This is a genomic window from Mojavia sp., assembly GCF_059505145.1.
This window is the reverse complement of record NZ_JCACKA010000095.1, coordinates 1-40,959: the sequence shown is the minus strand read 5'-3', so window position 1 is coordinate 40,959 and position 40,959 is coordinate 1. Positions and strand designations below refer to the sequence as shown.

35 protein-coding genes and 3 pseudogenes are annotated in these 40,959 nt (G+C 41.2%); 9 read left to right on the top strand and 29 right to left on the bottom strand.

Annotated features, from left to right (window positions below; translation table 11 throughout):
- Positions 1-350: 350 nt before the first annotated feature.
- The 3 genes from AC5JL8_RS27285 to AC5JL8_RS27275 all read right to left on the bottom strand — a co-directional run bounded on the left by AC5JL8_RS27285 (position 351) and on the right by AC5JL8_RS27275 (position 6,745).
- On the bottom strand, positions 351-758 hold the full coding sequence (locus tag AC5JL8_RS27285; protein ID WP_495882813.1) for a hypothetical protein: 408 nt from the start codon (positions 756-758) through the stop codon (positions 351-353).
- 674 nt (positions 759-1,432) lie between these two features.
- A complete protein-coding gene (locus tag AC5JL8_RS27280) occupies positions 1,433-4,438 on the bottom strand; it encodes a methyl-accepting chemotaxis protein (protein WP_495882812.1) in 3,006 nt (1,001 codons plus the stop codon).
- Positions 4,439-4,978: 540 nt separating this feature from the next.
- Positions 4,979-6,745, bottom strand: coding sequence for a bifunctional serine/threonine-protein kinase/formylglycine-generating enzyme family protein (locus AC5JL8_RS27275; protein ID WP_495882811.1), 1,767 nt, complete (start codon positions 6,743-6,745; stop codon positions 4,979-4,981).
- Between the two features lie 495 nt (positions 6,746-7,240).
- Here AC5JL8_RS27275 and AC5JL8_RS27270 point away from each other — a divergent pair, with 495 nt between their 5' ends.
- A complete protein-coding gene (locus AC5JL8_RS27270; protein ID WP_495882810.1) occupies positions 7,241-7,672 on the top strand; it encodes a hypothetical protein in 432 nt (143 codons plus the stop codon).
- 177 nt (positions 7,673-7,849) lie between these two features.
- Here AC5JL8_RS27270 and AC5JL8_RS27265 read toward each other — a convergent pair whose 3' ends face one another.
- From AC5JL8_RS27265 to AC5JL8_RS27255, 3 genes are all read right to left on the bottom strand, one after another.
- Entirely contained in the window at positions 7,850-8,482 is a 633-nt protein-coding gene (locus AC5JL8_RS27265; RefSeq protein WP_495882817.1) for a CAP domain-containing protein, read from the bottom strand.
- Positions 8,483-8,746: 264 nt separating this feature from the next.
- Complete coding sequence (locus tag AC5JL8_RS27260) at positions 8,747-9,379, bottom strand: hypothetical protein (protein ID WP_495882809.1); 633 nt, start codon at positions 9,377-9,379, stop codon at positions 8,747-8,749.
- A gap of 236 nt (positions 9,380-9,615) precedes the next feature.
- The gene (locus tag AC5JL8_RS27255) at positions 9,616-9,792 is read right to left on the bottom strand and encodes a hypothetical protein (RefSeq protein WP_495882808.1); all 177 of its coding nucleotides are present in this window, start codon (positions 9,790-9,792) and stop codon (positions 9,616-9,618) included.
- Positions 9,793-9,807: 15 nt separating this feature from the next.
- Between AC5JL8_RS27255 and AC5JL8_RS27250 the strand changes: the two genes are divergently transcribed.
- Complete coding sequence (locus tag AC5JL8_RS27250; RefSeq protein WP_495882816.1) at positions 9,808-10,173, top strand: hypothetical protein; 366 nt, start codon at positions 9,808-9,810, stop codon at positions 10,171-10,173.
- On the opposite strand, the gene AC5JL8_RS27245 is transcribed toward AC5JL8_RS27250, so the two are convergent.
- On the bottom strand, positions 10,093-13,089 hold the full coding sequence (locus AC5JL8_RS27245) for a UPF0182 family protein (protein WP_495882807.1): 2,997 nt from the start codon (positions 13,087-13,089) through the stop codon (positions 10,093-10,095). The genes AC5JL8_RS27250 and AC5JL8_RS27245 overlap by 81 nt on opposite strands.
- 274 nt (positions 13,090-13,363) lie before the next feature.
- On the opposite strand from AC5JL8_RS27245, the gene AC5JL8_RS27240 reads away from it, so the two are divergent.
- On the top strand, positions 13,364-13,807 hold the full coding sequence (locus tag AC5JL8_RS27240; protein ID WP_495882806.1) for a Crp/Fnr family transcriptional regulator: 444 nt from the start codon (positions 13,364-13,366) through the stop codon (positions 13,805-13,807).
- A 98-nt stretch (positions 13,808-13,905) separates the two neighbouring features.
- On the opposite strand, the gene AC5JL8_RS27235 is transcribed toward AC5JL8_RS27240, so the two are convergent.
- The 9 genes and pseudogenes from AC5JL8_RS27235 to nrdJ (AC5JL8_RS27195) form a co-directional block, all read right to left on the bottom strand.
- Positions 13,906-15,306 carry a cobyrinic acid a,c-diamide synthase CobB gene (locus tag AC5JL8_RS27235; protein WP_495882815.1) on the bottom strand — a complete coding sequence of 467 codons (1,401 nt, stop codon included), beginning with the start codon at positions 15,304-15,306 and terminating at the stop codon, positions 13,906-13,908.
- A gap of 69 nt (positions 15,307-15,375) precedes the next feature.
- Positions 15,376-16,752, bottom strand: a complete 1,377-nt coding sequence (opcA, locus tag AC5JL8_RS27230) for a glucose-6-phosphate dehydrogenase assembly protein OpcA (protein ID WP_495882814.1) — start codon at positions 16,750-16,752, stop codon at positions 15,376-15,378.
- 103 nt (positions 16,753-16,855) lie between these two features.
- Positions 16,856-18,385, bottom strand: coding sequence for a glucose-6-phosphate dehydrogenase (zwf, locus tag AC5JL8_RS27225; RefSeq protein ID WP_495882805.1), 1,530 nt, complete (start codon positions 18,383-18,385; stop codon positions 16,856-16,858).
- 189 nt (positions 18,386-18,574) lie between these two features.
- Positions 18,575-19,720: a transaldolase gene (gene tal / locus AC5JL8_RS27220; RefSeq protein WP_495882804.1), complete on the bottom strand. Its 1,146-nt coding sequence runs from the start codon at positions 19,718-19,720 to the stop codon at positions 18,575-18,577.
- Positions 19,721-19,961: 241 nt separating this feature from the next.
- Positions 19,962-21,011, bottom strand: a complete 1,050-nt coding sequence (gene fbp, locus AC5JL8_RS27215; RefSeq protein WP_495882803.1) for a class 1 fructose-bisphosphatase — start codon at positions 21,009-21,011, stop codon at positions 19,962-19,964.
- Positions 21,012-21,487: 476 nt separating this feature from the next.
- On the bottom strand, positions 21,488-21,775 hold the full coding sequence (gene rbp / locus AC5JL8_RS27210) for an RNA-binding regulator (RefSeq protein WP_495882802.1): 288 nt from the start codon (positions 21,773-21,775) through the stop codon (positions 21,488-21,490).
- Between the two features lie 521 nt (positions 21,776-22,296).
- A complete protein-coding gene (locus tag AC5JL8_RS27205; RefSeq protein WP_495882801.1) occupies positions 22,297-22,515 on the bottom strand; it encodes a ssl0294 family protein in 219 nt (72 codons plus the stop codon).
- Positions 22,516-22,947: 432 nt separating this feature from the next.
- A pseudogene (nrdJ, locus tag AC5JL8_RS27200) lies at positions 22,948-24,021 on the bottom strand (ribonucleoside-triphosphate reductase, adenosylcobalamin-dependent); the annotation flags it as partial.
- Positions 24,022-24,335: 314 nt separating this feature from the next.
- Positions 24,336-25,592, bottom strand: a pseudogene (nrdJ, locus tag AC5JL8_RS27195) (ribonucleoside-triphosphate reductase, adenosylcobalamin-dependent); the annotation flags it as partial.
- A gap of 129 nt (positions 25,593-25,721) precedes the next feature.
- On the opposite strand from nrdJ (AC5JL8_RS27195), the gene AC5JL8_RS27190 reads away from it, so the two are divergent.
- The gene (locus AC5JL8_RS27190) at positions 25,722-26,309 is read left to right on the top strand and encodes an Npun_F5749 family FMN-dependent PPOX-type flavoprotein (protein ID WP_495882800.1); all 588 of its coding nucleotides are present in this window, start codon (positions 25,722-25,724) and stop codon (positions 26,307-26,309) included.
- Positions 26,310-26,489: 180 nt separating this feature from the next.
- Here the strand turns inward: AC5JL8_RS27190 and cysE are convergent, their stop codons facing one another.
- The 3 genes from cysE to AC5JL8_RS27175 all read right to left on the bottom strand — a co-directional run bounded on the left by cysE (position 26,490) and on the right by AC5JL8_RS27175 (position 29,790).
- Positions 26,490-27,254, bottom strand: a complete 765-nt coding sequence (cysE, locus tag AC5JL8_RS27185; RefSeq protein WP_495882799.1) for a serine O-acetyltransferase — start codon at positions 27,252-27,254, stop codon at positions 26,490-26,492.
- Positions 27,255-27,371: 117 nt separating this feature from the next.
- On the bottom strand, positions 27,372-27,863 hold the full coding sequence (locus tag AC5JL8_RS27180) for a hypothetical protein (protein WP_495882798.1): 492 nt from the start codon (positions 27,861-27,863) through the stop codon (positions 27,372-27,374).
- 271 nt (positions 27,864-28,134) lie between these two features.
- Positions 28,135-29,790 carry a DUF3352 domain-containing protein gene (locus AC5JL8_RS27175; protein WP_495882797.1) on the bottom strand — a complete coding sequence of 552 codons (1,656 nt, stop codon included), beginning with the start codon at positions 29,788-29,790 and terminating at the stop codon, positions 28,135-28,137.
- 237 nt (positions 29,791-30,027) lie between these two features.
- Here AC5JL8_RS27175 and AC5JL8_RS27170 point away from each other — a divergent pair, with 237 nt between their 5' ends.
- The 4 genes from AC5JL8_RS27170 to AC5JL8_RS27155 all read left to right on the top strand — a co-directional run bounded on the left by AC5JL8_RS27170 (position 30,028) and on the right by AC5JL8_RS27155 (position 33,303).
- Positions 30,028-30,387, top strand: coding sequence for a rhodanese-like domain-containing protein (locus AC5JL8_RS27170; RefSeq protein ID WP_495882796.1), 360 nt, complete (start codon positions 30,028-30,030; stop codon positions 30,385-30,387).
- A gap of 485 nt (positions 30,388-30,872) precedes the next feature.
- Complete coding sequence (gene hrcA / locus AC5JL8_RS27165) at positions 30,873-31,949, top strand: heat-inducible transcriptional repressor HrcA (protein ID WP_495882795.1); 1,077 nt, start codon at positions 30,873-30,875, stop codon at positions 31,947-31,949.
- 12 nt (positions 31,950-31,961) lie between these two features.
- A complete protein-coding gene (locus tag AC5JL8_RS27160) occupies positions 31,962-32,639 on the top strand; it encodes a DUF2834 domain-containing protein (RefSeq protein ID WP_495882794.1) in 678 nt (225 codons plus the stop codon).
- A 19-nt stretch (positions 32,640-32,658) separates the two neighbouring features.
- A complete protein-coding gene (locus tag AC5JL8_RS27155) occupies positions 32,659-33,303 on the top strand; it encodes a hypothetical protein (RefSeq protein ID WP_495882793.1) in 645 nt (214 codons plus the stop codon).
- 72 nt (positions 33,304-33,375) lie between these two features.
- On the opposite strand, the gene crtW is transcribed toward AC5JL8_RS27155, so the two are convergent.
- Positions 33,376-34,143 carry a beta-carotene ketolase CrtW gene (gene crtW, locus AC5JL8_RS27150; RefSeq protein ID WP_495882792.1) on the bottom strand — a complete coding sequence of 256 codons (768 nt, stop codon included), beginning with the start codon at positions 34,141-34,143 and terminating at the stop codon, positions 33,376-33,378.
- Between the two features lie 303 nt (positions 34,144-34,446).
- Entirely contained in the window at positions 34,447-34,650 is a 204-nt protein-coding gene (locus AC5JL8_RS27145) for a high light inducible protein (RefSeq protein ID WP_495882791.1), read from the bottom strand.
- A gap of 305 nt (positions 34,651-34,955) precedes the next feature.
- Between AC5JL8_RS27145 and AC5JL8_RS27140 the strand changes: the two genes are divergently transcribed.
- The gene (locus AC5JL8_RS27140) at positions 34,956-35,774 is read left to right on the top strand and encodes an SDR family NAD(P)-dependent oxidoreductase (RefSeq protein ID WP_495882790.1); all 819 of its coding nucleotides are present in this window, start codon (positions 34,956-34,958) and stop codon (positions 35,772-35,774) included.
- A gap of 16 nt (positions 35,775-35,790) precedes the next feature.
- On the opposite strand, the gene AC5JL8_RS27135 is transcribed toward AC5JL8_RS27140, so the two are convergent.
- From AC5JL8_RS27135 to AC5JL8_RS27100, 8 genes and pseudogenes are all read right to left on the bottom strand, one after another.
- A complete protein-coding gene (locus AC5JL8_RS27135; protein WP_495882789.1) occupies positions 35,791-36,240 on the bottom strand; it encodes an SRPBCC family protein in 450 nt (149 codons plus the stop codon).
- A gap of 17 nt (positions 36,241-36,257) precedes the next feature.
- The gene (locus AC5JL8_RS27130; protein ID WP_495882788.1) at positions 36,258-36,446 is read right to left on the bottom strand and encodes a CPXCG motif-containing cysteine-rich protein; all 189 of its coding nucleotides are present in this window, start codon (positions 36,444-36,446) and stop codon (positions 36,258-36,260) included.
- A gap of 11 nt (positions 36,447-36,457) precedes the next feature.
- Positions 36,458-38,104: a B12-binding domain-containing radical SAM protein gene (locus tag AC5JL8_RS27125; protein ID WP_495882787.1), complete on the bottom strand. Its 1,647-nt coding sequence runs from the start codon at positions 38,102-38,104 to the stop codon at positions 36,458-36,460.
- Between the two features lie 141 nt (positions 38,105-38,245).
- A complete protein-coding gene (locus AC5JL8_RS27120; RefSeq protein WP_495882786.1) occupies positions 38,246-38,500 on the bottom strand; it encodes a SemiSWEET transporter in 255 nt (84 codons plus the stop codon).
- 120 nt (positions 38,501-38,620) lie between these two features.
- On the bottom strand, positions 38,621-38,962 hold the full coding sequence (locus AC5JL8_RS27115; protein ID WP_495882785.1) for a hypothetical protein: 342 nt from the start codon (positions 38,960-38,962) through the stop codon (positions 38,621-38,623).
- Positions 38,963-39,153: 191 nt separating this feature from the next.
- Positions 39,154-39,495, bottom strand: coding sequence for a hypothetical protein (locus tag AC5JL8_RS27110; protein ID WP_495882784.1), 342 nt, complete (start codon positions 39,493-39,495; stop codon positions 39,154-39,156).
- A gap of 127 nt (positions 39,496-39,622) precedes the next feature.
- Positions 39,623-40,711: a chorismate synthase gene (aroC, locus tag AC5JL8_RS27105; protein WP_495882783.1), complete on the bottom strand. Its 1,089-nt coding sequence runs from the start codon at positions 40,709-40,711 to the stop codon at positions 39,623-39,625.
- Between the two features lie 142 nt (positions 40,712-40,853).
- Positions 40,854-40,959 (bottom strand): annotated as a pseudogene (locus AC5JL8_RS27100) (photosystem II protein D1); the annotation flags it as partial.

The following is a 40,959-nucleotide window of genomic DNA, read 5'->3' as shown; positions in this document are numbered from 1 at the left end:
CTTTGCTATTTAAGCATTATAGCCTTTTTTACTTTTTTGTTTTGTTTAAGTCCCGATAACCCTTATCGTTGATACCAAGCCAGCAGCTATGGGTGGAATCGACGTTAGAAGTCACAAGCATCCTCTACACTGCTATCAATATATAGCAATCCGATTTGATTTCTGAATCACTCGTAGAGGTAAGGGACTGGGGATTGGGGACTGGGGACTGGGAAGAAGGAATAAAGGTGTACTGAATTTTGTTCAAAAATCAAATATGAGTCCTATAGCAAGGTGGTTGGCAGCGGCAACGAAACTTTGCCAAACAAATGGGATGATAGCATTTTAGTTTTTGCAATCAAAGTAGCGGATTAATCAGAATTATTATCTTTTCCAAAAATATTTTTAGGGGAAAGTTTGCCTTGATGAGGGGAGTAGTCAGAGCAATTTTTTGCTTCTTCTGTCAGTACAATAGATGGCTGTACTGCACACTTAATATAATTGTTATTTGTATAATACTGACAATTTTTACAAGGAACTTTATGTAAACTTTTGACTGAAAAAGACATTTTATTATTTACAGAAGTTCGGCTCTTTCGCAAAATTATAAAGAAAGCTATCCAACTGAAAATTAAAGTAATCGGAGTTAAAGATATGACAACATCAGGTATAGTTAATGCGTTCGTTTCTGCTTGCTCTTGTTGGACTTCGTTTCGGAGATCCTGATGAGGAACAGTCTCCATTACTAAATCATTTAGCAGTATTGAGTTATCAGACATAATTATTTACCTTTGATTATTATATTTTTAAGCCTTGAGTTTTGACGCTTAGTAATTAGCATTACATATGCTCATAACTAGCATAAGAATAACCAGCGTATTTTGCCTAGCATATTACTAGCAAATTATTCAAATTACTCTAGTAAAAGAATCTAATTGTCATAAACTTTTACTAGATTGTATGGAATTTACATTAATAAGGCTCTAATTATAGGTTTAGCAAAAGAGGAGTCATGGTATATCTGCCGAGAGTTTTGCTTGTTAAATAGAGTTATATATCTAAAGTAGTAAATTAAAATGTAAAGCTAAAAAATAATAATTTTATGATATAATTGTTCGTCATGAAGAATACAATATGACTAATACAATCATCATCATAATCAGTAATTATTTATTCATAATTAAAAACCAATTAGAGAAAGCGATCGCTACAAATAGCTAAGTTTCTCTAGGAGTTTAAAATATCAAGATAAACTTCATTACAAATTACAACTTTTTAAGACAAAGCTTAAAATTTACCTGTTAAAAGAAACAAATAAGCTTGCGTTTAAAAAGAAATAGTTCAGTAATCTAATTAATTATTGTGCGTCAGATCATAGCTCAAAATTCGAGATTTTTACCAAGGACAAATTTAAATTATGTCGTGTCCGGTTAAAGACTGATCGTTTGTAGTACTAATATTTACTCTCCTGTCTATCTTGTGCGATCGCTGTTAACTTAGTTAAAGATTTAGCTACTGCCACAGTTTGTTCTGATGTCTGCTGAGAGCTACTGACAACTTCTAGAATAGATTGACTGGCAGCGGTTGAAATTTCTACTTGGTTTGCAGCCGCTTGCATCAGTTCCCCAATAAGAGCGTTTACTTGGGTACTGATAGCAGTAATTTGATAGAGTTTTTGTTGAGTTTCTTCTACTTCTTGAGTGCCAGCGATCGCCTGTTCCTTGCCATCCTCTATTAACACTGCAACTTCGTTATTTGTTTCTTGAATTTCTGCAACCAAAGATTTGATTTCTACAATTTCGCCATCCAACTGTTTTGCCAAGGAAAGGATTTCTTCTGCGATCGCAGCCAGCTCTTGGCCTGCTTCGCCAGTACGTGCTGCTTCAAAGGCGACTTTCATGGCATGGAGCTTCATCTTTGATGCAACCTGACTGATCGGGACACCTCTTTGCAAAAGCTGTTGAGAAGGCTCGTCTAAATGCTTCACCTTAGCGGCAGCTTCTATAAATGAGTCTTGGACAGTACAAATGCTTTCTATAATGCGATTCATACCCTCCTGTCCGGCTTGGATTCTTTGAAATATCTGCTGCTTTTGGCCTTGCGCTTGTTGGACATCGAAAAGCATTTCTTGAGCAGAATTAGCTAATGCTTGAATTTGATTATAAGCATTTGTTACTGCATCCATTTGTCTAGTTGCCTTTCGAGAGAGAGTTTCAACAACAATTTCGCTATCTCTGAGCAGTTCTGATACTTGAGATTGAAGCATTACTTTTCGCTGATACTGCTCGTGAAAGGCTGATTCTACAGATATATAGGCTTGCTCTACATGATCTAGGAGTCTGGCATGATCGAGAGCAAATCCCACCTGCATGGCTAACTGAGTCATCAAATCAATCTCAGACTGCTGCCACTCCCGCGGTGCAGAACATTGATGGGCAATCAATAAACCAAATAACTGATCGTCTTTAAGGATGGGTGCAACCAAATTGGCTTTGACGGCAAAAGGTTCGAGTTGGCTGAGATGGCAAGCGCTCAAACCAGCTTTGTAAATGTTGTTAGTGGCTTGGACTCGACCTGCCTTGTATTGCTCAACATAGCCTTCGACAAAGCAAGGGTCTTTGATTTTAGCTCGCAATGCTTTGGGAAAGCCGGGTAGTACAGCTTCGGCAATGACTGTGCCATACCAGTCGGCATCAAAGCCATAAACTAGCACTCGGTCTGTACTGAGAGCTTTACGAATTTCATCAACTGTGGTTTTGAGTACATCTTCTTCGTTGAGTGATTCCCGAATTCGCCGGGTAATGTCTACAAGTAACTGGGTTTTTATCCCTTCAGCATCTATACGCTGAAGCAGCCTGGCATGATCGAGAGCAAATCCCACCTGCATGGCTAACTGAGTCATCAAATCAATCTCAGACTGCTGCCACTCCCGCGGTGCAGAACATTGATGGGCAATCAATAAACCAAATAACTGATCGTCTTTAAGGATGGGTGCAACCAAATTGGCTTTGACGGCAAAAGGTTCGAGTTGGCTGAGATGGCAAGCGCTCAAACCAGCTTTGTAAATGTTGTTAGTGGCTTGGACTCGACCTGCCTTGTATTGCTCAACATAGCCTTCGACAAAGCAAGGGTCTTTGATTTTAGCTCGCAATGCTTTGGGAAAGCCGGGTAGTACAGCTTCGGCAATGACTGTGCCATACCAGTCGGCATCAAAGCCATAAACTAGCACTCGGTCTGTACTGAGAGCTTTACGAATTTCATCAACTGTGGTTTTGAGTACATCTTCTTCGTTGAGTGATTCCCGAATTCGCCGGGTAATGTTAATAACTAAATGGGCTTGGTCGGCTCTGATATCTATTTTTTCTACAAGTTTTACATGATCGAGGGCAAACCCTACTTGCGTGCCGATTTGAGCAAACAAATCAATCTCAAACTGTTGCCAATAGCGAGGGGCGGAACATTGATGCCCGATCAGCAAGCCAAATAGCTGATTGTTTTTGAGTATGGGTGCAATTAAATTTGCTTTGACTCCAAATCTCTCTAATAAACCAATATGACAATCTGTGAGGTTGGCTTGATAAATGTCATTAATTGCTCGAATGCGCCCCTGCCGATATTGCTCAACATATTTCTCCTCAAAACAGGGATCTGAGACGGTCGCCCACAATGTCTTAGGCAAACCAGGTGCGGCGGATTCTTCTACAAAAGTTCCACTCCAGTTGGAGTCAAAGCGAAAGATAACTACACGGTCTATTCTGAAAGCTTTGCGAACTTCTTCAACGGTTGTTCTGAGAACATCTTCTTCGGAAAGTGCTTCCTGAATGCGGCGAGTAATGTTAATTAATAACTGGGAGCGTTCGGCTTCAGCTTCTTGTTTTGAGAGTAACTCTGGCAACTGATCTTGTAGCAGGTTGATGTTTGCCTCTAAAGCTGCCAATTCATCTTTGCCAGTAACACCAGCTTGAGCCTCTGTTTCTTCTCGACGATATAGTTTATTGACTAAAACGGTAGAAATCTCAGCAGCAGACAGCACTGAAACAGTGGCACGATTTGTCAAAAAAGCAGCGATCGCTCCTGCTACCAAAGCCATCATTCCAGTTCCCAGCAACACAGATGAGCGGTATTCCTTAAGTGCAACTTCAGCTTCTGTGCGCTCTTTAGCACTTTCTTGCTTGACTTGGGTAATTTTCTGAGTAATGGACTCACTACCAAAGTAGCTGGTTATTCCCACACCTAACACTGGCAGCACAGTCAGAGCGATCGCCCAAAAAGTTGCTTTAGATTTCAAGCTCCATTCTTGCTGTTCTGGTGTAAGAGACTGGTAACTACTTAAAAATCTGCTACGCTTTGCCGTACCCTTATCGACATTACTCGGAGAATTACTGGCTTTGTCTAGGCGGGTTTCAGCTTCAGTGGTGGCGCTATTACTATTGAGCTTATTAGAGGAACGCAGAGTCATAGATAATACCTACTTCGCCTAGATGGAATTAGCACAACTAAGTTGATTGGATCTGCTTTGCAAATCGGTTATGAAGTTTCGGCTGTAGAGAAGCAAAATGCTCATCTTGAGTTGGAAATCGATTATTGTGGAAAAACTCACATAACCTGATTTTTGTCAATGTAAAATTATGCGGAAAAATATTTCAAAATTTAGGTATTAAAAGAACGTTGATATAAATTGTTTCAGGTAATAAAGTGAATCTGCTTAATATTACATTACAAATAATCTTTAGTAATAATTTTTTTACCACAAACTAAATTTATTTTTACTCGTTATAATTCGCTTAAAAGCTTTATAGAAAGCGACGGGAAACTCCATTCTCTTGTGAGTGGACGAGGTTGCTCTCCCCGTCGCTTGGGGCATTGGGCATTGGGTGAAGAGGACAAGGAGCAAGAGTTATTCATAGTTCTTTCCCCTTGTCCCCTTGTCCCCAGTCCCCTTGTCCCCAGTCCCCATTCCCCATGCCTCAAAACTCCACCCACAAGGGGATAGAGTTTTTTATACAGAAACTGCTACCCGGAAACCGAGGACGTTACCCCGGCCAGCTTGAGGATTCCAACTACGGTACGCAGACCGACATAAACTGAGAGAGTTTTTCCAGGAACCGCCTCGAATTACACGCGACTTAGCATCTTCATTAGACAACCAAGCACTACCATCAACAGGTGCGCCTTCATAATTGTCGTGCCAATGATCCGCGCACCATTCCCACACATTGCCGTGCATATCGTATAAGCCAAAAGCATTTGCGGGAAAACTACCTACTAAGCTTGTTTGCCATTGATTCATTCCTTGAGCTTCAGGGCTGTAGGTATTGTTGTAGCTTGCCAAACTAGGGATGAGAGTTTCACCGAAGTGAAAGGGGGTAGTCGTTCTAGCGCGACAAGCATATTCCCATTCGGCTTCGCTAGGCAAACGATATTTTCGCCCTGTTTTCTGACAAAGCCTGGCACAAAACTCTTCTGCATCTTCCCAAGAAACTTGCTCTACTGGACGATTTGTGCCTTTGAAATTAGCTGGCTCTGGATCGAGATCCCGATTAATTGGAGAAAGTATGGCAACTGAGCGCCATTGTGCCTGCGTGACGGGGAACTTACCTATAAAAAAGGGCTTAATTGTTACAGAATGCTGTGGACTCTCAGAATCAAATCGTTCTAGTTCATTGTCTGGAGAACCCATCAAAAATTGTCCCCCAGGAATAGATACCATCGTCAAATTAATGTCATTGCCTAAATCTTCAATAAAGCATTTAGCCGAACCACGACTACGGTTGATGTCATAACTAGGTGTGGAACTATGCCATCTTTTCTCAGAAACAGTAGCTATCTCAAACTCAAATTGTTCTACGGGTAAGATTATTGTTTCCAACTCGAACTGCTCAACATCCAATTGTGATTCTTCTGTCGAGTTAAGGTTAGGCGGTGGCGAGGGTAACAGCGGCAATACTGTAGTTGCAGTGAGTGCTTGCAATGCTTCAACTGCTGATGGATACCGCAAAGTGTGGCGATCGCGTACCATTTTGTCTAGAACATCAGCCAGTTTATCACTCACCTGTACGCAATCTCGCCATCGCTGTTGTCCAGTGCGCGGATCTTCTTGCAGAAGATGAGGCGGAATTCCTGTCAAGGCTTCAATACCCATCATTCCTACAGCGTAGACATCACTGCACAAGCGAGACTTGCCTTTAGCTTGTTCCATTGGTATGTAGCCCGGAGTACCAATCACTACACTGGTACGAATCATCTTATACAAATCAATTGACAAGCTGCCAATTTCTTTAACAGAGCCAAAATCAATTAGGACGAGTTTTCCATCTTGTTTGCGCCGCATCACATTTTCCGGCTTGATATCTCTGTGAATAACATTATTTTGATGGACAAAAACTAGCACCTCCAAAATCTCATGTAATAGCTTTATGACATCACCTTCGTTCAGTTGCTTTCCTGGCACAATTTCTGTTCTCAGGGTGTGCCCTTCTACATAGTCTTGAATAATGTACAGTTCATTGCCGACAGCAAAGTGAGCAAGTAATCGAGGAATTTGGGGATGTTCCCCCAACTTCTCCAATATCACTGCTTCCTGCTCAAAAAGTTCCAGTACTCTTGGATGAGTATGCTTTGGCTTCAACCGCTTGACTACACATAAAGGCTTGCTGGGACGTTTCTGATCCCTAGCCAAATAGGTTTCACCAAAGTTGCCTTCACCTAGCTTTTTGAATATCTTGTAGCGTCTATCTAGTAATTCTCCTATAAAGCCAATACTCATTGGTAAAGCCCAGATGGTAGCGCCCAGTGGTGGGTGAGATGACTAAACTCAAAATAGCACTGAGTTGGGTTAAGCAACATCGCATTGTCACGATCAAACTAACTCATTTTGTTAATATTTTAAATGTCACCCAACTTTCACACACATTTTCAACGCACTATAGTATCATCACACGTAGGAACAGTGAAATAGTTGTTTCAACCTAATTTTTGTTGTTTATTTATGCGTTTCTATTTAGCTCGACTTTATCTTTATTTGTAAAACTATAAATAAAGGCTTAAATTACCTCTAAATCTGAAGTTTAAAAATTGACTAAGATTTTTATTTCCCTAGAGTGATGACAGATAAGTATATCGGTTGTCAAAAGAAATTAATGGAAATCAATCTAAAGATAAAGAAATATTTAAGCTAAATTGAATATGTTAAATAATTTTATAGTATCAGCTATTAAAAAATTTAAACACTAAAATATAAATCATCAGCACTATTATAAATATGAATAATATAGAATTTTTTAGTAAAATACCTTTGATACCTTTAGCATTACTCTGGCTAGCTTATGCTCTTCTAGGATGGTATCTTGCTGCTCATCACATCATTTGGTTAGCGGGAGCTTTTATAACTGTTGTAGCTATAGCTGTAGCCAGAAAGAGTATCACTTGGTTAGAGCGATTGCTTAATGTAGGTTCTCAAACTTTAGTCGTTATTTTATCTTTAAGTATATCAATTGCTGTAATAGCAACGTGGTCACTAATATTCAGTCTATTCCTTATACCAATAGCAACTACAATCTTAGCTGATTTAGAAATGCGTTTTGCAGGCTTTAGGAAATTAGATTCGTTTTTGATTTTAACAATATTAGCGATATTCGGCTTGGTAGTAGGCGAAATGATAGATATTTTGCTTTTACCCAGTAGCAGGTTCTAACAAAGTTAAAATTCTAACTAAATTTACGTTTATTGTGAATTAAGTAAGTAGGGCTAGCATTGCCCACCAAAATCTGGATATGGTGGGCAATACCCACCCTACAATTACTATTTGTATTAACCTTAAAGTGAAACGGTATTACTCGTTTGCAACCTGCTATAACCTGTCACTTATCTTTTAACCACGCAAAAACAACTGCGTAATATAATAGGAATTTCCCTGTCGCCAAACTCCGACACCCGTTTCTGTAAAAACTGAACGGAGAATATTTGCTCGATGTCCGGGGCTTTTTAACCAACCTTCAACCGCCGCAGACACAGGCTGAGGAATATTTTTACTTCTAAACAAATTCTCTCCCACCATCCAATAGGGAATGTTACCTGCATTAACCCTGTCTTGTAGGGTACTACCATCAATTCCGGTGTGGCTAAAAAAGTTTTTTTCAGCCATTTGCTGACTATATTTTCGGGCAACCTGAGCTAGTTTTTCATTGTTTTGTAACGGTTGAAGTCCGTTTTTTTGGCGCACTTGGTTTATTTGTTGCCGAATTGCTACCTCAATTTGGGCGGTTTGGGCAGTTTGGGTAGGAAATGGTGGTTGTGGCGGCTGGTTTAATAGTATTTCAATATCAGGTAAAGGCGGCAAATACTCTATCACTTGCTCACATCCAGTTAAGCACACTGCGATCGCCCCTAGCGCAGCGCTCCGCGCGATGGCTGCCCAATTACGCCAAATTATTTGGCGTAATTGGGGTTGCTGTTGGTGCTTATGCTTCCGATTCATCCAGTGAAACAGCCCTTGCCATTTCATCATCTCACCTCAGTAGAATTGCTCAAATCAATACTTTTTGCTGCTTGATCCCCATTATGAACAATAAATCTTACAAGAAAATGACAATGCCAGTCTCAACAGACAACCTTTGTGCTTAAACCCTATTTATGTTGCAATACGGTTCAGTTAAGCATTTTTTTCTCTTTGTGCTCTTTGCGCCCTTTGCGGTTCGATAAAAAAATTGAGTTCAACAAACAGTTATAGTCTTAACTGAACTGTATTGATTTATGTTGTGGGCAGTGTCTATAAACTTGTATCAAGAGCCGTTTTGAGTTGCAGCTTAATATTTGTTCCTTTTTTAAGAACTACTTCACCACCAGGGCTAGACAAAACATAAGCAGTCGCAGCTGCTGCACCAGCTAAAGCACCATGCTTGGTATTAGTTTTCTTGCCGATAAAATGACCGGCAACTGCTCCACCTAAAATAATGCCAGCATTTTTAATAAACTTTCCTTTAGTTTTTGTTTCTAGCTGAGTGTTTACTAAAGCAGCATCAATAGGATAAGTTGCACCATTTTTAAATACAATTTCATCAAAAACGAGATGCATACTAGCTTTTTTTCCTTTAGCTGCTTTAACTACATTTTCCAGATGTCCTTGAATCTCAGCATTTCTTAGTTCAGGATTTTTCTCTTTAAAAAAGGAGGTTTTAATCCGTAAAGTAAAAGCCTCGTTATTCCGATTTTTACCAGTAGATATTTCTTGCTGGAGAATAGTGTCAAAGCTCGTTCCTGCTGGTATAGCAAATTGGAAATTTTGAGTATTGCTGGATTGAGTTGGAATATTAATGTTGTTTGTTTGCTCGTTAGGCTTACTACAAGCAACAGTGTTACTGAGCAAAGCAACACTCAGCAGTAATGGCATGAAGTTTTTCATTGTTTATGGTTTTGCAAATTTAGTCATTATAGAACTTGGCATATTACTGCAAGAGAAATTGAGCGACCTGTAGCGATCGCTTTCTCTAACCCACTTTTAATTACGAATTACAAATTAATAATTATTAAATATCTTACTGTGTACTTCAGTGTAAAGCTAATAGCGCCAGTCTACTCAAGTGGACTAAAATCATTCACTCAGTCCGCATTCGTTTTGGCGCTTGTTTGCGTTTGTTATTAAGGGGGTAAAACGTCTGCTTCCAAAGCTTTTTGGAGAGCATCATATACAAAATCGCCTACACTTATCTGATTTTGAATGCAATATTGCTTCACTTCCGCAATAATTTTAATTTTTTCTTCGCCATATATTTTGATATTGAACTGCGCTGAGGGTATTTTTCCTAATTTCGGCATAATTGGCTACTTGGTATAAAGGGCCACTATGTTAGCATATATGCCACATTATGCATAAGTAATATTACGGAAGCTTTTATTATTGTATCGGTCTGCAATTCAATTGCATCGGGAAACAATGCGATTGTATCGAGAAACAATTCAATTGCATCGGGAAACAATGCGATTGTATCGGGAAACAATTCAATTGCATCGGGAAACAATTCAATTGCATCGGAAAACAATGCGATTGTATCGGGAAACAATTCAATTGCATCGGGAAACAATGCGATTGCATCGGCTTGCAAAAGATATCGATTATTAACTAGGCGGACTTGCTTCTTCAACAGGACGGATAATAGCAGGGGCTGGTGTGACTTGTGGTTGAAAGATTGCTTGTAGTGCTTGTTCTAAGGTTTGTGCCATTACAATTCGGTTTTCATAAGCTACAACTACCCGAACTAGAGTTGGTAAACTATTTTGCGTAGCTTCTAGATAGATTGGCTCGACGTACAGCAAGGATTGTTCGATGGGTACTACTAAAAGATTACCTTGAACGGCTTTTGAGCCTTGGCGGTTCCACAGAGAAATTTGCTGAGAAATTACAGGGTCTTGGTTAATTCGCGCTTCAATTTGCTCTGGGCCGTAAACTAAGCGTTCTTTAGGAAAGACATATAGTAGTAACCTGCCGTAGTTCTTACCATCTGAGCGCGCTGCTAGCCAAGCAATTAAATTAGTCCGTTGTCTGGGAGTATAAGGTAGAAACAGAATAAATTCTTCAAAAGGTACGATGGGTAAGCTAGTAATCAAATAGTACGGCTCTACCGGACGGGCTTCACTGCCATAGATTTCGTTGGGGATCTGCCACTGGTCTTCCCGGTTGTAAAACACCTGAGTATCGGTCATGTGATAAATCATCAACCGCTGAGATTGAATTTTGAAAAAATCAACTGGATAGCGCAGATGACTGCTGAGGGTCACAGGCATGGCGCTAAGGGGTTTAAAAACTTTGGGGAAGATGCGCTGCCAAGTGGCAATGATCGGGTCGTTGGGATCGGCAATGTAAAAGTTAACAGTACCGTTGTAGGCATCAACTACAACTTTGACGGAGTTACGGATATAGTTGATGCCGTCGCTACCTGTGTCTGAGTAGGGATAATGGTCGCTTGTTGTGTAAGCATCAACTATCCAGTAAAGGTAATTTTGATTCGGCGATAAGCCTTGATTGGGATTGTCAAGATTGGCATCAGCGACAACTAAATAGGGATCGCTGTCATATCGTAAAAATGGTGCGATCGCCTGAATTCTTTGCTTAACATTACGCCGCAACAAAACTTTTGTCTCAGGTAAAAAGTCCCGCGTCAGTGCCATTTGCCAGTCTCTCAAATACAGCGAAAATAGCCATCTCCGCCAGGTTGTACCGATGCTAATCCCACCTCGCCCATCGTAGCTATTGTAAACATTGTCACTACCACTGGGATAGTCTAGTTCTCTGACTCTCGTGTCGGTCATTACATACGTATTCGCAATCTCACCGTAATAAATCCGTGGTTGTCCAATAGGTATGCTGGCGCGAATGGCTTCATTGGCAACGCTGAGAGCGCTGCTGTCACCGCTGATATCTTTGACAAAATACTCTGGTAGCCCACCTGGCCCAACTGTATTCACGGGACTAACAGTAAAACCATAACCGTGGGTATAAATTAAATGGCGGTTAACCCAGGTTTGAGCTTGTTGGGGTACGGCACTGTAATCTAATTCGCGGGCAGCAATCAGTACTTGCCGTCGTTCTGTATTAGCTGATTCCTGCCCTGACGCTGGTGGCTGTTCAGGTGCAGTAGGTCTGCGAGTGGTTATATCTGTTTGTAAGGTGTAGCGATCAATGTCAGCATCAGGAAATTTATAGTAGGGTCGAATTTGCTGCAATTGACGATTAGTTTCTAATAGAGGTCGCTGATCCCAAAGGCGAATATTGCGAATTGTTAGATCATTAGCTTTAAGATCAGCTTCTGTTAATTGTCCCTGTGGGTTAAAAGTTTGCACGTCAATTGCTTCTAAATCAAATGCTTGCCGAGTCAAAGCAATAGTACGCTGAATGTAAGGTTGCTCTCGCTGCAATTCATTAGGCTGAACAATTAAATATTGCACAGCAGTCGGCAGAACAAAACCACCTACTACCGTCAGCACTAGATAAATCCCTAATCCATAAAATATCAATCGGTGATACTGAGATTTAGGTTTCCAAAAAATCGTTTGCCAAAATAAGTAGAATGCGATCGCCACTGCCAAGGCGCACAAAACGTTGTAAGCTGGCAACTGCGCCATCACATCGGTATAACTAGCACCATAACTTACCCCACGGTTAGAATACACGAGTTCATAGCGACTCAGCCAGTAAGTCACACCAACTACCAACATTAATGCGCCACCCAAGCCATATAAGTGACGCTGCTGTAGTGGCGAAAACCCAGGAAAATTTCCTTGACTGAGACTGTCTGCCGATAAAAGATAGGTGAGAATAACAGCAATGAAGCCGTACAAAAATAATCCCATCAGCCAGAGGTTCAGCAATTCCCAAACTGGTAAAAAAAATATATAAAAGCTGATATCTTGACCAAATAAGGGATCGGTGGAGTTGAAGAAGGTGGGACGAAAATATTGCAGTACCTTTGTCCAATGTTGAGACGCTACCAACCCGAATAGGACACTGAATACAACTGCGATCGCCGCTAGCAAAAATTGTGGATAAATTAACACAGCGATCGCTATTCCCAAAACTAAGCCGAGATACCAGACTTGGGAAGTTAATTGTTTTCCAAGCTGCCAAATTGTCTCTGGTTGGAATAAAGCAGTAAAGGGTAGACTAACTTTGTTCAATGCCGGAAACCAGTACGACAAGGTAAGCTCACCGTAGTAAGTCAGCATAAACCCGACTAACAAACTCAATCCCAAAGCTAGAGGTAGCAGCCAGCGAAATTTTAATCTTTGCTTGCTTCGGGTATGAAAACTTCGAGTTTCATCGCGGTTGAAAGATTGATAGCTGAGAAAGTTGGTTTGCTCATCTCTAACTTGCTCACTTATTAAAGGCTGACGATGCTTGAGCCGTTGAGCCAGAGCGAGGTTACTTAATAAATAGACGGCAGTTATACCAGCCACAACTACGCATAAACCACCTTTAGCAATCAACCTAAGTAAAAATGCTCGGAGATAGCTAACTTCCTGAAACCAGAAAATTTCTGCTATTAGGCGGCAACCTAAATAAAATAGGAGCCACAGCCCAAGGAATAATATAAATCTAAAGCACCATTTCCAGAACATTGCTTGGCAGCCAACTTATATGCAGAATCAACGTTAAAATACAAAATTTTAGTGTTGTAATATTTTGATACAAAAGCAGGATGAAGAACAGGAATCGCTTTCATGGGCGAATTAACACTACCTAATTCTTTGAATCTAGGATATTGTTAGCGACTAGGATTAAACATTGTTTAATCCTGCTGATCCATCTATTACTAATGTTAGTGTTGACTTCCCCACACTTACTCAACTATATATTTATCGTGATTTATCGTGTAAATTTTAACTCGCAATCATGCTAACCAGCGTTGACCGTTTATTATTTGTCCGGCGAGTCCCCATTTTTAAAGAATTACGGGATGATTTTATCGTGAGGCTGGCTTCAGTGATGAGCGAGCTGACATTTCCATCAAATTACACCATCTTTAGACAAGGAGAAGAGGGGCGATCGCTTTATATTGTTGTATCAGGTCGAGTTAAAGTTCACATTGGAGATAAACAACTAGCAGAGGTAGACAAAGGAAAATACTTTGGTGAAATGGCAGTTTTTGATACACAACCCCGTTCTGCCTCCGCAACGACTTTGGAACCTTGCGATTGTTTGGAACTGACACAAGAACAACTTTATGATGCCATTGAAGAAACTCCCGAAATTGCAGTAAACATAATTCGTGAGCTATCTCGTCTGATCCGCAGATTGAATGACAATATGAATGCAACTACATCTAATCGTCAATAATCAATATTTGAGTTTTTCTTTATTGAAATAGCAGTATAAATAGTTAAAACAATAAAATAACTAGTAAAAATTTTTACTTAAATAGAATTAACGAATAATTATGAATGTAATTTAAACTCAAAACATTCCTTAACAAATCGTTGCGGAATCTCTATACTTGCTCCCCAATGCAAATGAATATAAGAGGCGTGAATATTTCCAGGTATAGCCCATCCCTCATATCCCATGTTTTCCTCACAATCGTAACGATAAGTTTCAAACAAGGGCTGATTAGGACTTGCTGCTAAATGGGAACGATGAAACTCATGCCCGTAAACGTTTTTACCTGTATCTACTAACAAACTATTTTGCAAAGCTACTGCCCGACGATACCCTAAAGTTAAGCGTCCTCCCATCTGGGCAGATGTGGGTAATACTCCCACCATCGGCCAAGATTTACCTTCAAAATCGACAATTTGCTCACACAAATACATCAATCCCCCACATTCGGCAATTGTAGGCATTCCTGCCATAATTGCCGTCTTGACTGCATGACGGATGCTGATATTGTCTGCAAGTTGCTGGGCAAAAACTTCAGGAAAACCACCGCCAAAATACATTCCCTGCACACCATAAGGTACAGCATCTTCTAATGGACTCCAGAAAACGAGTTCTGCACCCAACTGTTGCAGCAAGTCAAGATTATCTTGGTAGTAGAAATTAAAAGCGCGATCGCGGGCGACTGCAATTTTAATCGAGGAGGCGGGTTGAGGGGGAGGAGGAAGGAAGGGGTGAGGTGCTGATTTTAATAGTGGTAGTAGTTGTTCCCAATTGAAGCAAGCATCACCTAAATCAGCGAGGCGATCAATCACAGCATTTAGTTGGGGAAGTTCGGCTGTTGGGACTAAACCAAGATGGCGATCGGGAATTGTAATATTATCCTGTCGTCGCAGCACGCCGAGAACAGGTAAATTTAGTGGTTCTAGAGAATCTTTAAGTAAAGAGAGATGGCGATCGCTGCCGACGCGGTTAAGTACCACCCCAGCGATTTTAATTCTAGGATCAAAAGAGCAATAACCATGAGCGATCGCTGCCACAGAGCCAGACAAACGACTGCAATCAATCACCAACACCACAGGCAAATCTAACAGCCGTGAAATATGCGCCGTACTAGCAAAGTCCGTTGAGCATTGAGAATATTCTTTCCCAGTCCCCAATCCCCAGTCCCCAATCCCCTTCACCCCATCAAACAACCCCATCACCCCTTCCACTAGAGCATATTCACTCTCTTGGGTATGACGAGCAAAACATTGCTGAATATAAACTTCAGAAGTCAGTACTGGATCTAAATTCCGACAAGCACGACCAGTAACGTGCTGATGAAACATCGGATCAATATAGTCCGGGCCAACTTTAAAAGATTGCACCGCCATACCACGACGGCATAACGATGCTAAAAGGGTGAGCGTAACTGTTGTCTTGCCCACCCCACTACGTTCTCCTGCAATCACTAAGGCCATAGCCTGTTGATAATTGGTAATTAGGTATTGAGCATGGTAATTATCCCATGCCCGATACGCCATAACCCATTAGTTATTATTCAATTTGAGAACCTTTGCTATAACGCTGAGACTTTCTTCAAAAAGCGACTCGCGGCCCCAGCGTTGTACCTGCTGACTCAGCAACGCTTCTGCCTTTTGTTCTGAAAGTGAACTTACCTGTTGAAACAAACCTGCGGCTTGGGCACCACCGTGTGTTTCCATTCGCATACAACCGCCAGTTTCCGAGCAGATGACTGTACCACAATCTGCCTTGGGATTAGTCGAACTCAGACGCAGCGCAATCAAGTCACCATCAATCTCACCCACATCTGCAACCGGGATTCCTGCTAACTCAGCTTCCACTTGCCGTTGGTCTTGGGCTAGGAAATGAATTCGAGTGATCTCATAATCACCGCTTTCTTTTTGATAGGAAACCGGCAGCCATTCCAACCGACTTGCTAACCAACCTAGAAACAACAACGCTTGGGTAGGGTTGCCTTTTTCGTAATCAATCGTCACACGGTCAATTTCTTTTAGGGCCGCACGACGCAGGGGTGGGTCGTAGGCTTCAGCTGTCAATTCTTGCCATGCTGACAGGCGACGCCAGTTCAAGTCAGCTAGGGGTATACTACTTTCTACCAACTCTTGCAGACTAAGTAGATCACTTTCTGGCTCGTTAAAGTTGCAAGAATCTACAATTACGTTATTGCAGACTGCTGCCAGTCGTTTGAATAAAGGATTTTGGGGATCTGGTGTTGCCTTCCACCAAAGAAACTTCGGCAAGCCGCCAATTAACAATGCTGGAATCATGCCGCCTACACGTTCCAAGGCAGCAGCAGTTCCAGTAAGAGTTATGTATTCGCAGCAAATAAGTGTACTAGAAGATTGCTTTTGGATGGGGCAATAAGCAGAAACTTGAGCCTTGACTCCTTCGTCTTCCCCGGCAATTGGCAACAGGGCAATGATGCGACAGGGGTTGCGGAGGGCGATTTCATCAGCGATCGTGGGGCTGGTAGCATTTAAGCTATGAGAAACACCACTAGCAGCATTTTCCTTTACAGATCCATTCCCCTGACCTTTGGCAAATTCTTCCCGCAATCTGGCTAGGGTTTCTGATGTTGGGGTTCCAGTCTCTGCCAGACCATATTTTTTTTGCGCTTCCCGCAGTGCTGTTGCCATTTGTGGCCCTAAAATTCCATCAATCGGGCCATTGTAAAATCCCAAAGCGGCTAACAAATACTGGGTTTCTTCGGGTTCGTAAACCACTAAAGTAAATGTTGTAGCCCTAGTAGCAGCGGGAAGCGCACCATCTTCGCCGGTTATGCCGTAGCTTTGCCAAATTTGATTAAGTTCCGCTTCTATTTCTGTAAGCGAAATATCCTTTGGTGCTTGAAGCGAAAAAATCGTAGGAGCTTGGGAAGTCATAGTCATTGAAGTATGAAGTGTGAAGTATGAAGTATGAAATCTAAATTTATGAAAGGATAAAAGCTGAAAAATTTTATCCTTCATCCTTTATCCTTCAACCTTCTTACAGTCTGCGCCAGCGACGGCCATCTTGATTAATCAAGAATTCTGCTTCTGCTGGTTCCCAAGTACCTGCTTCGTACTGGGGAATGGTATTTGGGTCTGTAGGTGCATCCCAAACAGAAAGGGCTGGCGTTACTACCTGCCAAGCTGCTTCCACTTCGTCCGCCCGTGTGAACAATGTCTGATCGCCCATCATACAGTCGAGAAACAGGCGGTCATAGGCATCGGAGGTTGCTTCGATCCCAAAAGAACCATAACTAAAGTCCATATCAACGGAACGGGTGCGGAATTCTGCCCCAGGCATTTTGACATCAAAACGCAAGGAAATTCCTTCATTCGGCTGAATCCGCATTGCCAAAATATTGGCGTTTGTTTGTTGCGCGGCGGATTGAAACATCCGAGAAGGCACTTCACGGAAGTGTATAGAAATTTCGCTCACTTTTTTCGGCATCCGTTTGCCAGTACGCAAGTAGAAGGGAACACCTTTCCAGCGCCAGTTGTCCACCAAAAACTTCATCGCTACATAGGTGGGTGTTGAGGAGTTAGGCTTAACGCCAGGTTCTTCCCGATACCCTGGCACTGGTTGACCCTTCATCCAGCCAGCAGTATACTGACCTCGCACTGCTGAACGTGACAGATTATGCACATCAGCTAAACGGGTTGCTTGGAGTGCCTTCACTTTTTCTGTGCGAATGCTGTCGGCGTCCATTGAGTTGGGAGCTTCCATTGCCGTCAAGCAGTAAAGTTGCATCAAGTGATTTTGCAACATATCCCGCAGTGCGCCGGCGCTTTCATAGTAACCTGCCCGGTCTTCTACTCCCACAGTTTCTGCCACGGTAATTTGCACGTGGTCAACAAACTGACGATTCCACAACGGTTCAAAAATTGCATTGGCAAAGCGAAACACGAGCAAATTTTGAACTGTTTCTTTACCCAAGTAATGGTCAATGCGATATACTTGGTTTTCTTTACAATATCTCTGCACAACTTGGTTAAGACTTTGGGCAGAAGCCAAGTCCCGACCAAAGGGTTTCTCAATGACCAAACGATGTTTGTAGGGATCTTCTAGCATCCCCGCGCTTCCTAGCTGCCTGATTGCTTCAGGAAAGAATGTTGGGGCAACGGAGAGGTAGAACATTCGGTTCCCCCGCGTACCCCGTTTTTCGTCTAATTCAGTCAATAAGCTTTTCAGTTTTTGGTAGCTATCGGGGTTGTCTATGTCTCCAGGGCAGTAGAACAGACCTTGAGAGAAGTCTTGCCAGAGTTCCCCCAAATCGACATTGGCATGAGCCTCTTCCATGCCCTTCTGCATCTGTTCACGGAAGTAGTCGTGGCTCCACTCTCGACGTGCCACGCCGACAATGGTGGTTTCTGGTGGAATACGCCGTTCCCGCCGCAATTTATAAAGTGCTGGCACTAGTTTGCGCCAGGTAAGGTCACCAGAGGCACCAAAGATGACTATAATCTGGGGTTCGGGCATCCCTTGCTGTTGCAGACCAACGCGCAGAGGATTTTCTAGCAGACTGACCATAACAATTTGGGATCTTAGATTTGGGAATTTGGATTGAAGATGAGGGGTTGGGGATTGGGTATTGGGGATTAGAGATTGGGGATTGGAGATTGGGGATTGGGTATTAAGGAAGTTTTTCTCCCCTGCTCCCTGCTCCCTGCTCCCCCTGCTTTTCCCAGCCCCTAATCCCCAGACCCCAGTTCCCAGCCCCTATACAGGTGACAATAGCTTTACTTTGTCTTCTAAAGAGTTCATTAAGGACTGGAAGGGCTGGACAAACTTGTCAATACCTTCAACTAGTAGTTCGTCCATCACGGTATCGATATTGATGTTGATGTCAGGATCTTTCAGGCTTTCTATCAGGTTGTAAGCTTCTTGTACGTTTGTTTCCACACGATTGGCTACATCACAATGATCAGCGCAAGCGGTGATTGTGGCAGGAGGTAGGGTGTTTACAGTGTCTGGGCCAACCAACTCATCGACATACATCACGTCGCTGTAGCTGGGGTCTTTGGTGCTGGTACTTGCCCAAAGTAAGCGCTGTACTTTAGCTCCTTTTGCGGCTAAGGCTTGCCAGCGATCGCTTTGAATAATGTTTTTATATTCTTGGTAAGCAATCTTGGCATTGGCGATCGCAATTTTACCTTTGATAGCTTTCAATTTTGCTTCTTGGGTAATATCATCAACGCCTTTCTTCAACTTAGCATCGATTTTGGCATCAATGTTGCTATCAATCCGGCTGAGGAAGAAGCTAGCTACTGAAGCAATTGTGCTGATGTCTTTACCTTCTGCCGACCGTTTTTCTAAGCCCCGAATATAAGCCCAAGCTGTGTTGATGTAGCTGTTTACAGAAAACAACAGGGTGATGTTGACATTCATGCCTTCAGCTATTACCTGTTCAACTGCTGGTAAACCAGCCTCTGTACCAGGAATTTTAATCATCAAGTTTTCCCGCCCAATTTCTTGGAAATAGCGGTGGGCTTCGTTGATTGTTGCTTGAGTATCATGGGCAATGGTTGGTGGTACTTCGATACTCACATAACCATCTAGCCTATTCGAGGCTTCATATACAGGGCGCAAAATATCACAAGCATTGCGGATATCTGCAAAAACTAGCGATTCGTAAATTTTGGATGTTGGTAAGCCAGCACGAACTCCGGCTTCTATATCGGCATCATAGATCGCATTGTTAGCGATCGCTTTTTCAAAAATGGCTGGGTTGGAGGTAATCCCACAAATCCCTTGATTTTCAACCAAATTTTTGAGTTCGCCTGATTGGATAATGTCACGGGTCAAATTATCCATCCAGATACTTTGACCGTATTGTTTTATTTCTAATAAATGATTGGTAGCCATAGCTTTAGTTTGTTTCACTCCTGTTCAGGATGTTTTTAAGTGAAGTTGGCAAAACCCATCAAATGTTGATGGTGACTTTTGAATTGTGGCGTTGCCAATCACTTATCGCATCGGTCAGCTGAGGTAATCTTTACATCACATTCCAAAAGCGCTATTCTGCATCCCCAATCGCCAATTGCCATAATTATCTTTTAATTAGTGGCTTATCCTAGCACTATCTTTGTTACTTTTGTTACTTCAGCTAGTGACCGTTTTGAATAAAAGACTCCACCTTTGCTACATCCTCTTTGCTACCAATAATTAGAGGCGTGCGTTGATGCAGTTTTTTTGGCACTACATCCAAGATATTTACAAGCCCTGTGGTGGCGCGACCCCCTGCTTGCTCAATCAAAAAGGCTAGAGGAGCAGATTCATAAAGCAGCCGCAATTTCCCTTCTGGTTTTTGAACTGTACCTGGGTAGAGAAACACACCGCCTTGAACTAAAATTCTATGGATGTCGCTAACCATTGCCCCACTGTAACGAGCGGTATACCCTTCTGTGCGATGGACGTAGCGGATATATTCCCGAATTGATTCTTCCCACTGCCAAAAATTCCCCTCGTTAACGCTATAAACGGAACCGTGGTTAGGAATTTGGATGTTTTCTTCTGTGAGAATAAACTCACCTAAGCTGGGATCAAGGGTAAATGAGTGAACGCCCTTACCTATAGTATAGACCAGCATCGTGCTGGGGCCATAAAGTATGTATCCAGTGGCAAGTTGTTTACGTCCATTGGTGAGCAGGTCAACTGCTTTACCATCGCTATCATCTCCTTCCTGCTGTCGAATAGCAAAAATCGAACCTAAACTGAGATTGGTATCGGTATTAGATGAGCCATCAATGGGATCATAAAGCAAGGTATAGCGACCAATAGGGCAGTTTTCAGGTATGTAATAAGGGTCGTCCATTTCCTCGGAAGCGAGGCGACAAACTAAGCCGCTTTGCTTAAAAACCGAGATAAAGACATCATTGGCATAAACATCCATCTTTTTGACGGATTCTCCCTGCACATTGACTTCGCCAGTAAATCCCAGCACACCTTCCATTAAGCCAGCACGACTGAGGCGACGAGCAATTAATTTGCCGGCCAGACCGATCCGATTCATCAGCGCGCTCAAATCCTGAGCATCTGGTGAAAAACTCTGAAGTTGCTGTAAAACATGGCGCGATAAGGTTGTACAATCACGATCTAAAGCTTTATCTGTAGCGTAGTCAAGAGACAAATCTAAAGATTCTGGCGCTTGAGCCATGGTTTTGTTCTCCCTAGGGACTGTTTGTTAGTTCGGTTGACGTCGATTATGTCAATTTATTGGCGCTGCCTCTATCTTAGAAAGGTAATTTGATAAGTTAGATGTGATTTTAGATAAACTAAAGAAATGAATATCTTGTGGCTTTCATACTTAGGGGAATTACTAAAGTGGAAAGCTATAGTAGAACAAACTATCAAACCTTTCTAGCAAACTAAATCTAGTTGTTACGCACTATTCCAACTTTCTCTAACTAGATTGGTTATTACCACAAACCCCAAAATTAGTTAAGCACATTAGTGCTATAGAGCATTAGCAGCGGGAAAAACCGACTAGTTGTGAATTTTATCTGCTGTTCACAACTGGTCGGATATAATGCTGTTAATTTATTTGATTGTGAATTGTTTCTAGTAAATTTGACGTACTTATATATCTTGCGTAACTAGAAAACAATTTGTTATACTTGATTCTCTGAGTTATTAAATTTCTTGTTTTCTACCCCAGCTACCTGGTCGTGTGTTATCCTCCCGCGGTTTGGCTTTATTAACTCTGAGTTGACGTCCCATCCACTCTGCACCATCTAATTCTGCGATCGCGGCGTCTTCTTGGGCATCTTCAGTCATATCAACAAATGCAAAGCCCCGTAGCCTACCTGTTTCGCGATCAGTAGGCAAGACTACTCTTTTGACTTCGCCATAATCTGTAAATACTGCTCTTAGATCCGCTTCGGTAGCGCGGTAGGAGAGATTTCCAACGTAAATAGTCATGGGGATTACGTAAGTTGCAACAAACAGCGATTAGTTCAGCTATGTCACAGATTTAAACAAATTGCACAAAAGCATAGTTTTCTCTGATTCATAGATGGCGAATGTTGTAGCTCAACAAAGATAATTTTGCTATTGCCCACAACTAAATATGCCATGTGGCCGAACTTACTCATACGCTCATATGATAACTGATCGTGATCTTTTTCAAAGTATGATATTTGACAAACTCCCATATCATAAAATTAGTAACTCTTATAGATTAGATATTTATAAGTTTTTTGTTTTATAGTTTACATTTTTGTTTAAGTATAAATTCTTGATATTCTTTTTGTTTAAGTTATAAAAATAGAGCAGGGATTTCTACTTATATTAGTTCATGCAAGCGCTTTAATATCTGCGATCGCGGTATGCTCACACCATTAGACTGCGGATGATTGTCTGGTATTGTTGACAAAAGCAGTTAAAGGCCTGCCGATAATTAGCAGACCTTTAATTTACTAAAAATCTAAATTGGCTGACAATTATTCAATTGTGATCGACTGGGGGCCAGTAGATTTACCATTATTTACCTCAGTTGTAATGGTGGTGTAACTGGTCGATCTGGTCTGCTGATCCAGCCAGCTTCTAACGGGATCGTCCGCAAGGTTGAGTCGAAACACACCGGAGAAGAACCCACCAAGAAATGAAACTGGGTGTTGAGTTAATTCTTTGAATATTGGGGACAATTCATCAATGAACATTAAGATTCTCCTGGCACTGCCATAGCAAATTATTACTTATTAATTAATCGTAACGTGGAAAGTCAGATCGGGTTGATAGTAACAAAAAATACAAATAAATTTTTGAGGTTATGATTTTGCAGAAGCGACCTCTTCAAGAATGCTGTATCATCAAGGCTAATCACCGCTAATATATTCATAACAAAAAACGTTGCCAATAATTAAATTTTATAGTCACACTATAGGCGTTATTAAGCTAAAATTGCCTATACAATATTGTGATATAGAGAATTTTTATCATATAAAATTCGTTAGTAATCTAAGTATTGGCTCCTGCTTCTTCTAACTTTTAATTAATATAAAAAGCAGTGGTTAAATTACACGTCAAACCACTGCTTTTTATTGTAATAAATAGATAAATTGTGCCTATCTCAAGTAGATAGCCATTTTGCCTTATGAGGTTGGTTGTTGTTCAGGAAACATACATTTATCAGAATCGCACCCAGATGGGCCAGCCTCTGATAGTTCACCTAAATCGTAGCGACTGAGGACTGCACAAAAATCATCTGTTTTACGACGTGCTATCACCTCTTTAGTCAAACGCTCATAGGTGAGTTTGTCGATAGGTTCAAAGGGCAAACGTGGGAATGATTGCAAATCGTCAAAACGAGCTAAAAGAGCCGCTGAAATATATCCATCATCATTTTGGATGGCTTCGTAAATTTGGTGGCCTAAAGGCTCAACTTCATCAGAACGTAGCTCTAAAGTAGCTGAGGTGTTATGGGTTACGTAATGGCGCTGAACTTGGAGGACAAAATCGAATTGAGCTAATACAGAAAACTTAGAAACATCAATTTGATCAGCCCCTGGCAAATCAGCCCAAGGTACGGCAACAGGGATTTCAACTAGCCATTCGTTAACTCGTGGATCGAAGGGATCATTTAACAAATTACCGTGTTCATCTTTATCAGATTGAGAAGGAATGACATTGTAGCCATAATCAATACAAGCTAAGGCTACTGGGTCATTTTTGCGGAAGGTAATTCGACGAATAAATCTTTGGGATTTGGGAGGATGCCATCCAGAACTCGCACCAGTTAATAATGCCTTAGTACCACTAGGTTGAACTGTAGTACAGCGGTTAGGACGTTTAAGATTATGGCGATCGCAGTAATCCCAAACAACCCGATGTACAATATCCTTCCAGAAACTCAGGTATTTCTCTTCTTGGCGCTTAAATGCCAATCCTTGTTCGGTAGCGGGTCTTCCTGCTTCCCACCAGCGCAACCAATCAACGCCAAAAGCGTGAACAAAGAAATCAAATAAGCCTGTGAAAGAAACGCCAACAATTGGATCTAATTCTCGGCTGTATTGGTAGCGAGGTTCTAAAAATTTATGATTTAAAAGTGCTGCTACAGAAAGCGCCCCAGCCGTGAAAGCTTCTTCTTGTTCTTTATAGTTATGTGGGTCAAGTTGATTGAGGTGAACTTCTGACAAATTACAGTGGAAGTTGCTACCAATAATTTCCATTTTTGTTACCCTAGAGGCTTTTTATCCTCTAGTTCTACGAGTTCCTAATTCCTCGTAGATCCGACTATATTTTCTACTAAAGTTTCAAACTAATATTAGTAGCCGGAGACTCGTGGAGCCGTTCTCAAGAACGGGGGTAAAACCCAGATTATATTCTTCTTACACTTCTAAATTAATTTAATTGGAATTGTAAAAAGTTTCACTCTCTAGTCTGTACAGTGTCAAAGGTAATTTAATTCCTTTGATTACCTCGGTATTCCCAATCGCAGGGTTCACCGAATTTCCCCGGTGTTTAACGTGAGGCAAAATTACTTACCACACGGGTTGAGGCCAAACCTAGCTAAACGATGTTCTAGCTCATCAGCTTTTAAATTAGGATAGCGTTCTTGCAACCAATCTTTTGCTGTTCCTTGTTCGTAAGCCTTTAGAAAATCAACTTTCAATGCCGGTGTTGGTAGCAAATCAATGTTAGCTCTAGCTACTGCTTCACCAGCCCATTGAATTGCGCCTTCACCGCTGTAATATTGTTTGCGAACAGCATCAATAGATTCTTCTAATGTCGGCTTGCGATGAAAAACTCTCGTATGGTTTGCCATCCGTAAAGCATCACGTTCTGGATCAATTCGCCAGTTACCTTCTGCATCTTGTTGCCATAAATTGTCTTTGGCAGTAGCGCCTAGTTGATCGTCAGATCTAAATTGACGCATCCCCGCGCTTCTTCTGATATTACCTGCAACAATTGTTACAGCAGCTTGATCGATTAATAGGCAGCATTCAACGGAATTTAATTGCCGTCCTAAAGCTTTATTGAGGATAGATGCACAACGCTCGTACAATCCAGGCAATTTAACCGGATTAGCAACTCCTCCAAAACCGTTAAGAGTTTCTCCGGCTTGGCGGACATCACTAATATCAACAAATACTTGAACTTCTCCAGAAAACTGCTCGTCTGTAGAGAGTTCTAACAGGGTTTGATAAGATTTCACCCAACCTTCGCGGCTATCTCCAACGTGAATATTGACTTGATTACCCTGTATAGAGGTTTCCGTATACTCACAACGCTGTTCTTTAGGAGTATTACCAATTTCGCCCTGCACTGTTACATTTAAGCGATTACGGATCGGGGGCAGCTGGTTAATATATCTTGGTTCTATGATGGCTCCAGTACCACAGCCCATCATTGCCAAATCCATCATCAACCCAAAGGCTTTCCAGTCTTGTAGGTTGGTAGAAGTGCAATTGTAAGCCCCAGAGTAGTTTTTGGGCTTGGCTATCCAATCTGTACCACCAACCCATAACCAACGTCCACTGGGCAACGATTTCATGTTGCGTTGCATCTTGTCTAGAATTGCGGCTTCTTCACGGGTGAGTTTCCCCAGTTCAATTAAGCCTTGGAGGGTGCGATCGCATACCTCATCCCATGTTTCCCTCAAACCTGCCGGACTGCGGCGGCTGTAAGTTCTAAAAAATACAGGATTAGCTGCGGGGGCAGTGTCTGGAAACTTTGCACTCTGACGTTTTCTTTCAAGCTCTCGAACCATAAATCTAGTCTTGTTGCTTGCTGACAGATTACGACTATAGACCAAGTAGATTTAGGATGAAAGATTGTCAAATGACACAACTTGCGCTTGCTTTACAACAGTACAAAGTGTAACTTCAATCCATAATGTATAATATTGTTTGCTTTTTGTTGCATCATGTCTCTTGCTCCTTGGCGAAGTGCGATCGCCCGTGCCTTGCATCAAAATCGCAGTCTTGTTTATGCTCGTTATCTACAACTGGCAACGGTACAGGCAAATGGTCGCCCTGCTAATCGTACTGTGGTCTTTCGTGGCTTTTTGGAAGATACCAACCAGCTAAAGTTTATTACTGATATTCGTAGTGAAAAAGCCCACCAGATCAAACAGCATCCTTGGGCAGAAGTTTGCTGGTATTTTCCCAATACACGAGAGCAGTTCAGAATTAATGGCTGCTTGAGCTTGCTAAGTGAGGATGATTCTCAAATAGAGTTAGAGCAAGTACGCATCACTACTTGGCAAGATTTGAGTGATGCAGCGCGATTACAATTTGCTTGGCCGCACCCTGGTAAACCTAGAACCGAACAGGAACAAGCAGCCTTTGAGCCACCACCACCAAATCCATCTCAGCCACTGCCAAATTTTTGCTTACTACTCCTCGACCCTGTACAGGTAGATCATTTAGAATTACGCGGTCAACCACAAAATCGCTGGTTGTACAGCCGCGACGACCAGCAAGGGTGGTCTAGTCAAGAAATCAATCCTTGAGGGGACTGGGGATAAGGGGTAATGGGGATTGGGGAAACAGAAGAAATAACTAATGATTCTCGACTTTTAACTTTTATAGCAGTTGCTATTTAGCTTAGGGACATCAAGAGGCTTTCAAGCCTATTCCCTGTTCCCTGTTCCCTGTCTCCACGAATGAATTTATTTTTGTCCAATTACTTATTAAATGCCAGCACCATCTAGAAACTGCTGAATGGCTTTATCTCTGAGGTTACACCAGGAAGCGTCATGTGCTGGTTCATCTTCTTGGGCATTTAGATTACCTGCGAAAACAGGAGTTTTGTCCGCAGAAAGATTGCGCTGAAGAGTTTGTATTTGTTCTTCTAGCGATTCAATCCGGTCTACTAAAGCACGAATCACTTCGGCTTCTGAATCTGGTAAGTTATTGTGTTCTAGGGGAGCAACCCGGACACCAGAACGATAGATGATGCGGCCAGGTACGCCTACAACTGTGCAATTAGAAGGAACATCCCTCAGAACAACCGACCCAGCACCAATACGGACATTATTACCTATTTGGATATTGCCTAGTACCTTTGCACCAGCACCGACTACGACATTTTCGCCCACCGTCGGATGGCGCTTACCAATTTCTTTACCTGTACCCCCAAGGGTGACACCTTGATAAATTAAGGCATAGTCTCCCACGATCGCTGTTTCCCCAATGACTACGCCCATACCGTGGTCAATAAATACGCCTTGTCCAATAGCTGCGCCTGGATGGATTTCAATTCCCGTCAAAAACCGAGCTATATGAGACATCAAGCGAGGGATAAAAGGAATACCAATAATATGTAACCAGTGAGCCAGCCGATGGAATAGCAAGGCTTGCAAACCGGGGTAACAAAACAACACTTCCAGCCAGTTACGGGCAGCTGGATCACGTTCAAAAATGATATGAAAGTCGGTACGCAGTGTAGATAGCACGAGATAGTACCCTCGGAAAGCAAAACGAGCTACTCTCCCATATTATCCTTCTGAGTGTTATCCCTAACAAATAGAGATTGAGTAATAGCAAAAATTGTCTCCAGTCCGCAGCCTCTTTTATGGCTGCTGCACTTTCAGAGTGTAATTTTGCTTGACCCCAGGCTGAAATGTACCTACCCAAATTCGATAGGTTCCCCTTTTAAAGTTGGAGTCGTCAATGCTTGCGTCTTTACTCTTACCAGTATCATCACCACAGCGAATTGTCGTTTCGTCTGGCCCTTGAATTAGTAAAGTGGTATCGATCCCGCCACTGTTAACGAGTAGTTTCAGACGAGTAAAGTCTTTTTCCAAAGTCAGGATGTGATCTGGTTTGGGATCAGCAAAGCCAATACAGGCTTTTTTATTGTGATCGCGGTTGCTAATCGCAGATAAGGAATAAGAACCGCCTGTGTAACCTTCAACTATTGCTTTTGCTGAATCAAAACCTGCTGAAAGATTGAGTGTGCCAAAGTTTGCTGTCTGTGCTATCACAGGTTGAGCCATAATGGTAGTAACTATAGCTAAAAGCCAGCCACTTTGAGACTTAAACCAGGGGCGACAACACTTCATAGCAGCCTCTAACAAGCAATTTTATTAGTAACTATATATACATATTGTAGTAAAATAACCGTGAATTTTCCGAATGTGTGACACATTGAAATGCGCCACAATCAAGCATTTGCACAGCAGCATTGGGGATTGGGCATTGGATAAAGAAGACAAGGAGCATGGGGGATGGGGGGACAAGAAGCAAGAGTTAATCATGGTTCTTTCCCCTTGTCCCCTTGTCTCTCCTGCTCCCTGCTTTTTCTCCTTTGTCCCCTCTGCTGAGATTGCACTATTAACGGAGTTTTAAGAAAATACCTCCCTTGAGCAATTCCGCATCGCTGCTGTAACTGCTAACTGTGAGCGATCGCAGATTGTTGAAAAAAGGCTTACCCACTACTTCCGCTAATTTGAGAATTGGTAGCTGACGTTCTAAAAGCTTCTGGCTCTTTGTCCAATCGAGATATATATAGCCTTGGTTGGGTCGGGGGATAACAGCGATACTATCTTGAAAATTACGATTGTTAATTAAAGAATTATCTTTAACTGCCAGAACTTCAGCCATTGTCTCTAAATCTGAAGTGAAAATTTCGTAATTTCCTAGAGTTGTATGTACTCCTTGAATTTTCGTCTCTACTGTGTATGCTGGCCGTTTGGTATCAATTTGTTTGCTAGCAGCAATTAACTCTGTCCAAGCAGAGATTTTTTGTTGATCTAAGTTGAAGGAGCTAATATTAAGCCCTTTGGCAGAGGCGATCGCATCTAAATGAGAAATACCTTCTGATACACTCTGAGTTTTTTCGACTACAAACACCCAATTACCAGTTGTTTGCTGATGGGGCAATAATGCTATGGCATATTCTCCTTGTACCCAGCTAAAAACATCTTCTGGCAAGTTTATACCCCAGCGTTTTTGAATCTCCGTCAATGGTTTCCCAAATCGAGAAATCGCATCTTCTCCAGAACTATATATAGTTGCTGTTGCTTGTTTCCACAGTTTGGCTAAATCAGTGTCACCCAAATTGCTCAAATTAGCACCAGAAATTGCCAAACCTGCTGACGCTGGAACATATTGCAATGCTCCTACAGGTTTAGATAGTAATGGAGATGAGGATGAGGCAACAGTTGCCGAAGAACTCAAAAAGCTAGTTTCTGCCGCTAAGCCTTTGGGGTTCAACAATAGAGAAATAATTTCGCTGTCATAGGTTGGTTCTTGCAGTTCTAAACCTTGCCATTTTGCTACGGTGGGAAGATTCAAAAAAGCTACAGCTAAACCACCTTTGGGTAATTGTTGGGTAGCTTTCTGATATTGGAGAGAACTGCTTAAATTTAGATCGGGAGCCTGGACATTATTAATACCTTCTCGCAGAACTTTGGGATCGTTAGCAAACAATACAAAGCGTTCCCCAACAGATGCACCGGCAAGCAAATCCTGCTTTGGTGGAGGATTGTCATAAAGCAGCTTGACACCTTTGTATTCTTCAGTGGCTAAGTTTGCTCCAGCTAACACCCGCTTAGAAAATAACAACTCTAAAAACTCGCGGCTTTTCTCCGGTTTTGTAGTTGCTAGCGCCATCAGATACCCTGGTTGCTGTCCGTTTTCTGGATCGCGATCAATATCGAAGGTCGTAACAGCTAGTGTAATTTCGTTCCCTAGCCAAGGTTGAATATCTTGTTGATAATCGATGTTACTCTTAGCCAATACACTGGCTTTGAGCTTAGACAATTCTCCTTCCTTGTCTAATGCCTGCAATTGGTCTGGATTCACCAGCAAAGATAATGTAATAGGAGCTTGTTTGGAAACGAATATCGCCGCACTAGGCCCAGAGGTAGAAGTTGTGAGGTTAACTGGACTTTTAGCAAAAAACCAATAAAAGCCAGCAGTAACAACCACTAGAACTGCAATGATACCAGCTACTAGAAAACCAAAAAATGAGCTTTGCCTGTTCACATTAGACCTACTAAACACGATGGTTCATGCTACTTTTTTGTTGCCACGGGAGCATAAAAACGATCCCTCTAGAGGCTGAAGATAAAATACTTAGGGCAGCTAGAGACCCTTTGATCAAGTGGCATTTCGTTTTGATACCTTACCTTGATTAAAGCTGAGTAATTAGGAATGGATGCTCATGCTAGGGTCAGAATATTCTGTCAACATAAATAATATAGGATTGTTAACAAAAACCTCATGACAGGGAAATCTTTTAGTCAACCCATTGCTCAAATTAGTGTGGAGGAATTGGCACAACGTCTATCTGCCGAAGATTCCAGTATTCAGTTAGTAGATGTACGCGAACCACAAGAACTAGCGATCGCTAGCATTGATGGCTTTGTCAACTTCCCTTTGAGCGAATTTGCCGAATGGGGCGATCAAGTGCCCACTCTCTTAAATCCCCATGCCGAAACCCTGGTGCTATGTCATCATGGCATTCGCTCTGCCCAGATGTGTCAGTGGTTACTTGCTCAAGGATTTACAAATGTTAAGAACATTGTCGGCGGTATTGATGCCTACTCCATGTTAGTTGACTCTTCGATTCCCCAGTATTAGCTAGCCTTTCATCGTTTTGAACTAGACACTAATTAGCTGGTACTTTTCCTGCCAGCTAGGTTTTCTGCCTCGTAATTACAAGCCATACATCAGTATTCAAGACTAGATTCAAGACTAGGAAATTTTCAAAATCACAGTAAATTTTCAGATGCTTTCTCAGTACTAATGTATTTAAATATAGCGATAACTAGTAGCTGAAAATACAGTTTTACACTATAAATTGTGTAAAAATACCTATAAAAAGCTAGAATTTCGGATTTTATCCCAGTAGATTTTCTAGTAGCAGTCAAGCTGTAAGAGACCACAGCTTCACAAGCTGCCGCTATGAAACTTTACTACGACTCATTATTATAGAATTAAATAATTAGCCATTTTAATTTACAAATGGCTATATTAATTTACCATTAATATTTTTTTAAAATTCCCTAAAAACCCTGAATTTTTTCAAACTTTAATTAAAATTTGCCTTCAGTAGAAAATATCCTATGCAAGTCCAGTTGACAAATCGACAACAGCATATACTTTGGGCAACGGTACGCCACTATATTGCTACAGCAGAGCCTGTCGGTTCAAAAGCTTTGATTGAAGAGTACGACCTGGGTGTTAGTTCAGCCACAATTCGCAATGTAATGGGTGTTTTAGAAAAATCTGGGTTACTTTACCAACCACACACATCTGCTGGACGAGTACCTTCCGATTCTGGTTATCGTATTTATGTTGACCAGTTAATTACACCTTCTGAAGCTTTAGCAAAACAGGTAGAGTTAGCGTTGCAAAAGCGCCTCCACTGGGAAGATTGGAGTTTGGAAGCTTTACTACAAGGAGCAGCGCAAATTTTAGCAACCTTGAGTGGGTGTATCAGCTTGATTACCATGCCGCAAACCAATACAGCAACGTTGCGACATTTGCAATTAGTGCAGATTGAAGCAGGACGGATCATGCTGATTGTAGTCACGGATGGTTACGAAACTCATTCTAGATTGATGGATTTATCGCCTGCGCGAGAACAAACACAACTTGATCCAGAAGTCATCGATCGCGAGTTGCAGATTGTTTCTAACTTTTTAAATACCCACTTGCGGGGAAAAAGTCTGTTAGAATTAGCCACCCTTGACTGGAGTGAATTAGATCAAGAGTTTCAACGTTATGGCGAATTCTTGAAAAATTCGGTTGCAGAATTAACTCGTCGGACTTTAGCCCCAACTGCAACACAAATTATGGTTCGGGGAGTTGCAGAAGTTTTGCGTCAGCCAGAATTTTCTCAATTACAGCAAGTACAAACGATTATCCATCTGTTGGAAGAAGAACAAGACCAACTATGGCGATTAATCTTTGAAGAGCCGGAGGTTGAAGATTTGGGCAAGCCACGGGTAACGGTTCGCATTGGAGCAGAAAACCCCTTAGAACCAATACGTACCTGCACCTTAATTACTTCTACTTATCGCCGAGGTGCAATACCTGTGGGGAGTGTGGGAGTTTTAGGGCCAACACGCCTAGATTATGAAAATGCGATCGCTGTTGTGGCTGCGGCTGCTGAATACCTCTCGGAAGCCTTCAGTTAATCAGTTGAAAAGATGGTGAGAAAAATTGGCTTTGGGTTGCTGTGGCTGGGAGTAATTGCTTATGCTTTTGTTCTGGCTCCTCCCAATCGCCCTGATACATTTGAGTTAATTAAAAACCTTTCTACTGGTGAGTGGCAAGGCATTAACCCATTAGTCATCGCACTATTCAACATCATGGGTATTTGGCCCGTAATTTATAGTGCAGTGGTATTAATTGATGGCAGAGGGCAAAAAATACCCGCTTGGCTATTTGCGACCGCCTCGTTTGCAGTGGGGGCGTTTGCTCTTTTGCCTTACTTAGCTTTAAGGAAGCCAAATCCAGGGTTTAGCGGCAAAAAGAATATCTTACTTAAGTTGTTCGATTCCCGCGTGACTGGAGTACTGTTGAGCATAGCCACAGCTATTTTAGTTGTCTACGGCTTACAAGGAGATGGGGGAGATTTCTTTCATCAATGGCAAACTAGCCGCTTCATTCATGTAATGAGTTTGGATTTTTGCTTACTTTGCTTATTATTTCCAGCATTGCTAGGAGATGATATGGCGCGGCGTGGTTGGAATAATCCTCAGTTGTTCTGGTTAATAGCTTTGATACCGCTATTCGGCCCATTAATCTATTTGTCGATACGTCCACCTTTACCAGAAGTAAGTGTAGAGACAATACCTGGTAAGCAACAACCAGCACCAAACTAAGTAATATTAAGCTTCAACAATGAATAGAAAACTTGCTTTGTGGTTATTATGGGGTGGATTTATAGCCTATATTTTGCTGCTTGCTCCACCGCTACACCTAGAGGAAACGTTAACTTTACTAAAAAATATACTGACTCTGCAATGGACTGCTATTAATCCTATTATCCTGTCTTTATTCTCCCTGGTTGGCATCTGGCTACTGATTTACAGCGGTGTTTTATTTATTGATGGCAGAATGCAATCGATTCCCTTTTGGCCTTTTGCCTTAGCATCTGTGGGTTCAGGGGTGTTAGGACTCTTGCCATATTTGGCTTTTCGAGAACCGAATCAAGAGTTTTCTGGACAGAAGGATGCGTTTTTGAATCTGCTAGATTCTCGCTTTTTTGGCATTGTGCTGAGTTTTAGCACGCTTGTCTTGCTTGTCTATGGTTTTACCTTAGGTGATTGGGGAGATTTTGTGCAGCAATTTCTAAGCGATCGCTTTATTAATGGCATGAGTTTGGCATTTTGCCTTTTCTGTCTTTTATTTCCCACAGTTCTTGGTGATGATATGGCCCGTCGGCGCTGGAATAATTCCCAAGTGTTTTGGGCAGTAGCTTTTGTCCCGCTAATTGGCCCACTTGCTTATCTTTGCTTACGTCCCTCATTACAGTCAAACAACTAAGAAAAATAGGTAATGAGAAGAAATGTCCAATCACTATCACTAATTACCTAAATAACTTAAACAAAAAATAATTTAGGATTGAAGCATTTTGTAAATTTTTGGTAGCTGCCACCAAGGAACATGAGGATATTCATGATGTTCTTCATGATAGCCAAAATGATAGCAAGTAATAAATGACCACCAAATTGGACGTTTAATAGTTTGGGCATTATGAGGTTGAATATAACCCCCTACTGGCTCGCTATGGGGTAGAAAAGTTCCAAAATAAAATAATTGTAAGGAACTTAAAAGCGAGGGTATTGCCCAAAAATAATTTAGTTTATCTGTAGATATATGGAATATATGCTCCGCTACGTTATAGATAATTGTTAAAGCAATAACTTGACCCCAACTCCAGTAACTTTTCATAAAATGAAAATACCAAGCAAAGAAATTTTTGTGTTCTCCATTATGAAAATCTGGGTCTATTTGAGTTGCTGGCTTATGGTGGTGTAACCAATGTTTTTTCAATAGTTTTTGATAAGGTAAAAGACCATAAAGACTTAAGCAAAAAGACCCAATAAAATGATTGATTTTAAGATTTTTGGGAAACACTACACCGTGCATGGCATCATGAGACGTAATAAACAATCCTGTGTATAGGAACGTTTGCCAAAGTACGATTAGCAATAATATTAAAAAATTGAATTGGGAGATATCAAGGGAAAATAATAAACCCATGCTAATCGTCCATACACTGATAATGGCGATAGAAATAAAAAGTCCCTTGTATAAAGGTTTACTTTTTGAAATTTGGGTCAGTTGTATCGGATAGTTAGCTGTTTGTTCTAACTGGATCACACTTTTACTCCGTGTAGTATTCAATTGAAAATTTCCCATATATAGTCATGGCAAAGAGCACCAACCATCAAAAAATCTTTAGTGATTAGCGTTTTGCACTAAACAGTGCCAAAGACTAAAAATGTGTATAAATGTTAAGATACTTTAACTATTATTACACATCCAACCATATACAAAACTGTTTTCGCTTCAAAGGTTGGGTAATAGCAGTGAGGACACGGCTGAGTCTGGTCTTTGCAACAACCAATGTCCTCGACTTAAGGTTTTACCAACAGTCCTAACTGCTATAAAGATGGTCAATTGCTAACGGGGGGTATTGGAAACGAGGTGAAGTACGTCCCGCACTACGCTGTAGCCGTTGAGATCCCAAAGTAGATAAGCTAGAAAACCGATCATTGCCAAGCGCCCGTTCCAAAGTTCCGTCTGAGGAGTAATCCCTGGTTCAGCGGCATTACGATCTTTGCCATTGTATGCGGTTTCAGTTGCATCACTAGGATAACGTTCCATTGTTAATTTTCCTAAAGTATTTAATTACATATTTCATGGTACTTGCCCACTCATTTAGTGCTATCTGTCTGTAGTTCTAAAGTGCAAGCAAGTCTAAAGGATGAGATTATAAGAATTTTCAATAACCAGTTTTATACCAAAAATTAGCCTATTGAGTAGAGGTTTTTTTGGATAATTAATACTGGCAAACATATCAGCAAATTAATATTCTAAATACAATAAAAAATCTAACAAAAGTGAGAAGGTTTCTTATCTGTTATTAACCAGACTAATAGATAGTAAATAACGCTTTTCAAATTTAGAGTATGGCTCCTACAGTTCTGATTACAGGTTCTTCGCAAGGTATTGGTAAAGCAACAGCTCTTTTGTTTGCCCAAAAAGGATATGACCTAATACTAACAGCACGTCAGGCTGACCAATTGCAAACCGTAGCACAAGAGTTACAAAATTTAGGTCATTCAGCGCCATTGATTGTTACTTGCGATGTCAAAGACCCATCTCAGGTAAAGACACTCGTAGAAAAAGCTTTAGAGTATTATGGCTATATTGACGTGCTGGTAAATAATGCAGGTATTTATGCATCTGGGCCAATCGAGCAGTTTTCTCTCAGCGATTGGCATCAAGTAATAGACACGAATTTATGGGGATATATTCATACAATTGATGCCCTTCTGCCTCATTTCTTGCAACGGAGAAGCGGAACTATCGTTAACGTAAGTTCTATCGGTGGCAAAGTGCCTACTGCTTATTTAGTTCCCTACTGTACGAGTAAATTTGGTGTAACCGGATTGACGGAATCACTACAAGCAGAATTAAAACCAAAAAATATTCATGTGTGTGGAATTTACCCGAATTTGATCAGAAGTAGTTTTATGGATAAGGCAGTTTTTCGGGGTAAAGATGAGGAAGACTTAAAAAATCGTCGTGAACAACTCGACAATGTTTTAAAAGCTCCTGTAGTAGAAAAGCCTGAAGATGTAGCAAATGCTATATGGGATGCAGTCAAGAATCAAAAGTTGGAGGTAATGGTTGGTTCTGCAAATATTTCACAGGCGTTTTATCGACTGTTTCCCGGTTTAATTAAGTGGGTTTCGCGGCAAACGTTGAAGAATCAAGATAAGTGAATTAATTAGCACTTTGCTATTGTGATTCGCACTCGCGCTTCGTTACATAATGACGGTAGCGAAACGTAGCTTCTAGTTGTGCTTGTACTAACCAACCACTAATAAATTCAAATGCGTTTCCACCAGGCATGGCAAAGGAAATAGCATCAGTCAATCTGGTGTTGCCATTTTCTGGTTCTAATTCATGCCTATGTATCCAAGTCTCAAAAGGCCCGGATATTTGTTCATCAGTAAATAGGCGATATTTTTCACACTGAGTGTGCCGCGCTAACCAAGTTAAGGGTAATGGCCCAAGAGACAGGCGAAATTCTGTGATAGCACCCACCTCTAAGCCTCCCTCTCGACGCATCACTTTAACAGGTTGCCAAGGTGGAGTCAGCATTTGCAATATATCTGGTCTTTCGTGGAATTTCCAAACTACTTCTGGTGGTGCATTAATTACAGATGAATGTTTAAAGTGCAGCATGGAAAGAAAAACCTAAATCATTCTTCGTACTCGCTATCAATTTCGACATCTAGGGTGTCTTCATCAACCCGCACATATAAGATATTTGGGTTACAGCAAACTTGACAATCTTCTACATAAGATTGCTGTCCCCCAGCACTCAAATCAATAAAGGTTAAATTTGGTTCACCGCAATAAGCGCAGTAATACTCTGATGTTGTTTGCATTAATTTGTCAGCTATGAATTTAATGGCTGAAGTTCTTTTGGGGATGAGTCAAAATAACTTCTGGCTTCAGCCAAGTGTTTCAGTAGTGTAGACTGTGGTAGAGGACCTTGCAAGTGATTCCAGGGTAATATTTGCTCTGTTGACCAGTCAGCATGAACGTAGAAATCTAAGTCAGGAATTTTACCTTTGAGTTGTTTAAAAGCACGTTTGTAGCTGCCTAAGGAATCGCCAAAGTTACGAGTAAGTTCGAGCAGTTGGGAGAGTCGGCGATCGCCTCTTGATAACAAAGCTTGTATTATTGACCAATTATAGCTTTCTGGGCGAAATTCTATCCCTTGAGGTTTTAGCTGTTTTTGTAACATCTGCAACCGCTTTTCGGCTTGGTGATTCACACCCAACCACTGAAAAGGTGTATGTGATTTGGGTACAAAGGTGCTGCATCCTAGCGTTAGCCGCAATCCGGGAGCAGCTTTTTTAACACTACGCATCATCGCCACAGTTTGCTCTAAATCCTCTGGTTCCTCACCAGGAATTCCTACCATTCCGTAGAGTTTCAAACTTGACAAGCCACCAGCTTTAGCATTTACAGCAGCTTGAATAATTTCATCATTCTTGAGTTTTTTATTGATGATTTGGCGTACTTTTTCCGAACCACTTTCTACAGCAATGGTAAGCGATCGCGTGTCTCGTTTCGCCAAAGTTTCTGCAAGCTGCACTGTTACTGTATTAGTTCGTACTGAGGCAATGCTTAAACGAACATCATCATACTTAGGCTGACTGATATAATCTAGCAGCGTCTCAAATTCTGGATGTTGAGTTACCGAAGCACCCAATAATCCCAGCCGCTTTGTAACTTGCAAACCTCTTTCAATGGCTGGAATTAATGAACCTTCAAGACTCGCTGTTCTAAATGGTAATGTGAGATAACTCGCCAGACAGAAGCGGCACATTTCTGGACAACTTCTTACCACTTCCACCATGTAAATATTTTCCCATGCTGCCTTTTCTGTAACGACAGTTGAGGTTGATAAAATATTTCCCCGGTAAGTCTGCTTTTGCACTATTGGCGGAATTGCTGCGGAGATTGGTTTAATCGATTTTACAGCACCATCTATTGTGTGATATTCCACTTCATACAAACTGGGAACATACACCCCCGGTACTTGTGCAAGGAATTCAAGTTGAGTTTTTCTAGAAGCATTCCTAACTTCTTTATATGCCTCAATAAAATGTCCTAGCAGATTTTCTCCATCTCCTAGTAAAATTACATCAAAAAAATCTGCAAAAGGTTCAGGGTTAGCCGTAAGAACAGGCCCACCACCAAAAATTAACGGATGATTATCATTACGGGAAGTTGCCCGAATCGGAATTTCCAAAGATTCCAGCAAATTTAAGATATTTACGTAATCTAGTTCCCACGAAATAGAAAATCCCACAATTTCCGGCTTTCTTGGGAGTTGTTCGTGAGTATCGGTAAATAGACGACTCACCTGCACATCATCACGCATTGCCAAACTTGCCCAAACTACCTGATAGCCAAGGCTAGTAATACCGACGCTGTATTCATTGGGAAAGGCAAAAATTACTGGGATAGCGTCGGTGTTGGGGGTGTTGGGGGTGAATAAAAGACGTTCAGCGGCAAATACAGAAGATGTCACAGTTTTTTTGGGGATGTTTGTCAAAAAGCTGGCGAATAAAACTCTACACAAGCAAAGTCGCCTGCGCGGGAATTGAAAGCTGTGAAGGCAGGTTTAATTTGTGTAGCTTCAGACTGCTAGTCTGAAGGGCACGCAACAGGGTTATCTATATTTAATTTTAAGCGATAGAATTATCAGGTTAAAAAACAATGTCACACCATTAGCAAGAATAATCGGCAAAGCTTTGAGATAAATGCCATAGATTAACCATAAAAACAACCCGCTCATGAATGTAATCAGCATGACGTAAGAAACATCTTTTGCTGACTTTGTTCGCCAGGTTTGAAACATTTGTGGTAAGAAGGCGATCGTGGTTAGTGTGGCAGCAGCTAATCCTAGAATTGTAATAAAATCCATTGTACGTAAATTTTTACGGTAACTTTTAATATAAAGTCAGAGTTAAGCTTAAATTACATATACTCAGTATTAGCATATTTATTAAAAAATTCATAAATATGCTAAATTTTTAGCCTGCCCTTATCTTTTATTCTTTTTGAGATAATTCCTAGCCCAAGAATAGCGCTGTGAATCTTTTTTTAGTAGATACTCTATAACTTCTCGACGCTTGTTTTCATCCTTAGTATTTTTTACTACTCGCATGATTTCGTAATCCATATCTCTAGGATTAGCTCCACGTTTAATTGCTTCTTGAAACCAATATTCACCATCTAAGTATTGATGCCGTTCAAAACAAATAGCTCCCATTAAAGTGTATGGATGATGGCTTTTTGGCTGATACTCAATAGCTTGGCGAGCGCAATTTTCTGCCTTATCTAATTCTTCTATATCTCTAAAGGCTCCACCTCTGGTGGTTAGCAACGCTGACTTTAGTTTATTTTCTTTAATTGTTTCTAGTTCTAGATTATTCGTTAGTTGTAATGCTTGTTTTGGTTTATCTGCTTCTTACATTTTAGTTGAGTAAATATTTTTACTTCTTGAATAATTGTATTTGTTTCATATAAGCCATTTGCTCTCAGCCATTGAACTTCTGAATCAGTGATTTTAATTCCTCATTCAAGTTTTAAAATAATGTAATATAACTTACTATCTACCCAGGAAATATTATGTTTTTTAGCTTTATATTTAGACTTTAATTGAGAAAATTCAATTTCTAGATTCAACAATTCTTGTGTTCTATTGTTTTTTTCTTTGCCAATAATTTCCAAGGTTGCAACAAGTCCAGATTCAAGCAAAAATTCTGACTCTAATTCATTAAGCTCAATGTTTAAATCAGCTTTTCGCAAAATTAAATATAGTGGACTAGAGGGTGATGAATCGTTATTTTTAATGGCTTGGTACTTGGATTTTAAAGCAGTAAAGTGTTTTAAACGATTTTGAAACTCTTTGTCCATGTTAGTAGATACCGCAATAACACCACTTAGATTGTGCCATCTGATACTATAGAGGCAATTACTAAAAATAGGGATGGCACAAACACCAACCCCATTAGTAAAATTACTTTCAAAAATTGCGTATTATCTACAACACCTGACATTGCCCATGATGCCGTAACACATGGTCACACAATACTAAAGCCACCATCGCTTCAACCATTGGGACTGCACGCGGTAATACACAAGGATCATGTCGTCCTTTCGCTGCTAATACAGTTTCTTCACCCTCATTGGTAACAGTCTTTTGTTCTTTTCTAATTGTTGCTGTTGGCTTGAACGCGACTCGCAAAATAATATTTTCCCCGTTAGAAATTCCTCCTTGAATTCCACCAGAACGGTTGGTGACGGTGCGAATTTCACCTTGATCATCGATATAAAATTCGTCGTTATGCTCAATTCCTGTTAACAGCGTCCCCGCAAAACCCGAACCAATTTCAAAACCTTTGCTTGCAGGGAGAGACATCACACCTTTAGCAATATCTGCTTCTAATTTATCAAATACTGGTTCGCCCAAACCTTTCGGCACATTCCGGGCTACACATTCTACCACACCGCCGATAGAATCGCCTTGTCTACCGATTTGCTCAATTAATTCAATCATGCGATTGGCAGCCTCGGCATCGGGACAGCGCACGATGTTGCTTTCAACTTGTTCTAAAGTGACAGTATTAGGATCAACTACGCCTTCTAATTCTTTGATGCGCTTGACGTAGCCAATAATTTTAACATTGGCAAATTGATGAAGAATTTTTTTGGCGATCGCACCTGCTGCTACTCGTCCAATTGTCTCACGGGCTGATGATCTACCCCCACCTTGCCAATTGCGAATACCATATTTGGCATCATAAGTTGCGTCGGCGTGAGAAGGGCGATACTTCTGCGCCATCTCGTCATAATCTTGAGGACGAGTATCTTTGTTCCGCACCACAATAGCTATCGGTGTCCCTAAAGTTTTACCTTCAAACACCCCAGATAATATCTCGCAAGTGTCAGCTTCTTTACGAGGCGTTGTAATCTTACTTTGTCCTGGACGCCTTCTATCTAGTTCTACTTGAATTTCTTCTGCTGAAATTTCTAGTCGCGGAGGACAACCATCAATCACAACTCCCACACCACCGCCGTGGGATTCACCAAAAGTAGTAACGCGAAATAGATGCCCAAAAGTGTTACCCATGATGTTAAGAAAAAAGACCAGGCTTATGTATTCTACCTATGTTCTGACAAAAGTTAATTTTTGTTCTGGTGATAGTAATAGTTCAAATAAAAAGCGCTCTCCCGATTGGAAGAACGCTTAGGATGCAAACTAAAACTCAGTATTAACCGTTGATAGCAGGAGCGGTCAGAGCAACGGGGGTAACTTCACCAGAAGCCAAATCTAGAGGGAAGTTGTGAGCATTACGCTCGTGCATAACTTCCATACCC

Bases quoted from the DNA above. Each gene is read 5' to 3' on its own strand.
- AC5JL8_RS27285 (WP_495882813.1), bottom strand. From the start codon at position 758: ATGTCTGATAACTCAATACTGCTAAATGATTTAGTAATGGAGACTGTT.
- AC5JL8_RS27280 (WP_495882812.1), bottom strand. From the start codon at position 4,438: ATGACTCTGCGTTCCTCTAATAAGCTCAATAGTAATAGCGCCACCACT.
- AC5JL8_RS27275 (WP_495882811.1), bottom strand. From the start codon at position 6,745: ATGAGTATTGGCTTTATAGGAGAATTACTAGATAGACGCTACAAGATA.
- AC5JL8_RS27270 (WP_495882810.1), top strand. From the start codon at position 7,241: ATGAATAATATAGAATTTTTTAGTAAAATACCTTTGATACCTTTAGCA.
- AC5JL8_RS27265 (WP_495882817.1), bottom strand. From the start codon at position 8,482: ATGAAATGGCAAGGGCTGTTTCACTGGATGAATCGGAAGCATAAGCAC.
- AC5JL8_RS27260 (WP_495882809.1), bottom strand. From the start codon at position 9,379: ATGAAAAACTTCATGCCATTACTGCTGAGTGTTGCTTTGCTCAGTAAC.
- AC5JL8_RS27255 (WP_495882808.1), bottom strand. From the start codon at position 9,792: ATGCCGAAATTAGGAAAAATACCCTCAGCGCAGTTCAATATCAAAATA.
- AC5JL8_RS27245 (WP_495882807.1), bottom strand. From the start codon at position 13,089: ATGTTCTGGAAATGGTGCTTTAGATTTATATTATTCCTTGGGCTGTGG.
- AC5JL8_RS27240 (WP_495882806.1), top strand. From the start codon at position 13,364: ATGCTAACCAGCGTTGACCGTTTATTATTTGTCCGGCGAGTCCCCATT.
- AC5JL8_RS27235 (WP_495882815.1), bottom strand. From the start codon at position 15,306: ATGGCCTTAGTGATTGCAGGAGAACGTAGTGGGGTGGGCAAGACAACA.
- opcA (WP_495882814.1), bottom strand. From the start codon at position 16,752: ATGACTTCCCAAGCTCCTACGATTTTTTCGCTTCAAGCACCAAAGGAT.
- zwf (WP_495882805.1), bottom strand. From the start codon at position 18,385: ATGGTCAGTCTGCTAGAAAATCCTCTGCGCGTTGGTCTGCAACAGCAA.
- tal (WP_495882804.1), bottom strand. From the start codon at position 19,720: ATGGCTACCAATCATTTATTAGAAATAAAACAATACGGTCAAAGTATC.
- fbp (WP_495882803.1), bottom strand. From the start codon at position 21,011: ATGGCTCAAGCGCCAGAATCTTTAGATTTGTCTCTTGACTACGCTACA.
- rbp (WP_495882802.1), bottom strand. From the start codon at position 21,775: ATGACTATTTACGTTGGAAATCTCTCCTACCGCGCTACCGAAGCGGAT.
- AC5JL8_RS27205 (WP_495882801.1), bottom strand. From the start codon at position 22,515: ATGTTCATTGATGAATTGTCCCCAATATTCAAAGAATTAACTCAACAC.
- AC5JL8_RS27190 (WP_495882800.1), top strand. From the start codon at position 25,722: ATGTCTCTTGCTCCTTGGCGAAGTGCGATCGCCCGTGCCTTGCATCAA.
- AC5JL8_RS27180 (WP_495882798.1), bottom strand. From the start codon at position 27,863: ATGAAGTGTTGTCGCCCCTGGTTTAAGTCTCAAAGTGGCTGGCTTTTA.
- AC5JL8_RS27170 (WP_495882796.1), top strand. From the start codon at position 30,028: ATGACAGGGAAATCTTTTAGTCAACCCATTGCTCAAATTAGTGTGGAG.
- hrcA (WP_495882795.1), top strand. From the start codon at position 30,873: ATGCAAGTCCAGTTGACAAATCGACAACAGCATATACTTTGGGCAACG.
- AC5JL8_RS27160 (WP_495882794.1), top strand. From the start codon at position 31,962: ATGGTGAGAAAAATTGGCTTTGGGTTGCTGTGGCTGGGAGTAATTGCT.
- AC5JL8_RS27155 (WP_495882793.1), top strand. From the start codon at position 32,659: ATGAATAGAAAACTTGCTTTGTGGTTATTATGGGGTGGATTTATAGCC.
- AC5JL8_RS27145 (WP_495882791.1), bottom strand. From the start codon at position 34,650: ATGGAACGTTATCCTAGTGATGCAACTGAAACCGCATACAATGGCAAA.
- AC5JL8_RS27140 (WP_495882790.1), top strand. From the start codon at position 34,956: ATGGCTCCTACAGTTCTGATTACAGGTTCTTCGCAAGGTATTGGTAAA.
- AC5JL8_RS27135 (WP_495882789.1), bottom strand. From the start codon at position 36,240: ATGCTGCACTTTAAACATTCATCTGTAATTAATGCACCACCAGAAGTA.
- AC5JL8_RS27130 (WP_495882788.1), bottom strand. From the start codon at position 36,446: ATGCAAACAACATCAGAGTATTACTGCGCTTATTGCGGTGAACCAAAT.
- AC5JL8_RS27120 (WP_495882786.1), bottom strand. From the start codon at position 38,500: ATGGATTTTATTACAATTCTAGGATTAGCTGCTGCCACACTAACCACG.
- AC5JL8_RS27110 (WP_495882784.1), bottom strand. From the start codon at position 39,495: ATGGACAAAGAGTTTCAAAATCGTTTAAAACACTTTACTGCTTTAAAA.
- aroC (WP_495882783.1), bottom strand. From the start codon at position 40,711: ATGGGTAACACTTTTGGGCATCTATTTCGCGTTACTACTTTTGGTGAA.